The 57,151-nt window shown below is 64.1% G+C and carries 49 protein-coding genes and 5 pseudogenes; 15 read left to right on the forward strand and 39 right to left on the reverse strand.

Going from position 1 to position 57,151, the window contains the following annotated elements; genetic code table 11:
• Positions 1-190: 190 nt before the first annotated feature.
• Positions 191-976, reverse strand: a complete 786-nt coding sequence (locus OKW38_RS26155) for a response regulator transcription factor (RefSeq protein WP_090809728.1) — start codon at positions 974-976, stop codon at positions 191-193.
• Between the two features lie 319 nt (positions 977-1,295).
• On the opposite strand from OKW38_RS26155, the pseudogene OKW38_RS26160 reads away from it, so the two are divergent.
• Positions 1,296-1,583, forward strand: a pseudogene (locus tag OKW38_RS26160) (PLP-dependent aminotransferase family protein); the annotation flags it as partial.
• A gap of 71 nt (positions 1,584-1,654) precedes the next feature.
• The gene (locus OKW38_RS26165) at positions 1,655-2,227 is read left to right on the forward strand and encodes an FUSC family protein (RefSeq protein WP_184047257.1); all 573 of its coding nucleotides are present in this window, start codon (positions 1,655-1,657) and stop codon (positions 2,225-2,227) included.
• 25 nt (positions 2,228-2,252) lie between these two features.
• On the opposite strand, the gene OKW38_RS26170 is transcribed toward OKW38_RS26165, so the two are convergent.
• Positions 2,253-3,233 carry a cupin domain-containing protein gene (locus OKW38_RS26170; protein ID WP_429363849.1) on the reverse strand — a complete coding sequence of 327 codons (981 nt, stop codon included), beginning with the start codon at positions 3,231-3,233 and terminating at the stop codon, positions 2,253-2,255.
• A 117-nt stretch (positions 3,234-3,350) separates the two neighbouring features.
• Between OKW38_RS26170 and OKW38_RS26175 the strand changes: the two genes are divergently transcribed.
• The gene (locus OKW38_RS26175) at positions 3,351-3,692 is read left to right on the forward strand and encodes a carboxymuconolactone decarboxylase family protein (RefSeq protein WP_429363851.1); all 342 of its coding nucleotides are present in this window, start codon (positions 3,351-3,353) and stop codon (positions 3,690-3,692) included.
• A 364-nt stretch (positions 3,693-4,056) separates the two neighbouring features.
• On the opposite strand, the gene OKW38_RS26180 is transcribed toward OKW38_RS26175, so the two are convergent.
• A complete protein-coding gene (locus OKW38_RS26180) occupies positions 4,057-5,112 on the reverse strand; it encodes an aldo/keto reductase (protein WP_090809718.1) in 1,056 nt (351 codons plus the stop codon).
• Positions 5,113-5,372: 260 nt separating this feature from the next.
• On the opposite strand from OKW38_RS26180, the gene OKW38_RS26185 reads away from it, so the two are divergent.
• A complete protein-coding gene (locus OKW38_RS26185) occupies positions 5,373-10,175 on the forward strand; it encodes a DEAD/DEAH box helicase (RefSeq protein ID WP_429363853.1) in 4,803 nt (1,600 codons plus the stop codon).
• 205 nt (positions 10,176-10,380) lie between these two features.
• The gene (gene pdeR / locus OKW38_RS26190; protein WP_429333788.1) at positions 10,381-12,384 is read left to right on the forward strand and encodes a cyclic di-GMP phosphodiesterase; all 2,004 of its coding nucleotides are present in this window, start codon (positions 10,381-10,383) and stop codon (positions 12,382-12,384) included.
• 18 nt (positions 12,385-12,402) lie between these two features.
• Here pdeR and OKW38_RS26195 read toward each other — a convergent pair whose 3' ends face one another.
• Both OKW38_RS26195 and OKW38_RS26200 read right to left on the reverse strand, forming a co-directional pair.
• Positions 12,403-13,506, reverse strand: a complete 1,104-nt coding sequence (locus OKW38_RS26195; RefSeq protein WP_429363855.1) for a malate/lactate/ureidoglycolate dehydrogenase — start codon at positions 13,504-13,506, stop codon at positions 12,403-12,405.
• A gap of 123 nt (positions 13,507-13,629) precedes the next feature.
• On the reverse strand, positions 13,630-15,090 hold the full coding sequence (locus OKW38_RS26200; protein WP_429365537.1) for a M20 family metallopeptidase: 1,461 nt from the start codon (positions 15,088-15,090) through the stop codon (positions 13,630-13,632).
• A gap of 169 nt (positions 15,091-15,259) precedes the next feature.
• On the opposite strand from OKW38_RS26200, the gene OKW38_RS26205 reads away from it, so the two are divergent.
• Positions 15,260-15,571, forward strand: coding sequence for a superinfection immunity protein (locus OKW38_RS26205; RefSeq protein WP_429363857.1), 312 nt, complete (start codon positions 15,260-15,262; stop codon positions 15,569-15,571).
• 91 nt (positions 15,572-15,662) lie between these two features.
• Here the strand turns inward: OKW38_RS26205 and OKW38_RS26210 are convergent, their stop codons facing one another.
• The 4 genes from OKW38_RS26210 to OKW38_RS26225 form a co-directional block, all read right to left on the reverse strand.
• Complete coding sequence (locus OKW38_RS26210) at positions 15,663-15,935, reverse strand: YodC family protein (RefSeq protein ID WP_090809708.1); 273 nt, start codon at positions 15,933-15,935, stop codon at positions 15,663-15,665.
• Between the two features lie 490 nt (positions 15,936-16,425).
• The gene (locus OKW38_RS26215) at positions 16,426-17,973 is read right to left on the reverse strand and encodes an MFS transporter (protein ID WP_429363859.1); all 1,548 of its coding nucleotides are present in this window, start codon (positions 17,971-17,973) and stop codon (positions 16,426-16,428) included.
• A 58-nt stretch (positions 17,974-18,031) separates the two neighbouring features.
• A complete protein-coding gene (locus OKW38_RS26220) occupies positions 18,032-18,661 on the reverse strand; it encodes a TetR/AcrR family transcriptional regulator (protein WP_187610801.1) in 630 nt (209 codons plus the stop codon).
• A 191-nt stretch (positions 18,662-18,852) separates the two neighbouring features.
• On the reverse strand, positions 18,853-19,278 hold the full coding sequence (locus OKW38_RS26225) for an OsmC family protein (protein WP_429333785.1): 426 nt from the start codon (positions 19,276-19,278) through the stop codon (positions 18,853-18,855).
• Positions 19,279-19,597: 319 nt separating this feature from the next.
• Between OKW38_RS26225 and OKW38_RS26230 the strand changes: the two genes are divergently transcribed.
• A complete protein-coding gene (locus tag OKW38_RS26230; RefSeq protein WP_429333784.1) occupies positions 19,598-19,906 on the forward strand; it encodes a DUF4148 domain-containing protein in 309 nt (102 codons plus the stop codon).
• A gap of 139 nt (positions 19,907-20,045) precedes the next feature.
• Here OKW38_RS26230 and OKW38_RS26235 read toward each other — a convergent pair whose 3' ends face one another.
• From OKW38_RS26235 to OKW38_RS26255, 5 genes are all read right to left on the reverse strand, one after another.
• Positions 20,046-20,600, reverse strand: a complete 555-nt coding sequence (locus OKW38_RS26235; protein ID WP_184059908.1) for a carboxymuconolactone decarboxylase family protein — start codon at positions 20,598-20,600, stop codon at positions 20,046-20,048.
• A gap of 32 nt (positions 20,601-20,632) precedes the next feature.
• The gene (locus tag OKW38_RS26240) at positions 20,633-21,961 is read right to left on the reverse strand and encodes an aspartate aminotransferase family protein (RefSeq protein ID WP_187610799.1); all 1,329 of its coding nucleotides are present in this window, start codon (positions 21,959-21,961) and stop codon (positions 20,633-20,635) included.
• A gap of 5 nt (positions 21,962-21,966) precedes the next feature.
• Positions 21,967-22,323 carry a hypothetical protein gene (locus OKW38_RS26245; RefSeq protein ID WP_429363861.1) on the reverse strand — a complete coding sequence of 119 codons (357 nt, stop codon included), beginning with the start codon at positions 22,321-22,323 and terminating at the stop codon, positions 21,967-21,969.
• A 97-nt stretch (positions 22,324-22,420) separates the two neighbouring features.
• Positions 22,421-23,275, reverse strand: a complete 855-nt coding sequence (locus OKW38_RS26250) for a MurR/RpiR family transcriptional regulator (protein ID WP_090809694.1) — start codon at positions 23,273-23,275, stop codon at positions 22,421-22,423.
• A gap of 80 nt (positions 23,276-23,355) precedes the next feature.
• Positions 23,356-24,078: a haloacid dehalogenase type II gene (locus OKW38_RS26255; RefSeq protein ID WP_090809692.1), complete on the reverse strand. Its 723-nt coding sequence runs from the start codon at positions 24,076-24,078 to the stop codon at positions 23,356-23,358.
• Between the two features lie 144 nt (positions 24,079-24,222).
• Here OKW38_RS26255 and lhpH point away from each other — a divergent pair, with 144 nt between their 5' ends.
• Positions 24,223-25,230, forward strand: coding sequence for a trans-3-hydroxy-L-proline dehydratase (gene lhpH, locus OKW38_RS26260; protein ID WP_429333782.1), 1,008 nt, complete (start codon positions 24,223-24,225; stop codon positions 25,228-25,230).
• A gap of 133 nt (positions 25,231-25,363) precedes the next feature.
• On the opposite strand, the gene OKW38_RS26265 is transcribed toward lhpH, so the two are convergent.
• The 4 genes and pseudogenes from OKW38_RS26265 to gltA form a co-directional block, all read right to left on the reverse strand.
• Positions 25,364-26,074 carry a hypothetical protein gene (locus OKW38_RS26265; RefSeq protein ID WP_429363863.1) on the reverse strand — a complete coding sequence of 237 codons (711 nt, stop codon included), beginning with the start codon at positions 26,072-26,074 and terminating at the stop codon, positions 25,364-25,366.
• Positions 26,075-26,096: 22 nt separating this feature from the next.
• Positions 26,097-26,723, reverse strand: a complete 627-nt coding sequence (locus OKW38_RS26270) for a DUF429 domain-containing protein (protein ID WP_429363865.1) — start codon at positions 26,721-26,723, stop codon at positions 26,097-26,099.
• Positions 26,720-28,999: an amylo-alpha-1,6-glucosidase gene (locus tag OKW38_RS26275; protein ID WP_090810509.1), complete on the reverse strand. Its 2,280-nt coding sequence runs from the start codon at positions 28,997-28,999 to the stop codon at positions 26,720-26,722. Before OKW38_RS26275 ends, OKW38_RS26270 begins: the two co-directional genes overlap by 4 nt.
• Before the next feature lie 345 nt (positions 29,000-29,344).
• Positions 29,345-30,644: pseudogene (gene gltA, locus OKW38_RS26280) on the reverse strand (citrate synthase).
• Positions 30,645-31,025: 381 nt separating this feature from the next.
• On the opposite strand from gltA, the gene OKW38_RS26285 reads away from it, so the two are divergent.
• A complete protein-coding gene (locus OKW38_RS26285; RefSeq protein ID WP_429333778.1) occupies positions 31,026-31,427 on the forward strand; it encodes a hypothetical protein in 402 nt (133 codons plus the stop codon).
• A 62-nt stretch (positions 31,428-31,489) separates the two neighbouring features.
• On the opposite strand, the pseudogene OKW38_RS26290 reads toward OKW38_RS26285, so the two are convergent.
• The 3 genes and pseudogenes from OKW38_RS26290 to OKW38_RS26300 all read right to left on the reverse strand — a co-directional run.
• Positions 31,490-31,618, reverse strand: a pseudogene (locus OKW38_RS26290) (alpha/beta fold hydrolase); the annotation flags it as partial.
• A 222-nt stretch (positions 31,619-31,840) separates the two neighbouring features.
• Entirely contained in the window at positions 31,841-32,893 is a 1,053-nt protein-coding gene (locus OKW38_RS26295; RefSeq protein ID WP_184031269.1) for a rod shape-determining protein, read from the reverse strand.
• A gap of 189 nt (positions 32,894-33,082) precedes the next feature.
• A complete protein-coding gene (locus OKW38_RS26300) occupies positions 33,083-33,745 on the reverse strand; it encodes an alpha/beta hydrolase (RefSeq protein WP_429363867.1) in 663 nt (220 codons plus the stop codon).
• Between the two features lie 293 nt (positions 33,746-34,038).
• On the opposite strand from OKW38_RS26300, the gene OKW38_RS26305 reads away from it, so the two are divergent.
• Positions 34,039-35,640 (forward strand): DHA2 family efflux MFS transporter permease subunit, encoded by a 1,602-nt coding sequence (locus tag OKW38_RS26305; RefSeq protein ID WP_429333776.1) that lies wholly within the window; start codon positions 34,039-34,041, stop codon positions 35,638-35,640.
• A gap of 54 nt (positions 35,641-35,694) precedes the next feature.
• Here OKW38_RS26305 and OKW38_RS26310 read toward each other — a convergent pair whose 3' ends face one another.
• The 8 genes and pseudogenes from OKW38_RS26310 to OKW38_RS26345 all read right to left on the reverse strand — a co-directional run bounded on the left by OKW38_RS26310 (position 35,695) and on the right by OKW38_RS26345 (position 43,429).
• On the reverse strand, positions 35,695-36,477 hold the full coding sequence (locus tag OKW38_RS26310) for an AraC family transcriptional regulator (RefSeq protein ID WP_429363869.1): 783 nt from the start codon (positions 36,475-36,477) through the stop codon (positions 35,695-35,697).
• A gap of 312 nt (positions 36,478-36,789) precedes the next feature.
• Positions 36,790-38,305: pseudogene (locus OKW38_RS26315) on the reverse strand (alginate export family protein).
• 92 nt (positions 38,306-38,397) lie between these two features.
• The gene (locus OKW38_RS26320; RefSeq protein WP_429363870.1) at positions 38,398-39,093 is read right to left on the reverse strand and encodes a YoaK family protein; all 696 of its coding nucleotides are present in this window, start codon (positions 39,091-39,093) and stop codon (positions 38,398-38,400) included.
• Positions 39,090-40,004 (reverse strand): glyoxalase, encoded by a 915-nt coding sequence (locus OKW38_RS26325; protein ID WP_429363872.1) that lies wholly within the window; start codon positions 40,002-40,004, stop codon positions 39,090-39,092. Before OKW38_RS26325 ends, OKW38_RS26320 begins: the two co-directional genes overlap by 4 nt.
• Positions 40,005-40,044: 40 nt before the next feature.
• Positions 40,045-40,491: a DoxX family protein gene (locus OKW38_RS26330; RefSeq protein WP_429363874.1), complete on the reverse strand. Its 447-nt coding sequence runs from the start codon at positions 40,489-40,491 to the stop codon at positions 40,045-40,047.
• 1 nt (position 40,492) lies between these two features.
• On the reverse strand, positions 40,493-42,382 hold the full coding sequence (locus tag OKW38_RS26335; protein WP_429363876.1) for an amidohydrolase: 1,890 nt from the start codon (positions 42,380-42,382) through the stop codon (positions 40,493-40,495).
• Positions 42,383-42,410: 28 nt separating this feature from the next.
• On the reverse strand, positions 42,411-42,578 hold the full coding sequence (locus OKW38_RS26340; protein ID WP_184062561.1) for a DUF1427 family protein: 168 nt from the start codon (positions 42,576-42,578) through the stop codon (positions 42,411-42,413).
• A gap of 164 nt (positions 42,579-42,742) precedes the next feature.
• Positions 42,743-43,429 carry a hydrolase gene (locus tag OKW38_RS26345; protein ID WP_184031324.1) on the reverse strand — a complete coding sequence of 229 codons (687 nt, stop codon included), beginning with the start codon at positions 43,427-43,429 and terminating at the stop codon, positions 42,743-42,745.
• Positions 43,430-43,714: 285 nt separating this feature from the next.
• Between OKW38_RS26345 and OKW38_RS26350 the strand changes: the two genes are divergently transcribed.
• A complete protein-coding gene (locus OKW38_RS26350; RefSeq protein ID WP_429363878.1) occupies positions 43,715-43,996 on the forward strand; it encodes a XapX domain-containing protein in 282 nt (93 codons plus the stop codon).
• 8 nt (positions 43,997-44,004) lie between these two features.
• Here the strand turns inward: OKW38_RS26350 and OKW38_RS26355 are convergent, their stop codons facing one another.
• Together OKW38_RS26355 and OKW38_RS26360 are read right to left on the reverse strand one after the other, a co-directional pair.
• Positions 44,005-44,331: a hypothetical protein gene (locus OKW38_RS26355; protein WP_429363880.1), complete on the reverse strand. Its 327-nt coding sequence runs from the start codon at positions 44,329-44,331 to the stop codon at positions 44,005-44,007.
• Between the two features lie 189 nt (positions 44,332-44,520).
• Positions 44,521-45,516, reverse strand: a complete 996-nt coding sequence (locus OKW38_RS26360) for an alpha/beta fold hydrolase (protein WP_429363882.1) — start codon at positions 45,514-45,516, stop codon at positions 44,521-44,523.
• A gap of 491 nt (positions 45,517-46,007) precedes the next feature.
• Here OKW38_RS26360 and OKW38_RS26365 point away from each other — a divergent pair, with 491 nt between their 5' ends.
• Positions 46,008-47,588, forward strand: coding sequence for a cation:proton antiporter (locus OKW38_RS26365; RefSeq protein ID WP_429363884.1), 1,581 nt, complete (start codon positions 46,008-46,010; stop codon positions 47,586-47,588).
• A gap of 41 nt (positions 47,589-47,629) precedes the next feature.
• Positions 47,630-47,788, forward strand: a pseudogene (locus OKW38_RS26370) (pirin family protein); the annotation flags it as partial.
• A gap of 171 nt (positions 47,789-47,959) precedes the next feature.
• On the opposite strand, the gene OKW38_RS26375 reads toward OKW38_RS26370, so the two are convergent.
• The 4 genes from OKW38_RS26375 to OKW38_RS26390 form a co-directional block, all read right to left on the reverse strand.
• Positions 47,960-49,666, reverse strand: a complete 1,707-nt coding sequence (locus tag OKW38_RS26375) for an FAD-dependent oxidoreductase (protein WP_429363886.1) — start codon at positions 49,664-49,666, stop codon at positions 47,960-47,962.
• 298 nt (positions 49,667-49,964) lie between these two features.
• Positions 49,965-50,564, reverse strand: coding sequence for an NADPH-dependent F420 reductase (locus tag OKW38_RS26380; RefSeq protein WP_429290569.1), 600 nt, complete (start codon positions 50,562-50,564; stop codon positions 49,965-49,967).
• A gap of 13 nt (positions 50,565-50,577) precedes the next feature.
• The gene (locus OKW38_RS26385; protein ID WP_429363888.1) at positions 50,578-50,775 is read right to left on the reverse strand and encodes a hypothetical protein; all 198 of its coding nucleotides are present in this window, start codon (positions 50,773-50,775) and stop codon (positions 50,578-50,580) included.
• Between the two features lie 29 nt (positions 50,776-50,804).
• The gene (locus tag OKW38_RS26390; RefSeq protein WP_090810503.1) at positions 50,805-51,539 is read right to left on the reverse strand and encodes an SDR family NAD(P)-dependent oxidoreductase; all 735 of its coding nucleotides are present in this window, start codon (positions 51,537-51,539) and stop codon (positions 50,805-50,807) included.
• A gap of 130 nt (positions 51,540-51,669) precedes the next feature.
• Between OKW38_RS26390 and OKW38_RS26395 the strand changes: the two genes are divergently transcribed.
• Positions 51,670-52,248 (forward strand): TetR/AcrR family transcriptional regulator, encoded by a 579-nt coding sequence (locus OKW38_RS26395; protein WP_090809671.1) that lies wholly within the window; start codon positions 51,670-51,672, stop codon positions 52,246-52,248.
• A gap of 690 nt (positions 52,249-52,938) precedes the next feature.
• The gene (locus OKW38_RS26400) at positions 52,939-53,292 is read left to right on the forward strand and encodes a BON domain-containing protein (RefSeq protein WP_184070392.1); all 354 of its coding nucleotides are present in this window, start codon (positions 52,939-52,941) and stop codon (positions 53,290-53,292) included.
• 226 nt (positions 53,293-53,518) lie between these two features.
• On the opposite strand, the gene OKW38_RS26405 is transcribed toward OKW38_RS26400, so the two are convergent.
• From OKW38_RS26405 to OKW38_RS26420, 4 genes are all read right to left on the reverse strand, one after another.
• Positions 53,519-53,710 (reverse strand): hypothetical protein, encoded by a 192-nt coding sequence (locus tag OKW38_RS26405; protein ID WP_429363890.1) that lies wholly within the window; start codon positions 53,708-53,710, stop codon positions 53,519-53,521.
• Positions 53,711-53,925: 215 nt separating this feature from the next.
• Entirely contained in the window at positions 53,926-54,672 is a 747-nt protein-coding gene (locus OKW38_RS26410; RefSeq protein WP_429363891.1) for a hypothetical protein, read from the reverse strand.
• A gap of 262 nt (positions 54,673-54,934) precedes the next feature.
• Entirely contained in the window at positions 54,935-55,417 is a 483-nt protein-coding gene (locus tag OKW38_RS26415) for a hypothetical protein (protein WP_429363893.1), read from the reverse strand.
• A gap of 398 nt (positions 55,418-55,815) precedes the next feature.
• Complete coding sequence (locus tag OKW38_RS26420; protein WP_429363895.1) at positions 55,816-56,799, reverse strand: hypothetical protein; 984 nt, start codon at positions 56,797-56,799, stop codon at positions 55,816-55,818.
• Positions 56,800-57,151 lie beyond the last annotated feature (352 nt).

Genomic DNA, 57,151 nt, shown 5'->3' on the forward strand with positions numbered 1-57,151 from the left:
CACGCTCGAAACTATCAGCGGTTGTATTCATGAGGTGTCCTCTCACCGGCTATCCGTGAGAGGCATGGAGGGTCGTTGTGAATTTGCTTTGAAGATACGCCGAACCGTATGACGACTCAATGAGTCGCCGCGCAACGAGGCGCGACCAGCGCAATCCGCTTCAGGTCGCTCATGGCCTCGTGTCGGATCGCTAGCGGAGATCGCTTTGCGCGCCCTGCTCGGACCTGTCCTTCTCCGCGACAGCGTCTTCCGGCTCGGTGCTCGCCGGCGCTTGCGCTTCCGCGCTGCCGGCATCGGCCTCGTCGAGGCGGTAGCCGTGCGTATAGATGGTCGTCAATCGCACGCCGTTGTCCGGATGCAGGGCCAGCTTGCGTCGCAGCCGGTAGATATGCGTGTCGATCGTGCGCGACGTACTATCCAGCTCGCGGCCCCACGCAAGCTTCGCCAGAAGCCGCTTGGAAACGACCCGTCCGACGTTCGCGAAGAAATAGGCCGCCACGTCGAATTCCTTTTCCGTCAACAAGATCGATTCGCCGTGCAGAAAAACACTGCGCTGCGTGACGTCGAATACATACGGCCCGACCGCGATTGCACTTTCCACCTTGATGCTGCGTCGTGTGCGACGCAACAGCGCGCCTACCCGTGCCCCCAGCTCTTTGGCCCGGAACGGCTTGACGACGTAGTCATCCGCGCCGGCGTCCAGCGCCTGTACGATGTCGACTTCCAGAAGTCGGCTAGTCACGAACAGCACCGCGGGTTCGCGGCCCAGGTGACGGCGTATCCAGTACAGCACCTCGAAGCCGCTCATGCCCGGCAATTCCCAGTCGAGCACCACGAGATCGACCTCGTTGGCCTGAAGAAAACTGATTGCGTCCTTGCCCCGCTCGACCTTGTTTATTCGATGCCCGGATTGCCCGATTTCCCTTTCGACCGAATCAGCTTGCGCGGGATCGTCTTCCACCAACAGGATATTCATCTATCACCTTTTTTCTTTCGCCCTGGCGACTTGAAGACCGGCCCGCTCGACAGATGCGGCGAAAGACATTCGCATCTGGAATTCCACTCACACGAGCAAGCAGTTCAAACAGGACGAAAAAGCCAACATAAAAAATCGCCTACGGCACCAGGTCGGCGTGAGCGGCCAGCGGCGCCGGCCCCGTATGCATTGTGAATTTCGAGAAGAAAGATAGAGCCAGTCGCCTTTCAAATCCCCCCCCTTTCGGAGGGGGGGATGGTGTTTTCGAAGGGGGGGTCATATTGCACGACCGTCCCCCTTATCAGTGATTCGATCTGGCGCGCGCGAACTATTGCCCGCCGAGCATCTGAAGAGCGACCCCGCATGCATGTTCGTGTGGTTGCGCGTGCCGCCGCCGTGGCGCTCGGACGACTTCGCGGCAAACGCGCTCGCGCGCGGGGTCAACACGATGCCCGCATCCGCGTTCGCGGTCGATCGCTCGACGGTCGAGCACGGCGTGCGCATCAACCTCGCTTGCGCCGAGTCGCGCGAGCAGTTGACGCGTGGCCTGCAGATTCTCGCGCACACGCTACGCGACCGGCCGCGCGCGCTGTTCGGCACGATCTAGCTCGCGGTGGAAGCGTGAAGCGGAGCCGCTAGAATACGGGACCCCCTGTCCAGCCGAGCCGCCTTAATCCGATGACTCCGTCCGACGATTCAAGCCCTTCCTCGCGCACGCACGCCGCCGATGCGCTGTTCGCTTTCCTGAAGACGCTGCCGCTCGGCGACCGCTTGATCGAGGGCGGCTTCATGGCCGTGCAGGCCGTGGCAGGCGCGAGTCTCGCGTTCGGCATCGGTCGCGCGCTGCACACCGAGCAGGCGTTCTGGGCCGCCATCACCGCGATCGCGGTGAGTCAGCATAGTTATATCGACACCCGCAAGCTGTCGCGCGACCAGTTCATCGGTGCGATGGTCGGCGGTATTTGCGGGTTGATCGGCACGCTCGCGGGCGGCGGCCATTTTGCCGCGTACGCGGCGACCGTGGCGGTCGCGATCCTGATCTGCTGGGTCGTCAACGTCGGCAGCGCAGCGCGCCTCGGCGGCATCACCGCGACGATCATGCTGCTGGTGCCAGGCATCGGCACGGCGTGGGACAAGGCCTTTCTGCGGCTTGCCGAAGTGACGCTCGGCACGGTCTGCGCGCTCGTGGTCGCGCGACTGATGGCGTCGTTCGAAAGGCGCGTGTTCAGCAAGGGCGGACCGCCCAGATAGAATCGCCCACGCGTTGAGTCTTTAGTCACTCATCCAGAGCATCGTCCGTTGGTGTGCGGCGCCGGTAACGTCCCGGCGTCACACCGACGCTTTGCGCGAACGCCTTGCCGAACGCCGCCTCCGATTGATAGCCGACCGCCTCGCCGATGTCCGCCGCGCTGCGTTGTGTGCGCAACAGCAGATCGCTGGCGATCGCCATGCGGATCTGCGTCAGAAAATCCATCACGGTCACGCCCGCGCGCTCGTTGAAGTGGCGCGCGTAGGTCGCGCGCGACATCGCCGCGCGCTCGCCGAGTTCAGAGATCGTCCATGCGCGTTCGGGCGCGTCGAGCATGGCCTGCACCGATGCGCCGAGGCGTGCGTCCGTCAGCAACGCGAGCATCCCGGTGCCGTTCGCATTGCGCTCGCCGTGCACGCGCAGTGCCATCGCGAACAGCGCGTGGCTCAAGGCCGTCACGATCGCGAGCGCGCCAGGCTGACGCCGCTCCGCTTCGCCGCGCATCAGAGTGATCACCGCCTGCAACGCATCGAGCGTTTGCGCATCCCCGAGCGATACGTGCAGCGGATCGGGCAGCACATTGAGCAGCAACGCCGATGAACCAGGTGCATAGACGAAGCGGCCGCACAGCAGATCGACGCCGTCATGAACCGCGCTGTCGTTGGGCGCGTGCGCGGCCGTGGCAGTGGTTTCGTGGCCATCGTTGCGCCGCACCGGCAGCATGCCGTCATGCCCGAGCGTCAACGGCAGGCCACCCGCCGAGCGCTTTACGTCGCGCATGCGATGCGCGGCGCCACGCGGAAACAGCATGAAATCGCCGGCCCGCAATTCGAGCGGCTCGCCGGCGGCGGTCTCGATCACACAACTGCCGTCGAGCACCAGATGAAACGGCGCGACGCCCGCCTCCAGCGGCGCATGATCGATGTCGAATGCGCCTGATAGCAGGCAGCGAAGATCGAGACTCGCTTGAGGCCGGGCAAGGTCGATCAGGCGACTGAGCGTGTCCATGAGACGAGCGCGCTAAAAGTTGAGTCGAATGAGTATTCAGGATATCGCGGCGCGGCGCAATACTTTGTCCCACGACGCCGGCAACCGCCGGCGCGCAACGGACCAAGGAGCACTGCGATGTTGAACTGGATCGATTACCGCAAGGAACTGTTCGGCCGTATCGGCGAAATGACGAAGCTCGCGCCCGAAAGCGTGAAGGCGTATCAGGCGATGTCGAGCGCCGGTCAGAAGACCGACCTGCTCGGCGCGAAAATGCGCGAGCTGATTGCGCTCGCGGTAGCGGTCAGCCTGCGCTGTGACGGCTGTATCACGGTCCATACGGCCGAGGCGCTGAAGCACGGCGCGACCCGCGAGGAAATCGCCGAAGCGCTCGGCGTCGCGATGGCAATCAACGCGGGCGCGACGCTGGTGTACTCGGCGCGCACGCTGGACGCGGTCGCCGCGCATACGCAGGGGTAAGCGAGGTTGATGATTAGCCGCAGCGACCGCCAAGTCATCGTCCGTCCTTACGTGCCGCATCGACCGATCATGTCCGGCGATGCGGCGCGCGGCCCTTGTTGAAGCGATCGATCAAACGCGTACCGGCCCGATGACCGTTCTCAGAACTGAATCGTCGTGCGAGACTTTCAGTCTCGCGGACGTCGAGACCTGAGCGAGTGCCGAAACGAAATGGCCGCGGAGAACCTGAGAGCGGTGGATCGTCTTCACGAGTTGGCGTTTTTTCCAGTCGACCCGCCTCAGGCCCACGCGCGCGAGCATGAAACTCGCGCGGCCCATCGATGAAGATTCGGGCTTCCAGGGCGAACGCGAGTACGCCGTCGCGTTATCGCTGCACGACGTGCCGAACCTCGGCCAGTTGCTGCCGGCGTTGCTCGCCCTGCCGCTCCAGCATCCAGCCGGGGTACTCCGCCGGCAGCGCGCTGACTTCGGCCAGCTTCGCGAGCTCATCGGCGGATAGCGCGACGTTGGTCGCCGCGATGTTGTCGTCGAGCTGCTCGATTTTCTTCGCGCCGACGATCACCGTGCTGACGACACGCTGATGCAGCAGCCACGCCAGCGCGATCTGCGCGACCGAGACGTTTTTCGCTGCAGCGATTTTGCGCATCACGTCGATGCAGTCATACGCGCGCTCGCGATCGACAGGCGGAAAATCGAAGTTCGTGCGACGGCTGCCCGCCTCGGCCTGCTGCTCGCGTCCGTATTTGCCGCTCAGCAAACCGCCGGCGAGTGGACTCCACACCATCAGGCCGAGGCCTTCGCTTTGCAGCATCGGCACGAGTTCGCGTTCGAGATCGCGGCCCGCGAGGGTGTAATACGCCTGCAGCGTTTCGAAGCGCGCGGTGCCGAGCCGCTCGGCGATGCCGAGCGCCTTCGCGATCTGCCACGCGGCCCAGTTCGACACGCCGACGTAGCGCACGTGGCCGTGCTGCACGAGCGTATCGAGCGCGCGCACGGTTTCTTCGATCGGCGTGGCGGGATCGAAACCGTGGATCTGATACAGGTCGACGTGATCGAGTTGCAGACGCTTCAGGCTCGCCTTGATGCCGTCGAGGATGTGATAGCGCGACGCGCCGCGCGCGTTTGCGAACTCGCCGGTCTGGCCGAACACCTTGGTCGCGATCACGACCTTGTCGCGCGGTACTTGCAGATTCTTCAGCGCCTGGCCGGTGATCTGCTCGGACAGGCCGCCCGCGTAAACGTCGGCGGTGTCGATGAAATTGATGCCCGCGTCGAGCGCCCGGCCGACCAGCCGCTCCGCGTCGTTCTGCTGCAGATCGCCGATCTGCCGCCAGATGCCTTCGCCACCGCCGAAGGTCATCGTGCCCAAACACAACTCTGAAACAAACACACCGGTACGGCCCAACTGGTTATATCGCATGTCGACGCTCCATCGTGGGTGCAGGAAGAGTCGTCAAGCGTACTGGAATTGGCGGAGGTTGGTAGGAGTGGCACACACGCCGCAAAGACTACGAATTCCAGCAGCGGCGCGAAGCCCGATGCGCCGCGCACGAGCCGCGAAAACCTGCGAGACTGACGGCTATTGCGCCGTCAGCGTGGAATGACCCACAACCGCCAAAACGGTCGACATTGCCCGGTACCGACTGGATATCCCCCCGCGCCGCCCTCATCTGCACAAGCATGACTTCGGCAAAGACTTCCGCCGCACTCGACGCGGCGCCCCGCTCCCGCAAGACCCGCTCCACCGCGAGCGCGGCGCGCCCCGCCGCGCCAGCCTTACCGCCAGCCCAGCAGGCGCTCGACGGTTTTCACCCAGCCGTCGCCAACTGGTTCCAGCAAACCTTCGCCGCCCCGACCGACGCACAAGCCGCCGCGTGGCCGCAGATCCGCAGCGGCCGCTCGACGCTGGTCGCCGCGCCGACGGGCTCCGGCAAGACCCTGACCGCATTCCTGTCCGCGCTGAACGAGCTGGTCTCGCAAGGCCTCGCGAACGGCGGCACGCTGCCCGACGAAACGCTGGTCGTCTACGTGTCGCCGCTGAAGGCGCTTTCGAACGACATCCGCCTGAATCTGCAACTGCCGCTGCAAGGCATCGCCGCCGAACTCGACAGGCTCGGCCTGCCGCCGCTCGACATTCGCACCGCGGTGCGCACCGGTGACACCACGCAGCAGGAACGCAATGCGTTGAAAAAGCGCGCGCCGCACATTCTCGTGACGACGCCCGAGTCGCTGTACGTGCTGCTCGGCTCGGATTCTGGCCGCCGCATGCTGGCGACGGTGCGCACGGTGATCGTCGATGAGATTCATGCGCTCGCCGGCAGCAAGCGCGGCAGTCATCTCGCGCTGAGCCTCGAACGGCTCGACGCGCTCTGCGCCCGGCGCCTGCCGCGCATCGGGCTGTCGGCGACGCAAAAGCCGGTCAGCGCGGTCGCGCGGTTTCTGGTCGGCGGCGCGAGCCTCGAGAGCGACGTACCGGCCGGGTGCGCGGTGATCGACGTCGGCCACGTCCGCGCGCGCGACCTCGCGCTCGAGATCCCGCCGGTGCCGCTCGAAGCGGTGATGGCCAACGAAGTGTGGGAGCGCGTCTACGACCGGCTCGCCGAGCTGGTCGCGCAGCATCGCACCACGCTGATCTTCGTCAACACGCGCCGGATGGCCGAGCGCGCCGCGCGTCATCTGACCGAGCGGCTCGGCAAGGACGCGGTCGCTGCGCATCACGGCAGTCTCGCGAAAGAACATCGTTTCGACGCCGAACAGCGCCTGAAACGCGGCGAGCTGCGCGTGCTGATCGCGACCGCTTCGCTCGAACTCGGCATCGATATCGGCGACGTCGACCTCGTCTGCCAGATGGGTTCGCCACGCGCGATCGCGCCGTTCCTGCAACGCGTCGGCCGCTCGGGCCACCACGTCGGCGGCATGCCGAAGGGGCGGCTCTTTCCCGCCTCGCGCGACGACCTGCTCGAATGCGCGGCGCTGCTCGATTGCGTGCGGCGTGGCGAACTCGATGCGCTACGCATCCCGCGCGCGCCGCTCGACGTGCTCGCGCAACAGATCGTCGCGGAAGTGTCGAGCGCCGAGTGGAGCGAGGATGCGCTGTTCGACATGCTGCGGCGCGCAGCGCCGTACGCGGATCTGTCGCGCGAGCAATACGACGCGGTGCTGCGCATGCTCGCCGAGGGCTACACGAGCCGCCACGGTCCGCGCGCCGCGTACGTGCATCGCGATGCGGTAAGCGGCACGCTGCGCGGCCGGCGCGGCGGCAAGCTGGTCGCCGTGACGTCGGGCGGCACGATCCCCGAAAACGCCGATTACGCCGTCGTGCTCGAACCGCAGGCGATCAACATCGGCACCGTCAACGAGGACTTCGCGGTCGAAAGCCTCGCCGGCGATGTGTTCCAGCTCGGCAACGCGTCGTATCGGATTCTGCGAATCGAGAGTGGCCGGGTGCGGGTCGAGGACGCACAAGGGCAACCGCCGAACATTCCGTTCTGGCTCGGCGAGGCGCCGGGGCGCAGCGACGAGCTGTCTTTCGCGGTCGCGAGATTGCGGGAGCAGGTCGAGCGTTTGCTGACGGAGGGCGAACCGGCGTCACACGCGGTTGCGTCGGTGCCAATCGCCGCGGCGCAATTCGAAGCAGCCGCAACGCCCGCGAAATCCGCGGCAAAGAGAGGACGCAAAGCGAAAGCTGCCGTGGCGCAGAGCGCGACGCAGACCACAACGGCGTCCGCAACCGCCGCAGCCACGTTGCCCGCGAGCGAAGCCGAACCCACGACCGCGCGCCTCGACCACGCCATCGCCTGGCTCGCCGACGAGCTCGCGCTCGACGAGCCCGCCGCGCGCCAGATCGTCGAATACCTGGCGCGTGCCCGCGCCGCGCTCGGCGTACTGCCGACGCAGAGCACGCTGGTGATGGAGCGCTTCTTCGACGAATCGGGCGGCACCCAGCTCGTGATCCACTCGCCGTTCGGCAGCCGCGTGAACCGCGCGTGGGGGCTCGCGCTGCGCAAGCGCTTCTGCCGCAGCTTCAACTTCGAGTTGCAGGCCGCCGCCACCGAAGACGCGATCGTGCTGTCGCTGACCGGCAGCCACTCGTTCGTGCTCGACGAGGTCTGGCGCTATCTGCACTCGAACAGCGCCGAACGTCTGCTGATCCAGGCACTGCTCGATGCGCCGTTGTTCGGCGTGCGCTGGCGCTGGAACGCGACGACCGCGCTCTGCCTGCCGCGCTACACGGGCGGCCGCAAGACCGCGCCGCAACTGCAGCGCATGCGCAGCGAGGATCTGCTCGCGAGCGTGTTTCCCGAGCAGGCCGCGTGTCTGGAGAACGTCGTCGGCGAACGCGAGGTGCCGCGCCACCCCTTAGTCGACCAAACCATCGACGACTGTCTGCATGACGCGATGGACAGCGAACGCTGGCTCGCGCTGCTGCGCCGCATCGAGCGCGGCGAGTTGCGGCTCGTCGCGCGTGATCTGCCGGCGCCGTCACCGCTCGCCGCCGAAATCCTGACCGCGAAGCCCTACGCGTATCTCGACGACGCGCCGATCGAGGAGCGCCGCACCCAGGCGGTGCTGAACCGCCGCTGGACGGACCCTGAAAGCGCCGACGATCTTGGCGCGCTCGACGCCGCCGCGATCGACAGCGTGCGCGACGAGGCGTGGCCGCAGGCGCGCAACGCCGACGAAATGCACGAAGCGCTGACGGGCCTCGCGTGCATCACCGGGGCCGAGGCGCTCGCGCACGAGGATTGGCCGACGCTGCTTGCGGCGTTGGCGAAAGCCGGCCGGGCGACGCGCTTGCCGCTGGCCGCGCAAGCCAACGCGAGCACGGGCAACGACAACGCCAGCGACAGCGCCAGCGACAGCGGCAGCGCACTGTGGCTGCCCGCCGAACGCCTGACCTGTTTCGAAGCGCTGTACCCCGGCATCGCGCGCAATCGCTACATGCCGCCGCTGAGCGCCCCGAAGGGCTACACCGAGAACTGGAGCGCCGACGACGCGCTCGTCGACGTGTTGCGCGCGCGGCTGACCGGCTTCGGCCCGCTGACGGTCGAGGCGATCGCGCGCCCGCTCGGTTTGCCGGCCGACCGGATCGAACAGGCGCTGATCAGGCTCGAAGCCGAAGGCTATCTGTTGCGCGGCCGCTTCACGCCGCACACGAGCGACGAGGAATGGTGCGAACGACACCTGCTCGCACGCATCCACCGCTACACGGTGAGGCGGCTGCGGCGTGAGATCGAGCCGGTCGAGCGGCACGACTTCATGCGCTTCCTGTTCGAATGGCAGCATCTGACGCCGACGACTCAGCATCTGACGCCGACGACTCAGCATCTGACGCCGACGACACAGCATCTGACGCCGACGGCTCAGCATCTGACGCCGACGGCTCAGCATCTGGCGCCGACGTCGCGCGCCGAAGGCCGCGACGCGCTCGCCGCCGCGCTCGACCAGCTCGAAGGCTTCCAGGCTGCGGCCGGCGCGTGGGAGGAAGACATCCTGCCCGCGCGCGTGCGTGCCTACACCAGCAGTTCGCTCGATGAGCTATGCCGCGCCGGCAAGATCGTCTGGACCCGCCTGACCGAGCGGGCGCGCGGCGCCGCCGGTCCGGTCCGCGGCACGCCGATCGTGCTGCTGCCGCGCGTCCAGCTGCGTGCGTGGCGCGCGCTGCTCGATCCGGCGCGCCAGGTCGAGTTGTCGGCGCTCGCGCAAAGCGTGCACGACACCCTCGCGCAACACGGCGCGATGTTCTTCGACGAACTGCTCGCCGAGGTGCGCGTGCTGCGCATGGAGCTCGAAAACGCGCTCGGCGAGCTGGTCGCGGCCGGCCTCGCGAACTCCGACAGCTTCGCGGGCTTGCGCGCGTTGCTGAAGCCGGTCGCCAAGCGCAACGCATTTTCCAGCAGCCGGCGCGCGCGAGCGAGCGCGCTGATCGGCGGCATGGACGACGCGGGGCGTTGGGCGCTCGTGAGCCGTCCGCCCGCCGTTGCGCCGGAAAATCCCCCCGAACGGCGGCGCCAGTTGCCGCCCGAGGCGCTCGAACACGTCGCAATGACGTTGCTGCGCCGCTACGGTGTCGTGTTCTGGCGCGTGCTCGAACGCGAGGCCGAATGGCTTCCGCCGTGGCGCGATCTGCTGCGCGTTCTGCAGCGGCTCGAGGCGCGCGGCGTGATCCGCGGCGGGCGGTTCGTCAACGGACTCGCGGGCGAGCAGTTCGCGCTGCCCGAGGCGATTCCGCTGCTGCGCGAGGTGCGCCGGCAGCCGAACGACGGTGCACTTATTTGCGTTGCTGGGACCGATCCGCTGAATCTCGTCGGCACGCTGCTGGTCGGCGACAAGATGCCGGCCGTGACCGGAAACCGCGTGCTGTATCGCGACGGCGTGGTGGCGGCCACGCTGGTGGCCGGCAAGTTCCGGTTCGACGCGGCGCTCGACGCCAACCCGCCCGAACGCGAACGCGCCCGCGCGCTGCTGGCGCGCCGCCTCTAGCAACGTCATCGTGGCGTCGTTCTGGCGGGTAATAATCGCGCCGCGCGCGGCCGCGCCGGCCCATACTCATGCTTAGCAAAACGTTAATGATTCTTCGCTCGAATTGTCACGCTTAGATACAATGAGGCAGTTTCACTTTAGTATGAGGAAGACTGTCTGCCGCCGCCCGCCTTGCTACGGACCGCCGGCACACTCCGGGGATTTCATGAGCGACCAGCTACACGACCAGGTGCTTCACGCGCGGTTCGGCACGAGCAGCCCTTGCTGGCGCCTGGCGGCCGCCAGCGACACGCTGGAACTCGTGCCTGCGCACGGCCACGCGGCTGTCGGCGTCGCCATTTCCCTCACCTCTTCTCAAGCTTCCCAGGTCCGCGCGCTGAGCGGCGTGACCTCCCACGTCGTCGTCGACGTTCAGTTGGACGCCGCGCCGCTGCGGCTGCATCTGGTCGGCAAGAAACTCGATTGTCATGGCTGGGGCGGCACCGCGTCGGCCGATGGCGACACCGAATCCGTCGCGCGAGCGCTGCTGCACGGTCTGTCGTTCGCTGAACAGGTCGTCTCGGAGGTCAATTCGGTCGTCGTGATCGTTGACCGGAACGGCCGGATACAGCGCTTCAACCGGCTCGCCGAGGAGCTGACCGGGCTCAGCGAAGAGGACATCATCGGCCGCAGCGTCTGGACGTTGTTCATGTCGTCCGACGACGACCGGGTCTCGAACGAGGTCAGCGCGAATTTTTTCAATCGTGGCGAACCGTACGAGATTGAACGGCGCATTAAAACGGTGCACGGCGAACGGCTGTTCCTGTTTCGCAACAAATTCGTGCGCAGCGGCAGCGGCATCGAAGAGCAGTTCCTGATCTGCTCGGGTACCGACATCACCGAGCAACGGCTCGCGCAGGACCGCCTGATCGAGCAGGCCACCACCGACCCGCTCACTGGCCTCGCCAATCGCAACGCGATCCAGGAGCGCATCCAGATCGCGATCGAACTGGCGGCGCCGGGCGAAACCGTCGGCGTCCTGTTTCTCGATCTCGACAACTTCAAGAAGGTCAACGATCACTACGGCCACGTGTTCGGCGACCGCCTCATCTGCGACGTGTCGGACGCGATCCGCGACTGCCTGAATCCGGGCGACTCGCTCGCGCGTCTGGGCGGCGACGAATTCATCGTGCTCGCGGCGAAGGGCTTCGCGCATGAACTGGAAAACACCGCGCAGCGCATTCTCGATCGTATGCGCATGCCGTTCGCTGTCGGGCTCGTCGAGGTCTATACCGGCTGCTCGATCGGCATCGCGCGTTCGCCCGAGCATGGCGAAACCCTCGAATCGCTGATCCGTTCGGCCGACACGGCGATGTACGTCGCGAAGGACGAAGGCAAGCGCACGCATCGCGTGTTCTCGCCGGACATGAATCGCCGCGTCGCGGAGTTCATGTGGCTCGACACGAATCTGCGCCGCGGACTCGACGAAGGCCAGTTGGCGCTGCACTATCAGCCGAAGCTGAACCTCGCGACGGGCGCCGTGCAAGGCGCCGAAGCGCTGGTGCGCTGGAATTCGCCGGAGCGCGGCCAGATCATGCCGGCGGAATTCATCCGTTATGCCGAGGAATCCGGACTGATCGGCGTGCTCGGCCGCTGGGTGATGGAAACCGCAGCGAAACAGGCGGCCCGCTGGAAAGCGGCCGGCTATGACCTGCGCGTCGCGATCAACGTGTCGGCGCGACAGCTCACGGATACAGCCGTGGTCCGCCATTTCACCGAGGCATTGCAGCACGCGAGTCTCGATCCATGCCTCGTCGACCTCGAACTGACCGAAAGCTGCCTGATCGAAAACGAAGCGGCCGCGATCGAGCTGATCAAGCAGTTCCGCCAACTCGGCGCGCAGGTGCATCTCGACGACTTCGGCACCGGCTACTCGTCGCTGTCGCAACTCGGCCGTATTCCGCTCGACGTGATCAAGCTCGACCGCAGCTTCACGCGCTCGATCCACGCGGATATGAAGGCACAGGCGCTGGTGCGCTCGATGGTCGCCGTCGCGCAGGAGCTCGATTTCCAGGTGGTCGCCGAAGGGATCGAAACCGAGGCGGAAGAAGCCTTCATGAAGGGGCTCGGCGTCGATTACGTGCAGGGCTTCCTGTACGCGAGGCCGATGCCCGCCACCGAGTTCGAGCGCTGGCTGCTCGATAGGCGCAAGCTCAGACTGATCGCCTGAGCCCTGCCGTCGCGCGCTTCAGCCGAGGCGCGCGGACCAACCACCCACTTCGTCTTCATCCATCCCGACGGCGCGCGCCGCGCAGTGGATTTGCGTCCACGTAGCCGCGTCGATCGGAATGCCGGCGGCCTCACGCTGCGCGCGCGTCATGCGCTCGGGCTCGCCGGGTTCGTAGATGCGCTCCGCGCCCGCCGCGAGCGGCGACGCCTTCACCCACGCGAGGAACGCATCGGCTTCGGCTTGCGCATCGGGCGCGTCGAATGCGGTGGGATCGATGATCACCGATAGCATGCAGTTGATGATCGCGTGCGTGGTACCGAGCGTGTCCGCATGCGTCGTGAAGCCGCCCGACAGCGCGCCGCCGAAAATCTCGCAGATCGCCGCGAGCCCGAAACCCTTGTAGCCGCCGAACGGCGTCAGCGCGCCGAACGGCGCTTCGTGCATGACTTTCGGTTCGAGCGTGGGCATGCCTTCGTGATCGATCAGCGCGCCGGGTGGTGTGTGCTTGCCCTGGTTATAAGCGACGCGCGTCTTGCCGAACGCGATCGTGCTGGTCGCGAAGTCGAGCACCAGCGGCGGTTTGCCGGGCCGCGGATAAGCGGCGCAGAACGGATTCGTGCCGATGCGCCGGTCCGCGCCGCCGAATGGCGCGACGAGCGGATCGCCCGCCACGTTGACGAAGTGAAACGACACCAGCCCGGCGCGCGCGCACTGCTCGGCCCAATGCCCGATGCGGCCGATATGATGCGCGCCGCGCAAGCCCACCGCGCAGACGCCGAGCCGCCGCGCGCGCTCGATGCCCCGCTCCATCGCCTCGAACGCGATCACCTGACCGAAACCCTTGCCGCCTTCGACGGTCAGTACCGCGCCCGCGTCCTTCACGACGTCGGCGTGTCGATTCAGTTGCAGTTGCTGGTCGGCGAGCGATTCGACATAGCGCGGGATCATGCCGACGCCGTGTGAGTCGTGCCCGGTCAGATTCGCGGCCACCAGGTGATCGGCCACCAGCTCCGCTTCGCGCGGCGTACTGCCCGCTCGCTCCCAGATCGCTCTGACGTAGCCATGCAGTTGATCGGCCGGAATCCGGGGCGTGGTGGTTTGGGCAGTCTGGGAGTCGGTCATTCAGCGTGTCGGTGAGGTTCGAACGGAAGGAATGAAACGGCGGGAAAAACAGCTGCATCAAAGCAGCATCGATAAACAGCGGGCCCGGGTCACGCCCGAGCCCCACTCAAACGAAACCAGAACTCACGGCGCCGCGGCAATCACTTCGGCAACCGCGGCCGTCAGCTTCTTGCCGTACGGCACGTGCAGGAACTCGTTCGGCCCATGTGCGTTCGACTTCGGCCCGAGCACGCCGCACACCATGAACTGCGACTTCGGGAAGCCCGCCTTCAGCACGTTCATCAACGGGATCGTGCCGCCGAGACCCATGTAGGCCGCGTCGGCGCCGAAGTGCTGACGCGACGCATCGTTGAGTGCGGTGGCGAGCCACGGCGCGACCTCCGGTGCGTTCCAGCCGCTCGCCGCGCCCGCATCCGGCTTGAACGTGACCTTCGCGTTGTACGGCGGATCGAATTCGAGCAGCGTCTTCAGTTCGGCGACCGCCTTCTCCGCTTCGATGGTCGGCGGCAGCCGCAGCGACAGCTTGAACGCCGTGCGCGGACGCAGCACGTTGCCGGCGTCGGCGAGCGCGGGCAAGCCAGCCGCGCCCGTCACCGACAGCGACGGACGCCACGTCGAATTGAGCAGCGCCTCGCGCGGATCGGTCGTGGTGGGCAGCACCTGACGGCCGTCCTGGCCGCACGCCCACGGCATCTTCTTCCAGACCTCATCGCCGAGAATCTTTGCGGCGGCCTCCGCTTCGCGCAGACGATCGGCCGGCACCGTGCAGTGGAAGCCCTTCGGCAGCAGCGTGCCGTTGGCGGAGTCTTCGAGACGGTCGAACAGTTGCCGCATGATGCGGAAGCTCGACGGCACGATGCCGCCGTAGACGCCCGAGTGAATCCCTTCGTCGAGCACCTGCACTTCGAGATCGCCGCCGACGAGGCCGCGCAGCGACGTGGTCAGCCACAGCTGATCGTAATTGCCCGCGCCCGAATCGAGACACACGACCAGCCCGACGTTGCCGAGCCGCTCGCGCAGCGCGTCGACGTAGGGCAGCAGATCGTAGCTGCCCGACTCCTCGCAGGTTTCGATCAGCCCGACGCAGCGCGGACGCTCGACACCCTGTGCATCGAGCGCGGCGAGCGCCGTCAGGCTCGCATAGATCGCGTAGCCGTCGTCCGCGCCGCCGCGGCCGTAGAGCTTGCCGTCTTCGAACTTCGGCGTCCACGGACCGAGGTCGTTGCGCCAGCCATCGAACTCGGGCTGCTTGTCGAGGTGGCCATAGAGCACGACGGTTTCGTCGCTGCCCGAGCGCGTCGCGGCCGTCTCGAAGAAGATCACCGGCGTGCGGCCCGGCAGGCGGATCACCTCGAGCTTCAGGCCGCGCACCGGTTGCTGCTCGGCCCATTGTGCCGCGTCGGTGATCACGCGCTCCAGATAACCGTGTTTCGCCCAGTCGGGATCGAACGCCGGACTCTTGGCCGGCACCGCGATGTAGTCCGTCAGCGCGGGCACGATCTCGTCGTTCCACTTGCGCTCGACGAATTCTCGTAGCGTGTCCGGGTTGAGTTGAGCCTGCTGGGTCGTGTCGTCGGTGATCATGATCGGGTCCGTGAAGTACTGTTCGGTCGAAACGATCATGATAGTCCCGATGCGTGTCGGGCTGAACCCCTTGCGGTGATTGGGGTGGAGACTGGAACGCGCAGGTGCGAGGCGCGCGGCCGCCATTCGCGCGACAATCGCTACATGCATCGTGCATCAGGGAGCTTGTATGGGTGGCAACGTGGCCGTTCAGGCCATCGGCGCGGCGTTCGCGCTGGCGCTGTATTTTCTGCCGGCGATCATCGCGGACCGGCGCAAGCGCCGCGACGTGCTGACGCTCGCGCTCTTCAATGCCTGCCTGGGCTGGACCGTGCTCGGCTGGCTGCTCGCGCTGTATTGGGCGCTACAGCCGAATCCGGCGGAGAGCCTCGCGCGGGACGTCGTGGCGACACGCAAGGTGTCGACCTTGCGCGCGTTTTCGTCGGCGCTGACGCTGCGCGTGCGGCGACGCGAGGCCGCGCGCGACCGGCCCGAGCGCTGAAACGATTCGGGCGGCTCGAGCAAGACGAGCAGCAAACGAACTACAGGAAACCGATTGATTGACGTGCACGGGCGTCACTCAGGGGCGTCAGTCAGGCCGCGCGCCCGATGCGACTCCACTGTACCGAGCCCGCCGGAATGGAGCGCGGCTCCGCACGCACGGCTTGCGCGGCAAAGCTTTCGTGGCGCAGTTCGCCGTGTTCGTCGAACCACTCGCAGATCACCCAGTCGCCGGGATTCAGCGCGACCGGACCTGCGTACGTCACGGTCATGCGCGGGCCCCCTTCTTTTAACTTGACGACGTCGCCCACATTGAAGGCGGCGGCGGATGTTGTCTGGAATGCGTCAATGGTAGCGGTCAGCATATTGGGTCCCCCTATCTTGAGCGTTTATTAAGTTGAGCCCGGCTTTATCGACTCCGACCTGTTGAACGTACACTCTAAAGTTAAGACAGATTAACAATCGAATTTAAACGCGGCAAGCGCTTTTTTATTGATACCGTTTTCACTAGACCCGGAGTCCATGCTCGCTGGCTAAAGTTCTCGGCATTACCGAAAAACAATCATCGCGACACCTTGCGGCTAACCCTATGTGCGCTACCGCACAAACGCAACACTTACTGTAGGCCGTTTGCAGGCCGGTAGAAAATGCGAGGTCGATTTCGTCTGATTACAAAAAGCTGATGCGATGTCGTCGAGCCGTTAATCGGAATGAGCCAGTTTGATCAAAATCAGAATTATCTGTGAACGAGTAGATCGCCGGTAAATACGATGCAGTTGGTTATACCGCTTCGTTCAAATTGAACAATTTTTTTCAGCAAGCTAACAAATGAAAACGATTACCAGCGGATTAATTTCAAACTGCCGGGGCCACCGAGCGCCGCACGCCTTGCTGATGACGTACCAGCAGCACGCTCAGGCCAATACACACGAACATCAGCACGGCATTGATAGCGAGGCTCAGCTGGAACGCGTGCGCATAAGAGGCGGGTGCCGAACGGCCGCCGAGCGCCCCGAAGAACGCGCCGCTGATCGCCGCGGTGCCGAACGCGGAGCCGATCTGCAACGTCGACGAGACCACACCCGATGCAAGCCCGGCCTTCTCGGGCACCACCTCCTGCAGCACGATGCGCATGATCGACGGCAACAGCAGACCATGTCCGACGCCCGCGCACACTAGCCCGCAGTAGAACAGCAGATCGGGCGTCGCGGATCGGGTCGCGGACCAGCCGGTCGCAGTGAAGCCCAGCGTCATCATCGAGAAACCAAGCGTCAGCACATGGGCGCCGATGCGCTTGACCACGGCCGGCGACGTCAACGGCCCGATCACGAAGCCGAGCGCGAACGGCATGATCGCGATGCCCGACGCGAGCGGCGTCCAGTGCAGGCCGGTTTGCAGAAAGATGCCGTAGGTCAGGAAGAACGCGCTATTGCAATAGAACAGGAACGCGAGCACGAGACCGAGCGCGAACGCGCGATTGCGGAACAGTTGCAGATCGACGAGCGGATGGCCGCCAGCGCGCTCGACGCGCCGCTCGGTCGCGACGAACAGCGCGAACACCGGCACCGCGAGTGCGAACATGGCGAAGGTCCACGCGGGCCAGCCCGCTTCACGGCCATGCGTCATCGGATAGATGACGAGCAGCAACACCGCCGACAGCAGCGCGACGCCCTTCAGATCGACGCCGGTACGCGTGGCCGGCTGGTTCTCCGGCACGAACTTCCATGTGCCGATGAACGCCGCGATGCCGATCGGGATGTTGATCAGGAAGATCACGCGCCAGTCGAGCCCGAACGGGTGATACGTGATCAGCGCGCCGCCGCCGAGTTGCCCGACGATCGACGACAAGCCGAACACGAAGCCATACAGACTCATCACGCGCGTCTGCTGATGCAACGGCACGACCGCACGAATCGTCGCGAGCACTTGCGGCGCCATCACCGCGGCCGCGATGCCTTGCACGATGCGCGAGATCACGAGCATGTGGCCGCTCGTCGCGAAGCCGCACAACGCCGACGCGATCACGAAAGCCGCCATGCCCGTCATGAACATGCGACGGCGGCCGAACAGATCGCCAAGGCGGCCCCCCGTGATCAGCAGCACCGCGTAGGCGGACGCATAAGCCGACACGACGAGTTGCAGTTGCGCGTCGCTCGCGTTGAGGCCCGTGTGAATCGACGGCAGCGCCAGATTGACGATGAAGTAATCGAGCGGCGCGAGAAAGGCGCCGACGAACAGCACGGCGAGCGCGAGCGCCTGGCGCTGAAAGCCGGGCGCCGACGCTTTGGCGGCGACAGCCATGCCGGCCATCGCCGGGCCGGGACCGCTCACGGCTGCGCTCGCCGCACAACTGACGGACCCACCGAATGCCGCCGAAGCGGACTTGATTGCCTCACGTTTCATGACCGATCGTTCAAAAATTGGTTAAAAAATTTTTGCGCCACTGCTCGCGGACGAGGCGTTACACCAGCGCGCGCATCGCCACATCGACGATACCGATCAGCGCATCTTGCTGATGCGCGACCCGCCCCATGACCCGCAAGCCCTGCATCACGCATAGCAGGAAATCGCCGACGGCTTTTTCGTCGAGCGTCGAATCGAATGCGCCGCTCGCCTGACCGCGGATCACCGCCGCCGCGAGCAAAGTCGCCATGCGGCGCTGAATCGTGGCGACGCGCGCGCGCAGCACTTCGTCATCGGGCTGCATTTCGAGCGTCGTATTCGTAATGAAACAGCTGCGCCGGCCGCTCAATGCGCAGGACACCCTCGCGTAGTGGAGCAGCGCGTCGCGCAGCGCCTGCTCCGGCTCGGCCGTCGCGCTCAGTCGCTGCGCAAGCCGCGCGACCGCGCCTTCCGAGTAATGATCCAGCGCGGCGAGCATGATGCCGTGCTTGTCGCCGAATACGCCGTACAGGCTGCCGCGCAGCAGACCGGTGGCCTTGCACAGATCGTCGATCGACGTCGCGTGGTAGCCGTGATCCCAGAACACCTGGCTCGCGTTCGCCAGCACAGTGGCCGTGTCGAACTCGCGCGGACGGCCGCGCTGACACGTTTCGCCGGCTTTTTTCGCGGCTTGCTTTGAATGACTCAATTGCGATGACCTTGTTGCCTGGTTGCGTCGGTCCGTTGATATTATGACTGGATGTTCAATAAATCAAGGATGGCATTCCGTAGGCCTACTCGCGTCGGGGTCATCCGTTCATACGACAACCGGCATCAAAAAACCGGCGGCGGACATGGCCCGTCGCCGGCTTCGTTGCGCGCTCACAGTGACAGCGGGGCTCAGGTCTCGAGCTTCGCATCCATCGTAATCGTCGCATTCAGCACCTTCGACACGGGGCACCCGGCCTTCGCGTCCGCGGTGGCTTTGTCGAACGCGGCCTTGTCTCCGCCCGGAATCTTCACGGTCACGTCGAGATGCACCGCGGTGATCGCGAAGCCGCCGCCGTCCTTGTCGAGCGTGACGGTGGCCGTGGTGCCGATGCGCTCCGGCGTGATGTTGGCCTTGCCCAGCTCCGCCGACAACGCCATCGAGAAACATCCCGCATGCGCAGCCGCGATCAGCTCTTCCGGATTCGTGCCGATGCCGTCCGCGAAGCGCGTCGCGAACGAGTACTGGGTGTCCTTCAGGACGCCGCTGTCGCTAGAAATCGAGCCCTTGCCGTCCTGCAGGCCGCCTTGCCAGACTGCCGATGCCTTGCGCTTCATTGCTCTCTCCTGTTTGTGCCTTGCCGCGCACGCTGCTCGACCAAAGATGATGCCCGCCGCGGCGGTCCGCCCGGATGTGTCCGCGCCTGGGCATCGGTCGCAGGTGCCGCGCGGCTTGCAGGCGCGGGCGTGGACCGGATTTCATCATAGGCGCTTCCGCGTCCCGGCGCGGAAAAGCGCCTTTTTCACTATCTCAAAACTGGCAATAATATTTCGCCAGAAAGCCGCTTTTTTACTGACCTCGTAAGAAATAGACTGCGTTCAACGGATCGGGAAAGCGGTTCACACCGATCCACCACACAATCAATTGGAGGTCGTCATGAAATCGCTTCTTTCCGCAGTCGTCGTCGCATCCGCTCTTATCGTTCCGGCACTGTCGTTCGCCCAGCAGACAAACGGTCCGGTCACGCGCGCTCAGGTGCGCGCCGAACTCGTAGCCGCGCAAAAAGCAGGCCTCCTGAACCAGAACGACGTCACCTATCCGAAGACCGTGCCCCAGGACTCGACGATCGTCACCGCTTCGGCGCAAGGTTCGCAAGACGTCGGCGGCGCGAAGGCCAGTTCGTCGGACGCGGGCGCGCCGGCGACGGTGCAGCAACGTCTCTTTTCGACGTATCGCGGTAACTGAGCGTGATAACTGATCGTGATAACTGAGCGCGCAAGTCGTTAATGCAGCCCGCAGTAAAAAGCCCCGGTTGCGAAGTTCGGCAACCGGGGCTTTTCGTTGGCGCGCGGCGCTGCTGCGCAGCCGCTCGTTGGCAAAAGCGCTATTCGGGAAACGGCAGGCTTTGCTGCCCCACTGCGCGCATGTCGAACACGTTCAGCGTCATCGCGACCAGCGCGTAGTAGCCGAGCAGGCCGACCAGGTTGATCACGACCTGATGCCCGAAACGCCCGACCGCCTGCGCATACGTCGCGGCCGTCACGCGCTTCGTCTCGTACAGTTCGCTCGCGAAGTCGTAGATCAGCGCGTCGTCGGCATCGGCGAACTCGGGGCGGCGCCCCTGGCGGATCGCCTCGGCGTCCGCTTCGCCGACGCCCGCCTGCAGCGCGATCGGATAGTGGATGTACCACTCCGCCTGGGCCTGCCAGCGCGAAGCGGTCACCAGAATCGCGAGTTCCGACAGCCGCAGCGGCAGCCCGGTCTGGTAGCGGCAAAACGCGCCGAGGCGTTGCGCGTGCTGCGCGAGATCGGGGCTGTGAATCCAGCCGAGGAACGGCCCATTCAGGTTGCCGCGCGGGCCGGACAGGATTTCGTCGAGCACCGCCTTCTGTTCGGGCGTGGCAGTGGACATGTCGAAGTGGGGCAAGCGCTCGGTCATCATCGTTCTCGCAAAAGGCGGTGGGTCGAATCTCAGCGGGCGGCGAGCGACGCGCCGATCGCATCGCTGAGGCGGCTGACGATCTCGTCGATGTCGCGCTCCGTGCAGATGAACGGCGGCGCGAGCAGCACGTGGTCGCCGCTCTCGCCGTCGACGGTCCCGCCCATCGGATACACCATCAGGCCGCGCGCGAACGCTTCGCGTTTGATCGTCGCGTGCAGTTTCAGTTTGGCGTCGAACGGCTCTTTGGTAACGCGATCCTTGACGAGTTCGACGCCGACGAACAAGCCGCGCCCGCGCACGTCGCCGATATGCGCATGTTGCGCATAGTGCTCGCGCAGCCGGCCGCGCAACTGCTCGCCGCGCGCCTGCACGTTCGCCAGCAGATCGTCTTCCGCGATCACCCGCTGCACTTCGAGCGCGGCCGCGCACGCGGTCGCATGGCCGATATAGGTATGGCCATGCTGGAAGAAGCCGGAGCCGCCGACGATGGTCTGATAGATGCGGTCGCTGACCAGCGTCGCGCCGATCGCCTGATAACCCGCGCCAAGGCCCTTGGCGATGGTCAGCATATCGGGCGCCACCCCGTCTTCGTCGCAGGCGTACAGATAGCCGGTGCGGCCCATGCCCGACATGATCTCGTCGAGAATCAGCAGCACGCCGTAGCGGTCGCACACCGCGCGGATCTTGCGGAAGTATTCGCGCACCGGCGGCACCGCGCCCGCCGTGGCGCCGACCACCGTTTCCGCGACGAACGCCGCGACCGTGTCCGCACCGAGCGCGAGAATCTTCTGCTCGAGTTCATCGGCGAGACGCTGAGCGAACGCTTCTTCGGTTTCGTCCGCGCGCTGCTCGCGATATGCGTAGCACGGGCTCACGTGATGCGCTTCGATCAGGATCGGCAGGAACGGCTCGCGGCGCCATGCATTGCCGCCGATCGCGAGTGCGCCGAGGGTGTTGCCGTGATAGCTCTGCCGACGCGCGATGAAATGGCGCCGCTGTGTCTCGCCCTTCTCGACGAAATACTGACGCGCGAGCTTGAGCGCCGCCTCGATCGCCTCCGAGCCACCCGACACGAAGTACACGTGCTCGAGTCCGGCCGGCGCGCTCGCGACGAGCCGGTCGGCCAGTTGCTCGGCCGGCTCCGTCGTGAAGAACGACGTGTGCGCGTACGGCAACCGTTGGGCTTGCCGCTTGATCGCGTCGATCACGCGCTGGTTGCTGTGACCGAGGCACGACACGGCTGCGCCGCCCGACGCGTCGATATAACGCTTGCCGGTGGAGTCGATGATTTCGATGCCGTCGCCCGCGACGGCCACCGGCAAGGATTGCTTCGGAGAGCGATGAAAAACGGTGGACATGATGTTCAGTTCCTGGTAAGGGCGGCGGGCGCTGAAACGCGGGCCGGTTCGGGCGTCGCGCACGCGACGAAAGTGTCGAACGCGCATTGCTTCTGGCGATACGCTTTCATCGACACACCAGCGTTGCCGATTTCGAACAGCGCGGTGGCGAGAGTGTTTTCCTCGTCGGGATCGTAAGGATCGTCGCGATAGATCGGCAAGCCCGCCGGCGCGCGATCGTGCAGTACGTCGAGCAGGGCCGCCGGTTGCAGCGGGCCGGCCGCGGCGAGGCGATTTCGCCAAGCCGGTAGCCGATGTCGTACGGCTCGCCGCTGACCTGAAAAAACACTGAATTCCTGCATCGACGCCACGGGTCGCACCATATTCAACAATCGGTACGTATTTATACGCCAATACAACATTTGTTGTCAAATACCTTGAACGGCATCGAATGGAGCGCGGCGTGCCTCACGCAATCGCTCAAGGCACGTACGCGCCCTTCGCATGCAACGATTGTTCGGCGAGCGCAAGCTGCTCGAGCGCATCCGCGCCTTCGAGCGCGAGCAAGTGCGCGACCAGCGCTTCGGCGATCGCTGTGGCGGCCACCAGCGACGGAAAGAACGATGGGCTTTCGTGCGAGAAGATCAGTACCTTGTCGGCGTTCAACGCGATCGGCGACACGGCGCTGTCGGTGAGGGCGATCAGTTTGCTGCCTTTTTCGAGCGCGGCCTCGGCGACGCGCGCGGCTTCGACCGAATACGGCGCGAAGCTGATGACGATGGTCGCGCTGTCGCGCTCGATCGTGCGCAGTTGCATTTCGAGCGTGCCGGCCTCGCCGTTGAGCAGCGACACCGACGGACGAAACAGCCGGTAGCCATAGACGAGACCGAACGCCACCGCGTAACACGAGCGGAAGCCCGCCACGTGCACGTGCGACGCACGCCGCAACACGCGCGCGGCCTCGACGATCACGCGGCCGCTATGCGCGGCGGTCGTTTCGAGATTGTGCTGCTGCGCGACGAGAAGATCGTTCGCGAGCGCATCTTTCGATTTGACCATCGAGCGCGCCCGGCTCGTCAACGGCTCGGGCCGCGTGCGCACGCGCGCGACGAACAGATCGCGCAATTCGTTCCAGCCGGGAAACCCCAGTTGCTGCGACAGCCGCACCAGCGACGCGGGCTGCACCTGCGCGCGCTCGGCCACCTTGCGCATCGACGACACCGCGACCTCGTCGGGATGATCGAGCAGGAAGCCCGCTCCCATCTGGAACTGCGGGCTCAGTTCGGGAAAGCGCGCCCGGATCAGGGCGACGAGCTGATCGAAGCTGTCTGGCATGGGGAGGTGGTCGGCGCCGGAGTGAGAGATGACAACAAATGTTACCACCGGGCAGGCGCGTTTCAACGGCGCGAAGATGCTCAGTTCACCAGCGCTTCCCGATGCGCGTCGACGAAGTCCGCCATGCTGTCGAAGCGGAAGTCGATGTCAGGCTGCGAGCCCGGGTTCATCGTCGCGCCAAAACCCGGCTGCGAATGACGGCGGTAAATCCAGCACGACGCCAGGCCGAACTCGTTTGCGGGCTTGTGGTCATGGAAGAGGCTTTCTGCCGTGTGAAGGATTTTTTCCTTCTTGATGCCGCGCTGATCGAGCTTCTGAAGCATGTACTCGAAGTTGCGCGGCGACGGCTTGTAGGACCCGACGTCCTCCGCTGTGATGACGGCGTCGAACTCAACCTGCAGCCTGGCGTTGCTGAAGGTGAAACTTTCGTTGTCGATGTTCGACAGGATGACCAGCTTGTAGTGCTTCTTCAGATATTGCAGCGCGAGCGCGGAATCGGCGAATGCCGGCCAGTTTCTGATCGACTGGCCGTACGCCACGCATTCTTCGTGTGTATAGGGCAGGCCCCACTCTTCAGCCATGCGCTTATATACGATGGGAAGCAGTTCCTGATAGCGCTTCGCAGGGGTAAAGTTCTGCTGCGACGACTCGTGGCGAGCGTGCGCTTCGAGAACCTCGTCACGCGTGAGCGGCGTCCTGGCTCGCTCCAGCAGAGGCCTCAGGCCTTCAAGGATGCCACTCTCCCAGTCGATCAAGGTGCCATAGCAGTCAAAAGTCAGTGTATCGAAATCGGTCAGTTTCACGACTCCTCCTGTCGGATGGCGTGCTCAAAGGTTGAACCCATGCCGAAGCGCAGCTAATCTGGTCAAACACGGGTCCAATACCTGGAGACTATATGCGCAACCCTACGGGCAGTGACGTTCAATCGAATAACCCCCAACGCACACATGAAAATCACTCGCACTATTTCGACAGTCGAGGTCCATACCGGCGGCGAAGCGTTCCGTATCGTGACGAGCGGGCTTCCTCGTCTTCCCGGTGACACCATCGTCAAGCGTCGAGCGTGGCTGAAGGAGAACGCCGACGAAATTCGTACCGCGCTGATGTTCGAACCGCGTGGTCATGCTGACATGTACGGCGGATACCTGACCGAACCCGTTAGTCCCACGGCAGACTTCGGAATCATCTTCGTCCACAACGAGGGTTATAGCGACCACTGCGGACACGGCGTTATCGCGCTGTCTACCGCGGCGGTCGAGTTGGGCTGGGTTCAGCGCCAGATTCCCGAGACGCGAATCGGCATCGACGCTCCATGTGGCTTCATCGAGGCGTTCGTGCAATGGGATGGTGAACACGCCGGCAACGTACGCTTCGTCAACGTTCCGTCGTTCGTCTGGAAACGGGATGTCACGGTCGAGACGCCGTCGTTTGGCACGGTAAAGGGTGACATCGCCTTCGGTGGTGCCTTCTACTTCTATACGGACGGAGCGCCGCACGGTCTCGCAGTCCGGGAGTCTTCTGTCGAGGAACTGATCAAGTTTGGCGCCGAGGTCAAAAAAGCTGCAAACGACGCGTACCCGGTTGAGCATCCCGATATCCCGGAAATCAACCACATCTACGGGACCATCATTGCCAACGCACCACGGCACGAAGGCTCGACGCAAGCCAACTGTTGCGTGTTCGCCGACCGCGAAGTGGACCGTTCGCCCACCGGCTCAGGGACGGGCGGACGCGTCGCGCAACTCTATCTGCGCGGCGAACTGGCGAGCAACGAGACGCTCGTCAATGAGTCCATCATCGGCACGGTCTTCAAGGGGCGTGTACTCAGTGAGACGACCGTCGGCGACTTCAAGGCCGTCGTCCCCGAGGTCCAGGGCAACGCATACGTTTGCGGTTTCGCAACCTGGATCGTGGACGAGCGTGACCCGCTGACTTACGGTTTCCTCGTCCGATAATCGGTTCCTTGCAGTCGCTTTTAGCGCGAAACGCCGTGACAGGCATTCCGCGTTGTTTGATTGGCGAATCGAGCGGCCCGGCCGGTAGGTCAAAGCGCGGCTTCGTGCGCGAGGCCAGCGCGTTGGCATCACCTCATCGCCCGTTCTTACCTTGCGTCTTCTTTGCGGTCGCTCTGCTTCGGTTCCGAAGCGCGAAGAACACACCGGCTCCGAGCGCGACGAGCAGAACCACGATCAGGCCGCCACTGACGTCGCTCATGCCGGTCATGCCACGAGATTCGCTCTGGCTGGGCGCCGCCGAGGCAGCCACGGGCGCGGAAGCCTCCGCCGCGACGGGCTGCGGAAGCGCCACACCGGCGGCACTCCCTTGACGCACCAGAGAAGCCTCCGATGTCGGCGAGGCCTGGGACACCTGAGATGCATCAGATGCGGATACGACTGGAGGCGCTTCGGGATTGGGACCGACAGGTGCCATCGCCGCTTCAGAGGCCGTCACGACAGGCGCGGCCGGCTCAGGCGCGGCCGGCTGAGGAGCGACGTCGACGGACCGGGCCATCGCCTTCCACTGCGCGAACACGCCATCCACGCAGTGCACATCGATACAGGCGTTTCGCGCCTGCCGCCACTTCGCCAGTTGCGCGGACGAGAGTTTCCCGCTGCTCAGAAGAGCCTGTTGCTGCGCGAAGATGTCGTCGTACTCGTTGTTCAGGATCGCGTGATCGCAAATGACGCGCTCAGCGGGTTGCTGCGAGGTTGCACACTGAATGTCGTTCGCCGATGCCGCGGTCGAACCCAACGCCGCCATGGATAGCAGCAATACTCCGAATCGTCGTGCCAGGTGCACCCGTCCTCCCAGAATGTGAGTGTCAAAGTCCAGGCACCACGATGAATCCGCCTGGCTCGTCACCGTATGTTTCGACTCTGCCGTCGAGCAGATAACGTGCCGCCAACGCGCATAGCGCCGCGTCGACGTCGTCGATCGAAGTCAGCGACGCTGTTGCGATACCTTCCCGTTCGAGGATTGCCCGGCGCTGCGGACCCTTTTGCTTCGCGGATGCGACGTCCGTCCCGAGGAAAGCGCACGTGATCGCGTGGGGGAATGTCTCGAAGCACACGCGGCCATTGATTTTTTCGCCGCCGCTGAAAAGCGGAAAGTGCGCGACGAATGCGTCGTAGACGCGCTCGCCGTTGAACATCCATCCGTAGAAGCCGCTTTTGCTGGCGATCGCCGTTTCGCGAGCGGGTGTCGCAAACGAAAAGATTCGCTGCCGCGCGAGCGCCTTCTCGGCTAGTCGTCCCGCGGCGCCTGTTCGCCAACGACACGGCGCATCGATGCCGACCGCCGCCACCTCGAGTGCGCGACACCGTTCGAGCATCTGTTCGGGGGTCGCGTTGCCGAGATGGCTCACGATCTCGGTGCCGCGCAGGACGACCAGATGGTTTCCCTTCCGGTCGCCGCCAACATCGATGCCCGCTACCGTGGTCGGCGTCAAAGCAGCGCCACCACCCTCACATCGCCCTGCTCCGCCGACGCCACCACCTTCTCGCCGATCCGGCGGAACGTGATCGACACCGACGCATCCCCGACCCGCAGATCGCTGACCTCGAGCCAGTCGATACCTTCGGGCAGCATCGGCTGTTCGATCAGCACTTCGCGGCGCTCGGCGTCGATCGTGATGCCCAGACACGCCTCGAGCATCATGAACGGCGAGCCCGCCGCCCATGCCTGCGGCAAACACGCGACCGGATAGGCCGTGGGCGGCTCGCCGCGGCGTCGCGGGAAGCCGCAAAACAGCTCGGGCAAGCGCATGTCGAAATTGACCGCGGCCTGAAACAGGGCCTGCAGCAGCTTCACGGCCGACGCCTTGCCGCCATAGCGTGACAGCCCGCGCGCGCACAGCGCGTTGTCGTGCGGCCAGACCGAGCCGTTGTGATATGCCATCGGATTGAAGCGCGCCTGGCTCGCGGCCAGCGTGCGCACGCCCCAGCCGGTGTGGAACAGCGTCGAGTCGAGCGCCCGCACCACCGCCTCGCCGCGCTCGCGCGTCGGCAGGCCGAACGCCAGCAGATGCCCCGCGTTCGATGCCATCACGCGACACAACTCGCCATGACCGTCGAGCGCGATGCCGTAAAAGCCGACCTCGTCCATCCAGTACTTTTCTTCGACGCAGCGGCGGATCTTCTTCGCGCGCTCCGCGTATTGCGCGGCCGCGTCGCGCAGGCCGCGCAGCTTCGCGTAGTGAGCCATCGTGTCGAACGCGGCGCTCGCATAGGCCTGCACTTCGACGAGCGCGATCGGGCCGTCAGGGAAGCGCCCGTCCGCATGGAACACCGAATCGTGACTGTCTTTCCAGCCCTGGTTCGCGAGGCCGCCATCCGATTCGCGCTGGTAATCGAGCAGCCCGTGCCGGTTTTTGTCGCACACGCCCGCGACCCACTGCGCCGCGCGTTCGAGCGCCGGCCATAGTTCGTCGATCAAGCCGACGTCGCCGGTGCGGGCCGCGTAGGCGCCGGCCAGCACGATGAACAGCGGCGTGGTGTCGACACCGCCGTAGTACAGCGCGAACGGGACTTCGCCGGCCGCGGCCATTTCGCCCTTGCGCATCTCGTGCATGATCTTGCCCGGCGCGGCGTCGCGAAACGGCGAGTTCTCGCGCGCCTGATGCTCGGCGAGAAAGCGCAGCACGCCGGCTGCGAGATGCGGTTGCAGCCACAGTGTCTGCAGCGACGTGATCACCGCGTCGCGGCCGAACGGGGTCGAAAACCATGGGATGCCCGCGTACGGGTACGGGCCGGTCGCGAGATCCGTCGTCAGCAGGCCGAGGTCGGCGAACGAGCGGTCGATCCACGCGTTGAACAGCGGATTGCTCGACCGCACGCGCGCGCTCGCGTTGCGTCGCTCGCGCATCACCAGGTGCGCATCCACCATTGCCGCGCGTACCGCCGTGCGGCCGACGCGCGGGCGCTCCGCATCGATCTGCGAGAGATGCGCTTCGCTCAACGCATGCATCGGCTGCGACACGTCGGCGCCGGGCTTGCCGGTCATCGGCACGACATGCACCGCTATCGACAGATAGATCGACACGCATGCCTGCGCGGGCAGCTTGACGGTGTAGTCGGCGCGGTCGGCGAACAGCTTGTCCGGCTGCGGAGAGAACGCGATCCGCACGTTGCGCGCCACGTCGTCGAGACCGATGTAGCCGAGCAGCACCTCCTGATTCTCGATGCGCGCGGGCTGCACGCGACCCTGTTTGTCGCGCTTCAGGCCGCGCACTTCGAACATGTCGCGGAAATCGCTGGAAAACGAAATCGACAGCGGCACGGTCGCATCGTGCGTGCCGTAGTTCGTGAGCTCGATCGCCTCGTTGAGCACGGTGCCGGACAGCACGCGCACACGCTCGACGTGGATCACGCCTTCGGGCGTGCTGTCGCCGCCGAGCGGCGGCAGCGGGCGGTTGGTCAGATGCGCGGTGAAACTGGTGTTGTCGCTGCTGACGCTGCCCGACAGCAGCGACGGCGCGCGGCCGCCGAAGGTCAGCCGCAATTGCGACATCACGCGCGTATCGTTGACGAACAGGCCATCGTCGTGGCCGGTGATATCGCCGAGCGGATCGTTGACGACGAAGGTGTCGCCCGACTTGAGCACGTGCTGCGTAACGCTCGCGACGTTAAGGTTTTCCGTCGGGATGAAAACGCCGTCCTGCTCGGGCTCGCGATGATCGACGCCGCCGGAGTGGGTCAGCCCGCCGAGGGCTTCTGGCTGCTGTATCAAGGTCGCTCCTATGGATTCGCTGCTGCGTTTGGTTGCACTTCGGGTCTCGCCTCGGATCGGCCGCCGGATTGCCCGGTTGCCCCGTCACCCGGGCCCCGGTTGGCCGGCCCCCCGGTGGGCCGGCCCCCGGTTGACCGGCCCATCCGATTGTAGAGGCTCTTTCCGCGTGAGACGAGCTTATCGCCTCGGAGTTTCGGCTTTTTGCGCCGTTTTTTGACGGCGTTTTCGGTGGCACGGGACGTGCAGGCGGCAGGATGCGCGGAACGTAAAAAAACCCACGGCCTCGTGAGCCGTGGGTTGGCGACCGTCGTTGAACGCGTTGTCGGGCGTCTATCCGGCCTGTTACCGCTTCGCGACCGGCTTCGCCTCGCGCAGCGTCTCGCCGATGAACAACTGACGCGGACGGCCGATCTTCTGCTCGGGATCGGCGATCATTTCGTTCCACTGCGCGATCCAGCCGACCGTGCGTGCCATCGCGAAGATACAGGTGAACATCGACGTCGGAATGCCCAGCGCGCGCTGCACGATGCCCGAGTAGAAGTCGACGTTCGGGTACAGCTTGCGCGACACGAAGTATTCGTCTTCGAGCGCGATCTTTTCCAGCGCCATCGCGAGCTTGAACAGCGGGTCGTCGTGCAGGCCCAGCTCTTCGAGCACTTCGTGGCAGGTTTCGCGCATCAGCTTCGCGCGCGGGTCGTAGTTCTTGTACACGCGGTGGCCGAAGCCCATCAGCTTCACGCCCGAGTTCTTATCCTTCACCTTCGCGATGAAGTCGGGAATGTTGTCGACCGAGCCGATCTCTTCCAGCATGTTCAGCGCGGCTTCGTTCGCGCCGCCGTGCGCCGGGCCCCACAGACACGCGATACCGGCCGCGATACACGCGAACGGATTCGCCCCCGACGAACCGGCGAGCCGCACGGTCGACGTCGACGCGTTCTGCTCGTGGTCCGCGTGCAGGATCAGAATGCGGTCGAGCGCGCGCACCAGCACGTCGTTGACCCTCGTACTCCTCGGCGGGATTCGAGAACATCATGCGCATGAAGTTCGCGCTGTACGACAGGTCGTTCTTCGGATACACGAACGGTTGACCGACGCTGTACTTGTACGCCATCGCGACCAGCGTGGGCAGCTTCGCGATCATGCGGATCGCCGATACGTCGCGATGCTGCTGGTTCGTGATGTCGAGCGAGTCGTGATAGAACGCGGACAGCGCGCCGACCGCCGCAACCAGAATCGCCATCGGGTGCGCGTCGCGACGGAAGCCGCGGAAAAAGAAGTGCATCTGCTCGTGCACCATCGTGTGCTGCGTGACGGTGTTCTCGAACGCGGCTTTCTGCTGGGCGTTCGGCAGTTCGCCCTTCAGCAGCAGGTGGCAGGTTTCGAGGAAGTCGGCGTTCTGCGCGAGGTTGTCGATCGGGTAGCCGCGGTAGAGCAGTTCGCCCTTGTCGCCGTCGATATATGTGATCTCGGAGTTGCACGCCGCCGTCGACATGAAGCCAGGATCGTACGTGAATTTGCCGGTCTGGCCGTACAGCTTGCGGATGTCGATGACGTCGGGGCCCAACGAGCCCTGATAAATCGGCAGATCGATGGTCTGGTCGCTGTCGGAAAAGCTCAGCGTTGCGTGTGACTTCGAATTCATGTACGTCTTCCTTTTGCTTGATACCGCACTCGCGCCGGCATGCATCGCAGTCGTACGGCGAGGCGCGACATCGGCGCTCCCGAAGACGGGCATGCTCAGGCTCCGCTGCGCATTCTACGGGTCGGCGTGTCGTTGATTGCGTCGATTGATCGCAACAGTCCATCTCCTTGGGCGCAACATTCGTTGTCGGCACGCGGCGGGTGCATCGCGATGCCGTTGAAAGTTGCACGAAAGTCGGAACACCAGCCGCAACAATGTTTTGCTGCCAGCACACTGCGTCGGCGTGGATCCATCTGCGATACTCGATCCGTGCATTGATGCTTGCGGCCCGCGATTCGAAGCGGGTTTTTTTGATCACACAGAAAAGCAGGACGAATACAAATGAATGTCTCTCTCGAAACGCTGTTTCCGGATCATGTCCATACCGAAGACCACACGGTCACCGCGCTGAATCATCAGGATATCGTCGTCGCGTTGTCGGCGGCGCTGAAGACGCAGAACGTCGCAGTGCTGCACATGCTCTATCCGCGCACCGACGCGCGCACGCATCGCAGTCTCGACACGCTCGTCGACGTGCTGCATGGACACGGCCTGCATGAAGTCGCCGATCTGATCGCGCAGGAAGCGCACTATCTGTTGTTCAAGGACCCGGTAAAGGCGTGGAAGGTATTCCACGAAATCCGCAACGACTCGCTCGCGATCGGCGTGCATCTGTACTATCACGGGCTCGTCGGCGAGGCGGCCGAACGCGCGCTCGACAAGGACGCGCATCGCAAGGCCTGATGCAGTAACGGGCGATCGGCGGCGCGCGCCGGCCGATCGCCCTTGATCTTCGCTTCACTTGCTCAGCGCGCGCTCATCGCCTGAATGAAATCATCCACGTAACGATTGAACGCGGACGGATGCGCGAGGTTCATGCCATGCGACGCACCGCGTACCGTTTCGCGGCGCGCATCGGGCAACCATCCCTGCAACGGAGTGTTTGCCAGCGTCGATCGAACGGCCCATCGCAAGCGTCTTCACGTGCGTCCGCAATAGAGACCTCGGGAGACACGCCGGGCCCGCATCGCGTCGCTTGCCCGTCACAGGGCCGGTAAAGCGCAGCGTCCATTTGCAGCCCGCCTTGCCAAGGGCCGGTTACCTTGCCACCGAATGCCGGGTTTTTGCCGAGCTGTAGTGAAGCCCTTATCCACCGCTCACGCGTCCCCGGCTTCGTCCACCCACCCCGCCGCGGCCGCCGCGCCCGCGCCGCGCACCGCGCAGGTCAGCGGTTCGTCGGCGACGTGCACGTCAAGGCCGATTTCCCGGCTCAAACGCCGCCCCAGATTGCGCAGCAGCGCGCCGCCACCGGTCAGCACGATGCCCTTGTGCGCGATGTCCGTCACGAGTTCGGCGGGAGCCAATTCGAGCCCGCGCTTCACCGCGCCGATCACCTGACTCAGCGGCCCTTCGATCGCCTCCGAAATATCGCGGTTGCTCAACTGCACCGTGCGCGGTAACCCATCGTCGACGCTGCGGCCGGTTGCGTTCATCTGCTCGAGCGGCACGTCGTGCACGGCCGAGCCGATGGCTCTCTTGACGTGCTCGGCGGTCTGCTCGCCGAGCAGCACGCCATACAGATTGCGCACGTAGCCGATGATCGCCGCGTCGAAATTGTCACCGCCGACGCGCACCGAGCCACTATACGCGGTGCCGCCCAGCGCGATCACGCCGACCTCGGTGGTGCCGCCGCCGATGTCGACCACCATCGAGCCGGTCGGGTCGCCCACCGGCAGGCCCGCGCCGAGCGCCGACGCGAGCGATTCGCCGATCAGGCTGACCTTCCACGCGCCAGCCGCCTCGGCCGCTTCGCGGATCGCGCGGCGCTCGACGTGGGTCGCGGAGGCCGGCACGCACAGCGTGAATGCCGCGCGCCGGCTGAAGAGCGAACGCGGCCGCGCCATGTCGACGAATTGCTTGATCATGTGTTCGGCGGCGGAGAAATTGGCGATGACGCCGTGGCGCATCGGCCGCACCGCTTCCAGATTGCGCGGCACGCGGCCGAGCAGCTGGCGCGCCTCGGCGCCGATCGCGGCGATCCGCTTCGACCCGCTCGCGGGCTGCGTCTCGAAGCACACGACGGACGGCTGGTTCAGCACGATGCCGCCGTCGTCGGTATAGATAAGGGTGTTGGCCGTGCCGAGATCCACCGCCACGGCGTGGCGGAACAGTCGCTCAAAGAGCGGGTAATGCGGCGTCGGTCTGGCCATATGCAGGCTCTGATGTGTCGTTATGCGCCGTCCAAGGCGGTCTGGAAATGCGCCCCCGGTACCCCGAAGCCGCGCGACACGCCCCGCTGGGCGTTGCGCTTCCCGCACGGCGGGGGTGATTTTCAAGCTATTGCCCATATGACGGCAAGCCCATCAGAATCTTTAGGGCCACTTTCTAGTGGGTTTGTGTCAATCGCGCGACAGCTCGCCCAGTGCGCGTTCCAGCGCGTCACGGCCGAGCGCGACGGCGTCGGCGGTGATCGTGTGGCCGACGCCGGGCAGCACGTAGGCGTCGACCGCATAGCCGGCGGAGTTGAAAGCGTCGGCCGCGGATTCGAGTTCGCGCACCGGGATCACCTCGTCGTTCTCGCCGTGGACGAGCGTGAGCGGCGTCGCGCGGTTCGACGACACGATCGGCGAGGCGAGCCGCCCCGAATACGCGACGACGCCGGCCGCGCCCTCAACGCTCGACGCGACGTGATGCAGCGCCATGATCGAACCTTGCGAGAAGCCGACCAGCGCAAGCCGATCGAAAGACAGCTGCCAATGCGCGAGCTCGGCGTCGAGCACGCGGCGCAGCGCCGGATAGGCGGCGGCGACGCGCGCCTCGCGGTTCGCCGCGCCGACGTCGCGCAGGCTGAACCACTGGCGGCCGCCGAAGCCGCCGTCGAACGGATCGGTGCCGTCGAGCGACACGAACGCCGTGCCGGGCAGCTCCTCGCTCCAGATGTCGGCGAGCGGCATCAGATCGCGCGCGTTGCTGCCGACGCCGTGCATCAGCACGACGAGGCTCGTCGCGGGCGCGTTTTGCGGCGCGCGCCGCCAGCCGTGTTCGAATTGTTGCCAGCTCATGGTGGGGTCCTTTTTTCCGTGGGATTGGGTGTACGTTTCGGCCTTTGCTGACGCAGCCTCAGCCGCGAGCATACGCCGCGTGCCGCGTTCGCGCCGTCGGGCGCCGCATCGGCTGCTGCCGTGGCCGGCGCCGGCCGGCGATTGCGGGTATGCTTTTGCGCATCGACGGACCCGCCGCCGCGGTGCACGGTCCACGGCATCCTGCGCCGACCACGCATTGCGAATCGCGCGCCCTCGCCGTCCGTCCTCACGCCGTTCGCGCCGTCCGCCGCAAAACCTCCGGAGAACGCCTTTTGAGCCAGCCCAACGCCGCGCCTGATTCCGCGTCGCCGCCGCCTCAGCCACCCGCGCCACCGTCACCGCCCGCGCCTCTCGAAGGCGGCCGGCTGGTTCTCGCGACGATCGCCGTCGCGCTCGCCACGTTCATGAACGTGCTCGACACGTCGATCGCGAACGTCGCGATTCCGACCATTTCCGGCAACCTCGGCGTCTCGGTCGACGAAGGCACGTGGGTGATCACCGTGTTCGCGGCCTCCAACGCGGTGGCGATTCCGCTGACCGGCTGGCTCACGCAGCGCATCGGCCAGGTGAAGCTGTTCGTCGGCGCGATCCTGTCCTTCACGCTCGCGTCATGGCTGTGCGGCATCGCGCCGACGCTGCCGATCCTGCTGCTGGCGCGGGTATTCCAGGGCGCGGTGGCCGGGCCGCTGATTCCGTTGTCGCAGGCGATCCTGCTCGGCTCGTATCCGAAGGAGAAGTCGTCGACCGCGCTCGCGCTGTGGGCGATGACCGCCACCGTCGGCCCGATCGCGGGCCCGGCGCTAGGCGGCTGGATCACCGACAGTTACAGCTGGTCGTGGATCTTCTACATCAACATCCCGGTCGGCCTGTTCGCGGCCGGCGTCACGTGGATGATCTACCGCACCCGCGAATCGCCGACGCGCAAGCCACCGATCGACGTGGTCGGTCTCGGCCTGCTGATCACGTGGGTCGCGTCGCTGCAGATCATGCTCGACAAGGGCAAGGATCTCGACTGGTTCTCGTCGCCGGTGATCGCGATTCTCGGCCTCGTCGCGCTGATCAGCTTTGCGTTTTTCCTCGTATGGGAGCTGACCGAGGAGCACCCGATCGTCGATCTGCGGCTTTTTCAGCAGCGCAATTTTCTCGGCGGCACGATCGCGATTTCGATCGCCTACGGGGTATTTTTCGGCAATCTCGTGCTGCTGCCGCAATGGATGCAGGAGTACCTGAACTACCGTTCGATCGACGCCGGCCTCGTCACCGCACCGCTCGGCATCTTCGCGATCATTCTTGCGCCGATACTCGGCCGCGTGCTGCCGCACTCGGACGCGCGCGTGATTTCGACGGTCGCGTTCGTCGGCTTCGCGATCGTGTTCTATATGCGCTCGAAGTACGTGATCGAGATCGATACGTGGCACCTCGTGCTGCCGACGCTGCTGCAAGGCATTCCGATGGCGCTGTTCTTCGTGCCGCTAACGGCGATCATCCTGTCCGGCCAGCCGCAGAGCCGGATTCCGGCGGCGGCGGGGCTGTCGAATTTCGTGCGGGTGTTCTGCGGCGCGGTGGGCACGTCGATCGCGGGTACCGCGTGGAACAACCGCACGATACTGCATCATGTGCGGCTCACCGAGCAGGCGTCGGTCGACAACCCGCTGTTCACGCAGCAGATCGACAACACGCAGTCGGTGCTGCATCTGAATCCACAATCGGCGAATGCGCTGTTCGATTTCACCGTGAACACGCAGGCCGCGATGATGGGCCTGAACGACGTCTTCTATGTGTCGGCGATCATCTTCGTGCTGATCATTCCGCTGATCTGGATCACGCGGCCGGCCAAGGGCGGAGGTGGACCGGATGCGGCCGGCGCTCATTGAGGCAGATTCGTTTTCGCGCGACGGCGACGCTCGCGCGGTGGCCACGAAGCGGCGTCAGCGGAAATAGCGCGCCGGCGTGTCGCCGAACGCATCGCGAAACACCGCGATAAACGACGACACGTCGTTATAGCCGACTTCGAGCGCCACCTGCGTGACGTTCTCACCGGCACCCAGATGTTCGAGCGCGGCCAGCAGACGCAACTGCTGGCGCCATTGACCGAAGGTCTGCCCCGTTTCCTTCGCGAACAATCGCGCGGCCGTGCGCGCGGTCACGCCCGCAGCCGCGGCGAGTTCCTCCAGCACCAGCGATTGCGCGGGATTCGCGCTGAGCGCCTCGGCGATGCGCCGCGCGCGCGGATCGCCTGGCCAGTTCAAGCCAAGCGGCGCGGCGGGCAAGCCGGCGACGCGATCCAGCAGCACCTGCAGCAGACGGCGGGCGGGTTCATCGGGCGTGTGATCGTGCGGCAGATCGGCCGCGGCGGCGAGCAGCGCCTGCACCAGGGTGTCGGGGATCAGCGCGCCGGTCTGCGCGGGCAGCGGCGCGTCGGCGGAGTCGGCGGTGGCGTCTATTGCGGCATCGGTTGCGACGTAGAGCGAATACGACTGCACCGGCCGCGTCGCGTGCAGGCAGTGCAGCGTATTCGCGGCGATCCACAGCGCGCGGGCGGGCGGCACGACCCAACGGCCGGATGCCGTGCGCACGGTCAGCACGCCTTCGCTGACATGAATCAGACGCGCGCGCCGATACGCGCGCCACGGCTCGTCCAGCGTCGCATGGCGCTCGCCGACCACGAAGACCGCTTGCTCGATGCCGTCCGGATCGAAGGCTTCCGTCATGGTGTCTGCTCTGACGCGGGACGTCCGCGAAGGGAGCAAGATTAGCACGCGCGCGGGGCCCGGCTGCGAGGCGGGCTAACAGGGGCTCGCCACCGTGAGCGCGCAACCCGCCTAAAGCGGGCAGCTCAAAAATCTCTCGAAGGCGATGTTAACTTTCTCGGCAAGCTGTTAGCCTTGAGCACCTGAACAACGAGCCCCTTCGTCAATCGGGCCAGCCGTAGTCAGAGCCTGAACGAGGTTGACAAATGGCGCGATCCCCGGCAACGCTGCTCGCGCCGCCGGGATCGCCACGAGCCTGATCGCCGACAAGTCCTACCACCCGTACTTGAGTTCGACGCCGGCGTAGTCGGCATTGCGGCCGCCCGCCTCACGAATCGCGTTTCCCACCTGGAAGTGCACGGCTTCGACCGAACCTACCAGATTTGCCGCAATCGTCCAGTCCGCGCGCAACTGCACATACATGCCGGTCCACCGGCTGCCCTTGCCCGCCGTGCCCGGCACTGGCTGATTCGGCTGCTGGTACAACGGCGTCGCCGGTCGTCTCGCGCCACTGGAAGCCCAGCGCGCCAAGCAGCGTGAGATTGGCCGAAGGCTTGAGCGTGATGGATGGTTTGATGTGGATCAGGTTCGCGTAGCCCGTATAGCCTGCGAGCGTGAAGTAATAGCCGTTCGGAAATAGCGGATTGAAGGTCTCGAGCCGCCCATCATGCGGGTGCCGGTCGCCAGAGGCAGCGTCGATCTGCACCGCGACGCGCGGCGTCCACGGCAGGTCGAGCTTGTAACCCGCGAGCGAGCCGACCGCCCACGCGAGAACCGTACTATTACCGACCGTTCCCGTCTGCAGCATCGCCTCGGCATCCCAGTCGACGCGGCCGCGCGTGCCGAAATAATGCAGGTCCCAGACGTCGCGGTGCTCAGAACCTTGAGCGTCGAGGTATCGCGCGTTGGTGTTGTTGTAGCGCGACCAGTAGCCGGACATATCACCCGGCCCGACGGATTGGCGCTCGAAACGCACGCCGCTGAAAGTGAGATTGCGGTTCGACACGTCGTCGAACACCGTCGCGTTACGGTACTGCACGGGCTGCGTCGCGTAGGCGATAAAGCGCCACTTCTGGTATTCGTAGTCTGCCCAGATGGCATCGAACGCCTGTCGTACGTTCGGGCCATCGCGTACGGCAATGAAACGCTGCAAGTCGAATGCCATTTCCTGGCGGCCAACGCGAAACTTGAACGTACCGCCGCCGACCGCTCCGGTGTAGGCCACGAATGCCTGCTCGAGATCGAGCGGATTCTTGTCCACCGGCGTGACCACGTTCTTGCCAAACGCCCGCGCATCCACGAGTTGCACGAAAAACTGCCAGTGCTCGGCGAGATGTGCATCGGCATGCACTTCGATGCGCTGAATCAGATACGTATCCGACTGCGCAGAGCCGATACCGAACAGCGGGGCGTCATTGGTTTCGATACGCTCACGCAGGTTCGCGCCAAGCGACAGATATGAGGCGGGGTCGCCGCCGAGCGGAATGTACTTGAGGCTGTCGAGTGGCTTGCGCGGAACGCAGGGGTTCGCAAGCACCGACCAGTCCTCCTGCCAGCGGTTGAACATCACGGCAGGACGTTTGACGTTGCACGCGTCGGTCGTTGTGGCGTCATTCACCACCGTGCCAGTGGTCGCGCCGGCCGAGTCAGCCGCGAGGCTTGCACCTGCAACCGGTTGCGCCGCCGTATCCGCGAACGCTGCATCGGCGCCCATCAGCAACAGCCCGGCGATGGCCGTCAAGCGCGCGGCCTTCTCGAATCGACGCCCGCGCGTCGTGCTCGATACCATGGATTTCTTTGCCTGTGTCCGCTTGTGTTTGTGTTTGCCCGTCCCGCTCACGCGCGGGGCCTGAGCGGGATGATTCCCTGCGCCGCCTGGATTCATGAGTGCCCCGGCGCGATTGCGCGCTCATGCTCTCCCGTGGTCACCGCGAGCCCGACGAGGGCGCACGCCGGCGCAAGCAGCGCCCAGAAGCCCATGTAGACCACCCCCAGTGCCCCGGCCACCGCGCTAACCGCAAACGCGACAATGGCCGGCATCATCGACCCGAAGCGCGAGCGCGCCGCGGCGCGCTCGCTGTCGACCGTGCCCGGCGACAGCATGTCGATCACGTCCAGAACGGCTTGCGTGACGTTGCCCGTCATTACGGTATTCGGCACGCCAGGGCGCTGGATCAGGCGCGGATGCGCATTCTGCACACCCATCGCGAACGCACCCACGACGCCGGCCACGATGACAGGCAAGCTGTCGGGCCGGCTGACCGGCGTCGCCCATACGCCGGCGAGGCAAAAGCCGACGATCAGCACGGCCTGCACCGCATAGAGCAGGCGTGCGCCCTGACGCGCATGCCCCTGCGAGAGCCAACGCACGAGCAGGCTGCTGAGAACGACCCCGCCGATAAACGCGGGGAACACGATCAGCTTGAGCAGAACGCCCTGCCCCGAGCCGGCGATGCCGGCGCCAATCAACACGAAGTTGCCCGTCACGTGTGCGGTGAACAGACCGAACAGTGCAACGAAGCTCAGCGTGTCGACAAAGCCGGCGATCGCGGCAAGGATCGTGTCCTCGGACTTCATTGCGCCGCGCCTGCGTGAATTTCGGCGATATAGCCGCCCGGGAACTGCACGACCGCGGCATCACGCCCGGCCGAGGTGAACGGCGGCACCAGCACATTGACGCCAGCGGCCTTCGCCTTTTGAAGCGTATCGGCCAGATTCGATACTTCGTAGCCGGTCACTTCGCGCCCGAACGGGTAAGGCAGATGACCGTCCGTCACGAGCACGGTCATCTTGCCGAACGGCGATTCGATTCGAATGCGGCGATAGGTGTCGTCAGGTCTGCCGATCTCGACACCCGGCGCCTTCAGGTCATCGGACACCACCTTGCCGTGCGAGAATTTGACGAAATCGTGAACCAGCTTGTGCACGCTTTGCGGCGACACGTAGACCCGATTCTCGGGAATGGTCTGCAGCTTGTCGTAGTGCGGGGCCTCGGTGTGCCAGTAGAGCTGAATGTTGGTACCACCCGGCCACGTGATGATCGCATCGCGGCCGATCGGGTCGGGGAACGTATCGACGATCACATCGGCACCGAGTGCACGCGCCGACTTCACCGCCGCGTCCATGTCCGTCACGAGGTAGCCCGTGCGCTCCGCGCCGAAGGGATACGGCATGGGCGTCTTGAAGCCGAACACGGAGATCGTGCCTGCCGGGGTAAATACGAGCTGCGACATCGTCTGACTCGGTGTCGGCGTGACCTGGAACACACCCTGCTTCGACTTGCTGCCGCCGAACGTCGCCACGAAGCTGTCGGTGAAGCGGTCGAAGTCCTCTGGCGCCACGTATACGTGCGTCGTGTCGTACTGCGGACCGACTGCGACCGACGGCGCTTCGACCGGCGCTACGGGCGCCTTCGCGAAAGAAACGGGCGCGGCGACGAGACCGCCCGCGATCATCAGGGCAACTAAGGCAGTGCGAATTGGTTTCATAGCGGAATTTCCTTGATATTTCATCGTACTGATCAATCGGTCAGGCGCGGTTCTCGCCGGCCGGACGCTGCGAATCGCCAAGCAGGATCGCGAGCACGAGCCCCGCGATCAGTCCCAGATGCTCGAAAAAACTGTTGAGCGCCATGAAGCGCTCGACACCGACATGGTTCCAGAAGTCGTTGGCAACCAGCATCGCGACGACGGTCAGCATGCCGAGGCCGCCTGCGCCGATCCACGCGAAGCGGCGCAATACCACGCACAGCGAGCCGACGATCTCTACCGCCACCGCGAGCGCTGCCCAGAGGGCGGCCCGGTGCAGGCCGAAATGCGCCTGCTCCGCAATTGCGCCCTCGAAGTTCAGCGCTTTGGTGACACCGCCGATGAGGTAGGCGGACACGAGCGCAAGGCGCACGAGCGGCCCAACCCACGGCGGCGATAGCAGCGCACGAACCCATGCGGGGTTGCTGCTGCCGTTCCATATCGTCATGTCAGATCGCCCAGCAAGAGCAGCCGAATGCACCCCAGAAGCCCTTTGCATCCGAAGTCGGCAATGCACTGGCCCACGCGCTCGCATGCGCATGGCCGTGCACATTGCAGGCGCTCGCGCAGGCGCACATCGCCGCGGCAGCGGCGCGTCCGAGCGGCGCGCCCTCGCGCTGCGTAGCGCCCCAGCCGCCATAGCCGCCGTATTGGCGCACCGGCGACCAGTCCGGCATTGCAGGCGGGATTGGCTGATCGTGTTGCGAGAATGGGCCCGCGCCCCAGACGATCTTTCCGCCGACCACCGTGAGCAATGCGGTGGTGCCGGCAATGTCGTCCTCCGCGCACGAGAAGAAGTCGCGGTCCGGAACCATGAGGTCGGCAAGCTGCCCGGGCACCATGCGCCCTTTCTTGCCCTCTTCGTTCGAGAACCAGGTGACGTGCTCCGTCCACATGCGCAGCGCGGTATCGCGATCGAGCAGGTTACGTTGCGGATACATCCGCAGACCGCCGACTGTCTTGCCGCTCACGAGCCATGCGAGCGACACCCACGGGTTGTACGACGCGACGCGCGTCGCATCGGTGCCGGCCGAGACCTTGATGCCCTTCTCGAGCATTCTCGCGACGGGCGGCGTGGCTTGTGCCGCTTGCGCGCCATAGCGCTCGACGAAATACTCGCCCTGATAGGCCATGCGATGCTGAACCGCGATGCCGCCACCCAGCGCCGCAATGCGATCCATCGATCGCTCGGAAACGGTTTCCGCATGGTCGAAGAACCAGTTGATTCCGTCGAGCGGAATATCCTTGTTGACCTTCTCGAACACATCGAGCGCACGGCTGATGGTTTCGTCATAGGTCGCATGCAGGCGCCACGGCCAGCGGTTCTGTGCGAGTACCCGCACCACGCCTTCGAGTTCGCCCTCCATTCCGGGCGGCAGTTCGGGGCGCGCCACGCGGAAGTCCTCGAAGTCGGCCGCCGAAAACACCAGCATTTCACCCGCACCGTTGTGGCGGAAGTAGTCCGAACCATCGTGATACTTGACCGAGCCGGTCCAGTTCACGAAGTCTTCCTTTTCGGCCTTCGGCTTTTGCGTGAAGAGGTTGTACGCGATGCGCACCGTCATCTCGCCCGCATCATGGAGCTTGCGGATGACTTCGTAATCGTCCGGGTAGTTCTGCGAGCCGCCGCCGGCATCGATCGCGCCGGTCACGCCAAGGCGGTTGAGTTCGCGCATGAAATGACGCGTCGAATTGTATTGATACTCCAGCGGCAGCTTCGGGCCTTTCGCGAGTGTCGCGTAGAGGATCGACGCATTGGGGTTCGCCAGCAGCAGCCCGGTGGGGTTGCCCGCGCTGTCGCGCATGATCGTGCCGCCCGGCGGCTCCGGCGTATCCTTCGTGTAGCCCACCACGCGCAACGCGGCGGCATTGAGCAGCGCCCGGTCGTACAGATGCAGGATGAAGACCGGCGTATCCGGCGCGACGGCGTTCAGCTCATCGAGCGTCGGCAGCCGCTTCTCTTCGAATTGGTGCTCGGTGAAGCCGCCGACCACGCGCACCCATTGCGGCGCGGGCGTGATCGCAACCTGCTGCTTGAGCATCTCCATGGCAACGGCGAGCGAGCGCACGCCGTCCCAGCGCAGCTCCATGTTGTAGTTCAGACCGCCGCGGATCAAATGCAGGTGATTGTCGATGAGGCCTGGCAGCACCGGCCGGCCACCGAGATCGATAACTTTGGTCGCGCGGCCCGCGAGCGGCATGACGTCGGTATCGCTGCCGACCGCGACGAAGCGGCCATCGGCAATCGCCACGGCACTGGCGATCGGGTTCGAACGATCCAGCGTGGTGAACCGTCCGTTGTGCAAAATGAGATCGGGATGGGTAGCGGTTGCGCTCATTTGCGTTTCCTCGTTTCTATCAGTTCGATTAAAAGCCCAACAATTGCCTCAGGGATGGAACGGCCTGTGCGCCGATCAACATGCCAAGCAGGCCGATGAGGGCAACGAGCGGAGGCGCGGGCGAGCGGACCTTGATCACGCTGTAGATCACGCCTATCAGCATCCCTGCACCGAGGGACACCAGATAAGATTCCATACGATCAGTCTCTCCGTGAGATTGGAATGCTGATGCGAGACCTCGCGGTTCAACCCGCGTACCTCGCGGGGAATGCACTGCAGCGCAGCGATCGGCAGACCGCGTGCGCTGCCGCCGACTTCACGCGGAGCGCATCGCCCCGATTTCGGCGATCGCGGAGGCGATTAGCGGGCCGGTACAGCCGGCAGCACCTCGTGCGGCGTAGCCGTGCGCTGCGCTGCCTTATGGACCATCGTGTACGCGTAGTCGACGCCCATGCCGTACGCGCCCGAATGTTCCTTCGCGATCGCCATCACGGCGTCGTAGGTCGCGCGGTGAGCCCAGTCACGCTGCCATTCGAGCAATACCTGCTGCCACGTGACGGGCACGGCGCCCGCCTGGACCATGCGCTGCATCGCGAAGTCGTGCGCGTCTTTCGACGTGCCCCCCGATGCGTCGGCCACCATGTAGATCTCGTAGTCGCCTTCGAGCATGGCGCAGAGCGCGAACGTCGTGTTGCAGACCTCGGTCCACAGACCCGCCACGACCACCTTCTTGCGGCCATTCGCGGCGAGCGCGTCGCGTACCTTCTGGTCGTCCCACGAATTCATCGACGTGCGTTCGAGTACCTTGTGCTCGGGGAACACGTCGAGCAGTTCCGGATACGTGTAACCCGAGAAGCTTTGCGACTCGACCGTGGTGATCGTGGTCGGAACGTTGAACACCTTGGCCGCCTTGGCCAGACCGACGACGTTGTTCTTCAGCACCTGGCGGTCGATCGACTGAACGCCGAACGCCATTTGCGGTTGGTGATCGATGATGATCAGTTGGCTGTTCTGAGGAGTGAGAACTTCGAGCTTCGAATTGTTCATGACGGGTATGTCCTTTGAACCGGAGAGAGGAGGAAGCCGCCATGCCGGCATGACCGGCAGGCGTCCAATGTGCATTGGCGCTGGGCAATTCGACATCCAGCTCCGGTTATTTGACACGCAAGGACAGAGCAGCAACAACTAAAAAGGGATTAAATTTTATTGCCCAAAGAATTAATCTTAAAAGCTCTTAATTGATATTTTCTTAATCCAGAGTAGCCGGTAGTCTTTCCACGAATTCGCTGGGTAGATCCTGTAACGGGACAGGTCGTCAATGAGACTCGCACTATGAAACCGTATATCCTTTCCTTGTTGGCCGGCATCCTTGCCGGGGTCGTCTACGGTGCGATCGGCGTGCAATCGCCGGCCCCGCCCACCATTGCGCTGACGGGCCTGCTCGGCATGCTGGCCGGCGAGCAGATACTTCCCCTCGCACGCAAGGTGCTCTCCGGTTACAAGTTGGGTGCCGCATGGCGCGAGGCGAAATGCAGCCAGCACATGTTCGGCTCGCTGCCAGGCGCTCAAGGCTCCAACGCGGCCGCCAGGGACCAGCAGTCATCCTCATTCTGAGCGGCGCTTCACCGAAGCCGCGGTAAATTCGAGGCGGTTGTCTTCACGGCGGTCTTGCTGCGGCGGAGCAGCTTGACCTGGGACTGCCCGATGTCACTCCATGTCTGCTCCGCTCGACGCACGGCGCAATCAAACGACTCGTCTTCCACCGTGCAGCGACCGTCTACCGTGATCAGCCACCCCTTGCGCGTACGCGTGCAACTCACGCGTCCGTCTTCCATGAGGTCGGCGTACCAGCGCCAGACACGCGCATCGTCAGCGTTCGCACGAACGGCGGCAGCGAGACGCGCGATCTCGAGGCTATGCGGGTGCGAGCCTTGCAGTTTCAAACCCATTTCATTCCCTTTTCGAAGCCACTCAAAACTGGGCACTCACGCATACCCCGTCGCACGGCGGGGTATGGTGGTCGCGATTGGCATCGAGCTTAGGCGACGCGCGCCTGAAAGTCCTTGTGACAAGCTGAAGAGTTCTGAACAGACGCGCGTTGCCTCGCAGGCGCGTCACGCAGATCTCGTCGTAGCGCCTCAGGACTTGAGAAACGCGAGCAGGTCCGCATTGACCTGAACGACGTGCGTGCTGCACATGCCGTGCGGCGCGCCCTTGTACACCTTGAGCGTCGCGTTCTTGACGATCTTCGCCGAGAGCTTCGCCGAATCGTCGATCGGCACGATCTGGTCGTCGTCGCCGTGCAGGATCAGCGTGGGCACGCTGATCTTCTTGAGGTCGTCGGTGTAGTCGACTTCAGAGAATTGCTTGATGCACTCGTACTGGCCTTTGATCGAACCGGCCATGCCCTGGCGCCAGAAGTCCTGCACGAGGCCCTGCGAGACTTTCGCGTCGGGGCGGTTGAAGCCGTAGAACGGCGTGGCCAGATCCAGATAGAACTGCGAGCGGTTCGCCGCCACGCCGGCGCGGATGTTGTCGAACACCGACATCGGCAGACCGTTCGGATTGTTCGCAGACTTGACCATTTGCGGCGGCACTGCGCCGATCAGCACGGCCTTCGCCACGCGCTTTTCGCCATGGCGGCCGATGTAATGCGCCACCTCGCCGCCGCCCGTGAAATGGCCCACGAGCATCGCGCCCTTCACGTCGAGCGCGTCCAGCACAGCCGCGAGATCGTCGGCGTAGGTGTTCATGTCGTTGCCCTCGGACGGCTGGCCCGAACGGCCATGGCCGCGGCGGTCGTGCGCGATCACCCGGTAGCCCTGATTCACCAGGAAGAGCATCTGCGCGTCCCACGCGTCAGCCGAGAGCGGCCAGCCGTGCGAGAAGACGACCGGCATGCCCGTGCCCCAGTCCTTGAAGAAGATCTGCGTGCCGTCCTTCGCGCTCACGTAGTTGCCGCCGTGATGATGCGAGGTGCCGTGCGTATGCGCCGAACCGCCCGTCACGGACGCGGTTGCGTTCGCGGACAGGCTCGACATGGCGGCCACGGCGCCCGCCATGCCCGCACTTGCCGAAAGCAGCCTGCGGCGGGACGCCGAAGGCCTGGTCGAATCGATTTGCTGGGTGTTCATGCTAAATCTCCGTCGTTGCATCGCCGCGCGCGGGCGTGGCGACGACCTTGCGTGTTCAGATGGATAGCGATGCGGCGAGGCGCGAGAACTCGCTGAATAGCGCCACATGCAGGCAGGCACTCTAATGACGCAAGCGGCCGAAGTCCTTGGCGCAAACTGAAAAGTTCTGAAACGAAGCCGCAATGCCTTTGCGCCCAGCGAGGCGCAAAAGCTTTAGCCACGATTCGGCGCCGTCGTCGCGCTCACGCACGACCCAAAGCTCGATCGAACGGATATCTCGCATGCGCCAGAGATTAAATATTCTTAATCAGACTCTGCCTGATCCAGACGAACCTATACTTTTTCCGCGAGCCTTTCGCGTAGTTCCTGTCACGCCACGTTCACCAACCAAGACTCGCATCATGAATCCGTACATCCCTTCGCTGCTTGCCGGTACTCTCGCCGGGGTCGTCTACGGTCTGATCGACGTGCAATCCCCGGGCTTCTAGCGGATGAACAACGTCGAGTTTTTTCATTACCTCCTGCTGTTGATCTGCGGAGCGGGCGCCCTGACGTGGCTCGCGGAGCGCATCGCGATCCCGCCCGCCGTCGTTCTGCTGCTCGGCGGCTGTGTGATCGCAGTCGCCGGCAGGCGCGTACCCGACGTGGACCCGAACCTGCTGCTCGCGGCCGTGCTGCCGCCGCTGCTGATGTCGAGTTCGTTCTATACGGCGTGGAAGGAATTCCAACGCGGCATCGGCACGATCGTTTCGCTCGTGCTCGGGGCCGTGACATTCACCACCGTCGCCGTGGCTGTCGCCGTGCATGCCTTCAACCCGAACCTGCCATGGGCGGCGTGCTTCACGCTCGGTGCGATCGTCTCGCCGCCCGACGCGGTCGCCGCCAAAGCGATCCTTCAGCGCCACCCGCTACCCGCCAGGCTCGTGGCCGTGCTGGAAGGCGAAAGCCTCGTGAACGACGCGTCGGGCCTGCTGCTCTATCAGATGGCGGTCTCGGCAGCGCTAGCCGCGACGATCACGGTCACGAGCGGATCGGTGCTGTTCTTTACGCTTACCCTGATCGGCATCGCGGTCGGCATCGTGTGCGGCCAGGCCATGTGTTGGGTGCTGCCGCGTCTGGGCGATCCGATGCTCGGCATCGTCGTGACCTTCGTTATGGCGTGGGCCAGCTACGGTATCGCGGAGGCCGTCGGCGGATCGGGTGTGCTGTCCGTCGTGACCTGCGGTCTCGTGCTCGGCATCCGCCAGCATCGGGTATTCGACGCCGATATGCGCATAAAAGCCAAGGCGACCTGGGAAGCGGTCGTGTTCGTGCTCGAGGCGCTGGTCTTCATCCTGATCGGCCTCACACTGCATGCACTCCTCTCACGGGTGAATCACGAATCGGCCGTGTTGACGGCCGGGCTGCGTGTCGCGTTGCCGGCAACTGCGGCAGCCATCGTTGCGCGCCTCGCATGGGTGTTCGCTGCGATCTGGCTGCCCGACCAGATACGCGCGAAACGCTCGGGCCGCGAGCCGTGGAGCTTCAAGGAAGCGGTTGTGCTCGGCTGGGCGGGTATGCGCGGCGTCGTCAGTCTGGCGGCCGCAATCGCGCTGCCAGACAATTTCCCCGGCCGCGACCTGATCGTCTTCAGCACATTTCTGCTGATCATCGCGACGCTTGTCGTGCAGGGCGGCAGCCTCGCGCCGCTCATCCGGCTGCTGAAACTGCGCCCGACAGCCCGTCACTCCATGTCCGAGCATGAGGCGCGCGCCCATGCGTTCGGCGCCTCTCTCGCTGCGCTCGAGGAAATCGACGAGCGCTCGTCCGGCATCGAACGCGCGACGTTCGAGCGGCTGCTAGCCGAATACCGGATTCGCGTCACCGCGAACGAAAGCGCATGCCAGTTGGGTGCGGACCGAATCGAACACCGTGCGCACTTCCTGCGTGTCGAACTCGAACTCGTTGGCGTGTCGCGCGAGGCATTGCTCGGCCTGCATCGCGACGGCAAGGTGGACGACGCGGTCCTGCATCGCATCGAATCCGAACTTGATTTCGAGGAGCTGCGGCTGTTGCGGCTGCTCGAACCATGACGGTTTGCCTCCACGTCGGCCCTTAACGAAAGGTCTTCATCATGCCCACTACGATCAAGGCTCTGCTCGCGCCACGCGAAAGCGACATCGGCAACCTGATCGTGCGGCGCGTGCTTCCCGCCCGTGCCGCGCGCCTCATCGGACCATTCATTTTCTTCGACCATATGGGGCCAGCCGTGCTGCCCGCTGGCAGCGGCGTGTCTGGTTCGCGCGAGAAAATTGTGGCTGCGCGGCAAGCCTGGGCTGCGCGGACCTTCGGCAAAGTGCCTGGCGAAGAGCATGAGTGGACGCCTCAACCCGAGCGTGGCGCACATTGAGCATTGACTTGGGGAGCGATTGCGTTTGGCGCGTCATGCCGCTCATTGCGCGCCTCAAGAAGCCTTGACGCGCGCTTCGTCTCGACCGAGCCACGCATGAATCTGGCTGACTACCGCTGCGCCGTCTCCTACCGCTGCGGCCACCCGCTTCGGCGCCCCTGATCGGACGTCGCCGATCGCGAAAAGCCCCGGCACGTTCGTCTCGAGTGGGAAGCGCTCAGTGCCTGCGTTCGCATCGGGCGGCCCCGTTTCGACAAAGCCGCGCTCATCCAGTTGAACGCCCATCGATGTCAACCAGTCTGTTTTTGGATCGGCGCCGATGAACAGGAAAAGATACTGTATCTCAATGAGCTCACTGCCCTGTTCGTGATGAAAGACGCGAATTCGCTCAAGACCACCGTCGCTCGCTTCCAGTGATTCAAGCGTGCATCTTGCGCAGATCGACACGTTTGGCAGAGCGCTGAGCCGGTCTATCAGGTAACGGGACATGGTGGCTTCGAGACTATGGCCACGTATCAAAACGCGTATGCTTTTCGCGAAGTTGGCGAGAAAGACGACAGCCTGCCCAGCCGAGTTACCGCCACCGATCAGCACAACGTCTTTCCCGCTGACGAGACGCGCCTCGATGGGCGACGCCCAATAGTAGATCCCTCTGCCCTCGAAGCGCTCAAGGCCCGTCACGGAAGGCTTTCGATACACCGCTCCGCTCGCGACCACGACTGTCCGCGCACGCACGCGCTGTCGATCGGAAAGCGCGAGCACGAAGTTGCCCGCCGCGCCCTCGACCCGATGGACCGCAGTGGGAATGGCCACGTGAGCACCAAATTTCAATGCCTGCTGAAACGCGCGTGCTGCAAGAGCTTGCCCCGATATGCCGGTCGGAAAGCCAAGGTAGTTCTCGATACGTGCGCTCGCACCGGCCTGACCACCTGGCGCGCGCCGATCGAAAACCACGACCGAAAGCCCCTCCGACGCCGCGTAAACGGCCGCCGCGAGGCCCGCCGGACCCGCGCCGATGATAGCGATGTCGTAGCACTGCGACGCACAGAACGTCGGCACCAGGCCGAGCCGGGTGGCGAGCTCCACTTCGTCGGGCGCCCTCAGGACCGACCCGTCCGGGCAAAAAACAAGCGGGAAATCGTCGGCCTTCGAAGTGAGGCCGGCGAGCAGCTGCACGGCGTCCGAATCCTTGTGCGCATCGATCACCGCAGCCGGATAGGCATTGCGCCGCAAAAAGCCTTGCAGGCGGACTACCCTCGCGTCGTCACCCTTGCCGACGATAATGGGACCGAGCCCCTGCTCGATGAGCCCGAGACGCCTCAGGATCAACGCGCGCATGATGTGCTCGCCCAACTGGGCGTCCGCGATGATCAACGCCCGCAACTGCTCTGAGTTCAGGACAAGCGTATCGCAGTCAGTCATGGCAATCGCGTCCACCAGCGACGGCTTGCCGGTGAGTTGCGCCATTTCGGCCATGAAATGGCCGTCATGATGGTCTGTCACGACCGTGGTACGCCTTTGCGGGTCGCACGAATAGATCCGCACACTCCCGCGCAGCAAGATGAATAGCCCTTCTGCAATGCGCCCCGTCCTGAAGATCGAATCGCCGGCCTTGAACGACTTCGGGCGGCCATAGCGGCTCGCACTGCGTATCTCCGCATTGGAAAGGCGCGGAAACATTTGATGCTGCCGATATTCAAGGGACGAAAACGGAAGTTCAGAGTCGAGTGAGCTTGCGTTCGTGTTACCTGCGTCGATCATATTCGCCTCGCCTGCCGGCCGCGTTGAGTTCGAGTCCGGATGTTAGCGACATCAAGCCCAAAAGTTCTTGTTGCGAAGCTGAATAGTTCTGAAGAGACCAGCAACCCTATGGGAAGCGCTTTCCCGTCGAGCGGGCCATTGCGCCACGCGCAACACGAGCTCGCGCGCTGAGTATATTCAGCTGGGAGCTCGTGTTGTTTTGCTTGGTGAGCATCGCACGCGCCTACCGAAGGCTCGAGTTCGGTAGCTGGACTCGCTCGGAAATGCTGGGCGGACGTGACTTTGCCGTGACGCGCCGCTATTTGAACTTGACGAGATCCTTGAAGATCAGTTGAGCCCAGGTATTCCCCCTGGCCTGGACGAGCGAACCGCCATCCTTGAGCGGTCCTAGCGCAATCGGCGCGAAACCGAGTTGTTCAGCCAGAGCCGCGACCGGTGCCACCGCACTTTCGTCATCGCTCGACAAAAACACGACGCGGCTGCCGCCATTCACACTCGGATCAGCGGCCAGAACGGCGGCGGGCAGATGGTTAAAACCCTTTACGAACCTGGACCCGGTAAACGCCTTAGCGACAACTGCGGAGGACGGCAGACCTTGTAGCTCTTCGACGGGAACGCCGTAAGCATTTGTCGCGTCGATGACCGTCTTGCCCTTCCAACTCTTGATCTGCTTCGCGACCTCGCGGTGCTCCCAGAAAGGAACCGCCAGGAAGATCGTGTCGGACGCGATTGCATCCTGCAGCGTCCTGGGGACGACGGTAGGGCCGATCGCTCGTGCCTGCTGCATCAACGTCTCGGGAGGGCGCCGGCTGGCGACCGTTACGTCGATGTTCTTTCTTGCAAACGCTCGAGCGAGTGCCTGGCCTACCGCGCCAAAACCAATAATCGAATAGCTCATGCGAACTCTCCATTCAGGTGACGTTTTGATCAACCACGGATCCATGGTGATTATTGGCAACCGGGCGCGCGGAAGCGTTGCCCGCGTTAGGCGGCCCGCTGCGCGCGATGCGCCACGCGAGCCCCAGCAGACACGCGGAGCCGAGCGCCTTCAACGCCGTTTGCAGCGACAACAGCGCGAGCAGACGTGACAATACCCGCTGGACAATCACCGAAACCAATCCAGCTTTTCGGCGCGATTTCAGATAGCCGAGAAGCCGCCGTCGACAGACAATTCCACCCCATTCACGAAGCTCGAATCATCTGAAGCAAGAAACAGCGCGACCGTCGCAATTTCCTCAGGACGACCCATCTTTCCCCGCGGGATCAGGGATTCGAACATCCGCTTCGCCTCCTCGGTGAGAACCTGGTCCTGCATCGGTGTGGCGATCGGTCCCGGGCTCAGCACATTCACCCGGATATTCCTGCCCTTCAGTTCGTTAAGCCAAGTGCGTGCGAATGAGCGCAACGCCGCCTTGCTCGCCGCATACACGCCGTAACCCGGAAAACCTTTCACCGAAGCAACCGACCCGGTCATGAAGATCGATCCGCCATCGTTGAACAACGGCAACGCCTTCTGAACCGTAAACAGCGTGCCGCGCGTATTCAGGCCGAAGGTCGCATCGAAGTCCTGCTCGGTAATCTCGCCCAGTGGAACGGCTTCGCCCATGCCAGCGCTCGCGAACAGGATGTCGATCTTGCCCTTTTCACGCCTGACTGTATCGAACAGGCGGTCGAGGTCGTCGAGATTGGCCGCGTCGCTGCGCACGCCGGTCACGTTCCGGCCAATCTGCTTGACGGCTTCGTCGAGCACCTCCTGCCTGCGGCCCGTGATGAAAACATAGGCGCCTTCTTCGACGAACCGCTTGGCGCTCGCCAGCGCCATGCCGCTCGATCCCCCCGTGATGACTGCAACCTTACCCTCAAGCTTTCCCATGACATCTCCTTTCGTGGTGTCGGACAGCGTCTCGGTTCCCATCTGCACAAATGTGCTGTATCTTGTGGATCACTGATCCAGATACGAATTCATTATAGACGGATCACCGATCCGTTTGTCAAGGCGATTTATGCGAGCCGACGCCAGAAAAAATTACAGCCATCTACTTGCGGTCGCGCGTGACGTCGTCACCGAGCATGGCGCCGATGCGTCCATGCGAGATATCGCCCGCCGGGCCGACGTCGGGTTGGCCACACTGTTTCGCCATTTCCCGACACGAGAAGCCTTGTTCGAAGCGTTGCTGCGTATGAACGTGGACGAACTGATACAGCAGGCAGCCAAACTAGAAACGTCGAATCCGCCTGACGAAGCGCTGGTGTCCTGGTTTCGCGAAGGGGTTGCATTCGTTCGTAGCTATAGCGGCATTTGCGCCTTGTTCGCGACCGCGCACGCGGACCCTGACTCCGCGCTTCACGCTTCGAGCACAGCGCTGCGTTCAGCGGGCGCGCGACTACTGCGCCGTGCTCAGGCCGAGGGAACGGCGCGCGCCGATATGGATGGGGTCGACCTGTTCGCCCTGATGTCGGCGCTCGGCTGGCTCGACGGCCAACCCGGATTCGCGCCACGCGGGGATCATCTCTTTCACATTATTACGAGCGCCATCCTGACAAACCGGTCGAGCAACGATGTCGAGAAGGCAACGTGTTGAATCAGATCGCCGACGCATACTTTCCTACCAGGAAAGCCCCGGGGATTCGAACCAGACGACGCAAAGCTAACTGGAGCCGACACTCGAATGGCCACTACCGCACTTGATCGATCGGCCGCTTCTGGCCGATCTTTGTCCGACGTCGATCAACGGCACGCGAGCAACTTCTGCCCTTCGACGTGGAAAGACCGCAACAGCAACTTCCAAAGTACAGCGGCCGTTCACGCGGATGTCTATGCGCCACACAAGGCGCGCGCGACGGTCAAAAGGAGAGCCTTGACGGCCTGCCTCGAAGTACTCAGCTTCAACGTCCGATACAAAGACTACGAGCGTCATAACCACACGGGCGCTAGCTGGAGCGCAAACACGCGCCAGTTGAGGCGTTCAGCGTTCCTTGCCATGTGTACTGGAGTCGGGCGCCTCCGTGCAGCGCGTTGAGGCGTAACCTTTCAGCACGCTGATCGTGCACGTGGTGAGGTGGCTTCCAATGCGTCACGCGTTCGGATCTGCGGTGACGCCTCGCCAGCGATACTGCGGCTGCTCATTCGCGAACTCGCCGATGATCGGCCTGCCAGCGGGCACGCGCGTCTGGATACGGGCTTTCCCTTAATCGTGCAAGCAGCTTTGTTAGAAGCGGAATGTTGGCTATCTTTGACTCACCATCTGCCAAGCCGAACGAGAGAGGCAATCATGAAAGCATGGAACGTCGTGAATCTGCTCGTCGTCGTGGGATGCGTGACGTTGACGTCGAACGTCTACGCGCAAGCCAGCAACGCTATGCCGATGGGCTCGAGTCCGGCTGCAAGTTCAGGCAAGGCGACGCCAGCGGACAAGAAGCTGGCTCGGGATGTACGCAAGGCGTTGTCGAAAGCGCCCAACTTCAACGTGTCGAACGTATTCGTCAAGGCGCGCGGCGGCGTCGTAACATTATCAGGCAGCGTGTCGGACGGTCCTCAGATCCAGCAGGCCGCGGAAGTGGCGAAGGGCGTGCCGGGTGTAACGTCGGTGAGTAACCATCTGACGCTCTATACGAAAGGCTATTGACGCTTCGAGGCGGCGCCGGGAAGTACTGGCCGTTTTCAGCCGTGAAAAGAGGAGCCGACGCTCTCGCAGGACGAGATGTTCACCGTGCCGGGTGGACTATCTCTCCTGGTGCGTGGGCCACGAACGCTCGGACCTGAAGTATCTGAAGGATTCGGTGCGCGCGATGTACCGATGAAACGTTGTTCCAAGAGCGCGAAAGGCATTTGCCGACCCGATACTCGGTCGTTCAAGTCCAGTTCGAATGTTCCTTGCGCAGCTTATCCGGCCTCGGGTTGGATTTAGAAATGTTGGCGTGGGTGCGAAGGAACGCGAGATAGTTGTCGTCTTCGGCCAGCAGGTAATCATTGAACTGTTCGGTAGCAGGGTCGGCGTAGACGATGTAGCCGCGTTCGTTGACGAGAAGGATGTCGTTAGGCATGGCGGTGTCTCCTCGAAGATTAACAGTACTTGAAAAGCAGGGGCCGAACAACCCGTGCTACGAGCATGACTAGGTCGGTAAGGCCGGTCTTCGTGGTCAGGGTGCTGAGCCCTCGCGAATTCCGACTCGATGGGGGGGAAGGATTGCGTTCGTCGTCCCAGCTCCGGCCATTCGCCGCGCGCGATACCCGTCGCGCGGCGCGCCGCACGCCCGGTTCAATGCGATCGGCCGTGGCCGCCGCCACCCCAGTAACGGCCGCCGCCCCAGCCGCCACCGCCACCGCCACCGCCGCCCCAGCCGCCACCGCCGCCCCAGTTCGCGTGACCGGCGCCCGAAGCGCTGCTGCCGTAGCTACCACCTCCCCAGCTGGCGTGACTGCCGCTCCACGCACCCTGTCCATTTCCCGAGTAAGCGTGGCTGTAGTAGCCGTTTCCATAGTACCCATGGCCCCAGTAGCCGTGGGCGGCCCAGTAGGTGTGATGGCCATAGTGGTAGTGGCTGTAACCGCCGCAACACCCGCCCCAGAAGGCGAACGACACCGACGGCCACCAGTAGTAGCCCGGCCAGTACCCGTAGTACGGGTATGGATACGCGTAGGGGTAGGCCGGTGGATAGGCGATTGGATAGTACGCCGGCGCGCCATAGGCGGGCGCGGGGGCGAAATCGTACGTCGATGGCGGCCCGTCGGGCGACGTGCCGTCGGGCATGTTGAATTCCTCTGGCGCCGGAGCCTGCTGCGACGGGTCCCCGGGCGCGACGGGCACGCCATGCTGCGTGGCCGCCGTCGGCACGGCGGGATAGCCATTCGGATAGGCAGTGGAATAGGTAGCAGGATAGCCCGGGTAATACCCGTAGCCTGGATAGTAGCCGTACGGTACGTAGTAACAACCAGACAGCGCGCCGGACAACGCAAGAACTGCAACGGCGCTGCCGGCGCGCAACGTTGCATCGAGCGGGTTCATGACATGCTCCCTCGTTATTCGCGCGGCGACATGCGCCTCACACTTTCCATTCAGCTTATGTCAGGGTTCCATGTTGCACGTTATAAAGTGGTAACGGCGTATTTCAGGTAGTGCCCCCCCCCCCGGAGATTGAACTGAACATCGCGAAGTCGTATCCGCCTTCAGCTTTTCGCTGATCGCCCAGATTTCCTTGAGCTTCAGCGGAGGCTTCTGATCAGTGAGCTTTACGCTGGGCCGCGTGCAAGGCACCGTGAGGCCCGAACTAGCCTTTTTGCATCCAGTACTCGCCCTCGCATTTACTCTCATTTAGGTTCTGTGAGACGTCCGTGTTGGTCATAAAGTGAAGGATGCCGCAAATGCCACGCAGCTTCCCCGTGCCGCCGGTGAGCACCGTGCTTCCTATGACGGTGCGGACATCGGCGGACTGGCCGGTTGCAGACTGTGAGATCCCGTCAAACTTGCCGAGAATCTTGTCGCCGCCTTCCAGGTTGTAAAACCCATAGCCGATGACGGTGCCGTTGCCATCGACGGTGTCCACGGTGCCGCGCAGCCATTGCTCCGTGACGCTTACGCCAGCAAACATCAACGCGCCCTTGGGAAAGGTGCGATGCAGTTCATAGAGTGCGAGCGAATGCCCCGGTATGTCTTCAACGTCCAGCAGGTGAAGCAGCGTGTATTTCGAATTTTCGCCTGACACCTCGCAGGATATTTTCTCCCGCCTTTGAGCGGAACTTGACTGGTTCATAGTCAGCCTCCATTGCGTAGTCCGTTCACATTGCCGATGACTTTGCCACTAACTTCGGTAGCGGGCCACCCGGCTCTGTCGACTAGCTAGGCGCTAGGTCTACGGCTGCTCACAGGGGTACAACAGCCGCTCGCTGCACCGGATGCTAACTTACCGCCAACCGCTGTGGGCCCGCACACCGGGCCTGGCCCATGGTGTCTGTGGAGAATTCTTAGAAGATCGCATGGAGCTCATGCTGACAGCCAACCATCAGGGTGAGGCCGCGGCGAGCGCTAGGGCTCGACACGGCTTGCCGCTATTGCGCTCGCTACCTGACTCCCACGCGGGCTTTTCAAACCGTGGAATTCCTAGGCCGCCCACAAAGCGTGCGACAACGGACGGCAGCAAAAAGGGAGTCCTTAAGGCTGCGCCAGCGTTGCGACGTGCATCGTGAAGGGCATTTCGGTATTCGTACTATGCCACGTCGGGACCGCGTGCTCCGGGCGGTTGCCGACGGAGCCCAGCAGCCCCAGCGCGTCGATGGCGCCAAGGAATTGCTCATATTCGCCGACAACTGGCCGCTCAGCGATGCTGCATGCAAAGGTCAGAACCCTGAGACGGCTCAGCTTTTCCTCCTCCAGGTCCGCGATAGCGTTCTCGATGACGAGCGCTCCTTTACTGTGTCCAACCAGCGTCCTGATGTGGTCGGTGTGTTTCAGAACGGAGTGCAGTACGTCAGAAGAGCCGCTGCCATGCTGGAACACTGGAGCCTCGGTTGGGGCCGTTTTCGCTCCCGGCACGGTCGCGACCAGACTCCTTCCTACAGATGCGGCTCCCGGCAACAATACCGCCAGTGTGTTCTGAAGAGGCTGCTTCATCCAGTACGTAAAAATTCCGAACCCGAGGAAACCACCCAGTGCCTGCTGGACGACGTCAGCTAATCCGTAGCCGGGAACAATGCCTGCCACGGGCTTTCCCATTGCGCGGGAAACATTCCACGCCAAGGCCGCAGATCCGAGGGCGGAGCTTCCCACGCCACTTACCGAGATTGAGTCAATACGGCTCACGCCGTCTTTGGCGCGCAGGAACTCGGAGACATCGAAGAAGCACTGGATGTGAGGAGTCGTGCTGGCGTCAACGATAACAATGGCACCCTCTGGGTTTGCTAACGCGCTCAGGTCGACCTCTTGAAGCGCTCGAGCAAACTGCGCGCCGAAGTCACAGGGGCCGTGGATGGTCACGTCCAAACCGTCGAGTTTCATCGCGCGATGAAAAGCAGTGACGTCATAGAAGACCATATCAATGAGCGTATTGGCGAACCGAAGCGAGCTGATGAGCGGCTTGATCTGCGCGCGCTGCACCTCGAAATCGGACAGTTTGAAGGGCTCGTATACAGTAGCCATGGGGATGCTCACAGAATGCGCGACCATACGCCTTTCTGCCGTCACGTATCACACTCCCAATGATCCGCAGGGCTGGGAACAACTGCGCTGGTACGTGAAGCGTTCCTTCGGCTAGGGAGCAGGCCGACTCGCACAAAGGTAGTTAACCCTGAAGCATTGCGGCGGCCAATCTACGTGCTAGGGCCGCCATGCATTGCGCGATCGCTCCACTGGCATCCGGCAGACTCCAGAGTAAGCCCAGCCACTCCAATGACATGCTCGTGGTCGGGCGACCGGCAGCATCTGGCCGAACCCGGTCCGATGATCCGCGCAGAAACAACTACATCGCATAGTCAGAATTGTCGCGGCAAGC

Origin of the sequence: Paraburkholderia sp. MM5496-R1 (assembly GCF_050436205.1) — a bacterium.
GTDB classification, from domain to species: Bacteria; Pseudomonadota; Gammaproteobacteria; order Burkholderiales; family Burkholderiaceae; genus Paraburkholderia; species Paraburkholderia tuberum.

What these genes read in the sequence shown, in the direction of transcription:
- OKW38_RS26225 (WP_429333785.1), bottom strand. Translation starts at nt 19,278, where the DNA reads ATGAAGCGCAAGGCATCGGCAGTCTGGCAAGGCGGCCTGCAGGACGGC.
- OKW38_RS26395 (WP_090809671.1), top strand. Translation starts at nt 51,670, where the DNA reads ATGCGAGCCGACGCCAGAAAAAATTACAGCCATCTACTTGCGGTCGCG.
- OKW38_RS26155 (WP_090809728.1), bottom strand. Translation starts at nt 976, where the DNA reads ATGAATATCCTGTTGGTGGAAGACGATCCCGCGCAAGCTGATTCGGTC.
- OKW38_RS26340 (WP_184062561.1), bottom strand. Translation starts at nt 42,578, where the DNA reads ATGGAATCTTATCTGGTGTCCCTCGGTGCAGGGATGCTGATAGGCGTG.
- OKW38_RS26350 (WP_429363878.1), top strand. Translation starts at nt 43,715, where the DNA reads ATGAAACCGTATATCCTTTCCTTGTTGGCCGGCATCCTTGCCGGGGTC.
- OKW38_RS26230 (WP_429333784.1), top strand. Translation starts at nt 19,598, where the DNA reads ATGAAATCGCTTCTTTCCGCAGTCGTCGTCGCATCCGCTCTTATCGTT.
- OKW38_RS26185 (WP_429363853.1), top strand. Translation starts at nt 5,373, where the DNA reads ATGACTTCGGCAAAGACTTCCGCCGCACTCGACGCGGCGCCCCGCTCC.
- OKW38_RS26235 (WP_184059908.1), bottom strand. Translation starts at nt 20,600, where the DNA reads ATGACCGAGCGCTTGCCCCACTTCGACATGTCCACTGCCACGCCCGAA.
- OKW38_RS26410 (WP_429363891.1), bottom strand. Translation starts at nt 54,672, where the DNA reads ATGAACCCGCTCGATGCAACGTTGCGCGCCGGCAGCGCCGTTGCAGTT.
- OKW38_RS26415 (WP_429363893.1), bottom strand. Translation starts at nt 55,417, where the DNA reads ATGAACCAGTCAAGTTCCGCTCAAAGGCGGGAGAAAATATCCTGCGAG.
- OKW38_RS26250 (WP_090809694.1), bottom strand. Translation starts at nt 23,275, where the DNA reads ATGCCAGACAGCTTCGATCAGCTCGTCGCCCTGATCCGGGCGCGCTTT.
- OKW38_RS26245 (WP_429363861.1), bottom strand. Translation starts at nt 22,323, where the DNA reads ATGGTGCGACCCGTGGCGTCGATGCAGGAATTCAGTGTTTTTTCAGGT.
- lhpH (WP_429333782.1), top strand. Translation starts at nt 24,223, where the DNA reads ATGAAAATCACTCGCACTATTTCGACAGTCGAGGTCCATACCGGCGGC.
- OKW38_RS26205 (WP_429363857.1), top strand. Translation starts at nt 15,260, where the DNA reads ATGGGTGGCAACGTGGCCGTTCAGGCCATCGGCGCGGCGTTCGCGCTG.
- OKW38_RS26365 (WP_429363884.1), top strand. Translation starts at nt 46,008, where the DNA reads ATGAACAACGTCGAGTTTTTTCATTACCTCCTGCTGTTGATCTGCGGA.
- OKW38_RS26325 (WP_429363872.1), bottom strand. Translation starts at nt 40,004, where the DNA reads ATGAAACCAATTCGCACTGCCTTAGTTGCCCTGATGATCGCGGGCGGT.
- OKW38_RS26375 (WP_429363886.1), bottom strand. Translation starts at nt 49,666, where the DNA reads ATGATCGACGCAGGTAACACGAACGCAAGCTCACTCGACTCTGAACTT.
- OKW38_RS26300 (WP_429363867.1), bottom strand. Translation starts at nt 33,745, where the DNA reads ATGAGCTGGCAACAATTCGAACACGGCTGGCGGCGCGCGCCGCAAAAC.
- OKW38_RS26335 (WP_429363876.1), bottom strand. Translation starts at nt 42,382, where the DNA reads ATGAGCGCAACCGCTACCCATCCCGATCTCATTTTGCACAACGGACGG.
- OKW38_RS26420 (WP_429363895.1), bottom strand. Translation starts at nt 56,799, where the DNA reads ATGGCTACTGTATACGAGCCCTTCAAACTGTCCGATTTCGAGGTGCAG.
- OKW38_RS26215 (WP_429363859.1), bottom strand. Translation starts at nt 17,973, where the DNA reads ATGAAACGTGAGGCAATCAAGTCCGCTTCGGCGGCATTCGGTGGGTCC.
- OKW38_RS26380 (WP_429290569.1), bottom strand. Translation starts at nt 50,564, where the DNA reads ATGAGCTATTCGATTATTGGTTTTGGCGCGGTAGGCCAGGCACTCGCT.
- pdeR (WP_429333788.1), top strand. Translation starts at nt 10,381, where the DNA reads ATGAGCGACCAGCTACACGACCAGGTGCTTCACGCGCGGTTCGGCACG.
- OKW38_RS26400 (WP_184070392.1), top strand. Translation starts at nt 52,939, where the DNA reads ATGAAAGCATGGAACGTCGTGAATCTGCTCGTCGTCGTGGGATGCGTG.
- OKW38_RS26240 (WP_187610799.1), bottom strand. Translation starts at nt 21,961, where the DNA reads ATGTCCACCGTTTTTCATCGCTCTCCGAAGCAATCCTTGCCGGTGGCC.
- OKW38_RS26310 (WP_429363869.1), bottom strand. Translation starts at nt 36,477, where the DNA reads ATGACGGAAGCCTTCGATCCGGACGGCATCGAGCAAGCGGTCTTCGTG.
- OKW38_RS26165 (WP_184047257.1), top strand. Translation starts at nt 1,655, where the DNA reads ATGACTCCGTCCGACGATTCAAGCCCTTCCTCGCGCACGCACGCCGCC.
- OKW38_RS26175 (WP_429363851.1), top strand. Translation starts at nt 3,351, where the DNA reads ATGTTGAACTGGATCGATTACCGCAAGGAACTGTTCGGCCGTATCGGC.
- OKW38_RS26355 (WP_429363880.1), bottom strand. Translation starts at nt 44,331, where the DNA reads ATGGGTTTGAAACTGCAAGGCTCGCACCCGCATAGCCTCGAGATCGCG.
- OKW38_RS26405 (WP_429363890.1), bottom strand. Translation starts at nt 53,710, where the DNA reads ATGCCTAACGACATCCTTCTCGTCAACGAACGCGGCTACATCGTCTAC.
- OKW38_RS26320 (WP_429363870.1), bottom strand. Translation starts at nt 39,093, where the DNA reads ATGAAGTCCGAGGACACGATCCTTGCCGCGATCGCCGGCTTTGTCGAC.
- OKW38_RS26170 (WP_429363849.1), bottom strand. Translation starts at nt 3,233, where the DNA reads ATGGACACGCTCAGTCGCCTGATCGACCTTGCCCGGCCTCAAGCGAGT.
- OKW38_RS26285 (WP_429333778.1), top strand. Translation starts at nt 31,026, where the DNA reads ATGAATGTCTCTCTCGAAACGCTGTTTCCGGATCATGTCCATACCGAA.
- OKW38_RS26195 (WP_429363855.1), bottom strand. Translation starts at nt 13,506, where the DNA reads ATGACCGACTCCCAGACTGCCCAAACCACCACGCCCCGGATTCCGGCC.
- OKW38_RS26330 (WP_429363874.1), bottom strand. Translation starts at nt 40,491, where the DNA reads ATGACGATATGGAACGGCAGCAGCAACCCCGCATGGGTTCGTGCGCTG.
- OKW38_RS26390 (WP_090810503.1), bottom strand. Translation starts at nt 51,539, where the DNA reads ATGGGAAAGCTTGAGGGTAAGGTTGCAGTCATCACGGGGGGATCGAGC.
- OKW38_RS26210 (WP_090809708.1), bottom strand. Translation starts at nt 15,935, where the DNA reads ATGCTGACCGCTACCATTGACGCATTCCAGACAACATCCGCCGCCGCC.
- OKW38_RS26180 (WP_090809718.1), bottom strand. Translation starts at nt 5,112, where the DNA reads ATGCGATATAACCAGTTGGGCCGTACCGGTGTGTTTGTTTCAGAGTTG.
- OKW38_RS26345 (WP_184031324.1), bottom strand. Translation starts at nt 43,429, where the DNA reads ATGAACAATTCGAAGCTCGAAGTTCTCACTCCTCAGAACAGCCAACTG.
- OKW38_RS26295 (WP_184031269.1), bottom strand. Translation starts at nt 32,893, where the DNA reads ATGGCCAGACCGACGCCGCATTACCCGCTCTTTGAGCGACTGTTCCGC.
- OKW38_RS26360 (WP_429363882.1), bottom strand. Translation starts at nt 45,516, where the DNA reads ATGAACACCCAGCAAATCGATTCGACCAGGCCTTCGGCGTCCCGCCGC.
- OKW38_RS26200 (WP_429365537.1), bottom strand. Translation starts at nt 15,090, where the DNA reads ATGATCACCGACGACACGACCCAGCAGGCTCAACTCAACCCGGACACG.